This is a genomic window from Serratia sp. M24T3 (assembly GCF_000257645.1).
Lineage (GTDB): Bacteria > Pseudomonadota > Gammaproteobacteria > Enterobacterales > Enterobacteriaceae > Rouxiella.
Genome location: NZ_AJHJ01000039.1, coordinates 1 through 46609, shown reverse-complemented (window position 1 = coordinate 46609; position 46609 = coordinate 1). Strand labels below are relative to the sequence as shown.

Annotated in this window: 44 protein-coding genes; 12 read left to right on the top strand and 32 right to left on the bottom strand. The window is 52.0% G+C overall.

Annotated features, from left to right (window positions below; all coding sequences use genetic code 11):
• Positions 1 to 112 precede the first annotated feature (112 nt).
• Genes hemG through pepQ form a run of 4 tightly spaced genes read right to left on the bottom strand, consistent with a single transcriptional unit; the run spans position 113 to position 4104 of the window.
• A complete protein-coding gene (gene hemG, locus SPM24T3_RS20860; protein ID WP_009638812.1) occupies positions 113 to 646 on the bottom strand; it encodes a menaquinone-dependent protoporphyrinogen IX dehydrogenase in 534 nt (177 codons plus the stop codon).
• 26 nt (positions 647 to 672) lie between these two features.
• Entirely contained in the window at positions 673 to 2124 is a 1452-nt protein-coding gene (gene trkH / locus SPM24T3_RS20855) for a Trk system potassium transporter TrkH (RefSeq protein ID WP_009638810.1), read from the bottom strand.
• Between the two features lie 40 nt (positions 2125 to 2164).
• Entirely contained in the window at positions 2165 to 2773 is a 609-nt protein-coding gene (locus SPM24T3_RS20850; protein WP_009638809.1) for an IMPACT family protein, read from the bottom strand.
• A complete protein-coding gene (gene pepQ, locus SPM24T3_RS20845; RefSeq protein ID WP_009638808.1) occupies positions 2773 to 4104 on the bottom strand; it encodes a Xaa-Pro dipeptidase in 1332 nt (443 codons plus the stop codon). Before pepQ ends, SPM24T3_RS20850 begins: the two co-directional genes overlap by 1 nt.
• A 200-nt stretch (positions 4105 to 4304) precedes the next feature.
• On the opposite strand from pepQ, the gene fadB reads away from it, so the two are divergent.
• Positions 4305 to 6494: a fatty acid oxidation complex subunit alpha FadB gene (fadB, locus tag SPM24T3_RS20840; protein ID WP_009638807.1), complete on the top strand. Its 2190-nt coding sequence runs from the start codon at positions 4305 to 4307 to the stop codon at positions 6492 to 6494.
• Between the two features lie 11 nt (positions 6495 to 6505).
• Positions 6506 to 7669 carry an acetyl-CoA C-acyltransferase FadA gene (gene fadA / locus SPM24T3_RS20835; protein ID WP_009638806.1) on the top strand — a complete coding sequence of 388 codons (1164 nt, stop codon included), beginning with the start codon at positions 6506 to 6508 and terminating at the stop codon, positions 7667 to 7669.
• A gap of 59 nt (positions 7670 to 7728) precedes the next feature.
• Here the strand turns inward: fadA and fre are convergent, their stop codons facing one another.
• The 3 genes from fre to pepE all read right to left on the bottom strand — a co-directional run bounded on the left by fre (position 7729) and on the right by pepE (position 10866).
• Positions 7729 to 8430, bottom strand: coding sequence for an NAD(P)H-flavin reductase (gene fre / locus SPM24T3_RS20830; RefSeq protein ID WP_009638805.1), 702 nt, complete (start codon positions 8428 to 8430; stop codon positions 7729 to 7731).
• Positions 8431 to 8521: 91 nt separating this feature from the next.
• Entirely contained in the window at positions 8522 to 10015 is a 1494-nt protein-coding gene (ubiD, locus tag SPM24T3_RS20825) for a 4-hydroxy-3-polyprenylbenzoate decarboxylase (RefSeq protein WP_009638804.1), read from the bottom strand.
• A gap of 125 nt (positions 10016 to 10140) precedes the next feature.
• Positions 10141 to 10866: a dipeptidase PepE gene (pepE, locus tag SPM24T3_RS20820; protein ID WP_009638803.1), complete on the bottom strand. Its 726-nt coding sequence runs from the start codon at positions 10864 to 10866 to the stop codon at positions 10141 to 10143.
• A gap of 127 nt (positions 10867 to 10993) precedes the next feature.
• Between pepE and rfaH the strand changes: the two genes are divergently transcribed.
• Positions 10994 to 11482 carry a transcription/translation regulatory transformer protein RfaH gene (rfaH, locus tag SPM24T3_RS20815; RefSeq protein WP_009638802.1) on the top strand — a complete coding sequence of 163 codons (489 nt, stop codon included), beginning with the start codon at positions 10994 to 10996 and terminating at the stop codon, positions 11480 to 11482.
• A gap of 12 nt (positions 11483 to 11494) precedes the next feature.
• Here the strand turns inward: rfaH and tatD are convergent, their stop codons facing one another.
• From tatD to udp, 11 genes are all read right to left on the bottom strand, one after another.
• Complete coding sequence (gene tatD / locus SPM24T3_RS20810) at positions 11495 to 12280, bottom strand: 3'-5' ssDNA/RNA exonuclease TatD (protein WP_009638801.1); 786 nt, start codon at positions 12278 to 12280, stop codon at positions 11495 to 11497.
• Positions 12281 to 12340: 60 nt separating this feature from the next.
• A complete protein-coding gene (tatC, locus tag SPM24T3_RS20805) occupies positions 12341 to 13108 on the bottom strand; it encodes a Sec-independent protein translocase subunit TatC (protein ID WP_009638799.1) in 768 nt (255 codons plus the stop codon).
• A 2-nt stretch (positions 13109 to 13110) separates the two neighbouring features.
• Entirely contained in the window at positions 13111 to 13797 is a 687-nt protein-coding gene (gene tatB / locus SPM24T3_RS20800; protein ID WP_009638797.1) for a Sec-independent protein translocase protein TatB, read from the bottom strand.
• A gap of 3 nt (positions 13798 to 13800) precedes the next feature.
• Positions 13801 to 14070 (bottom strand): Sec-independent protein translocase subunit TatA, encoded by a 270-nt coding sequence (tatA, locus tag SPM24T3_RS20795; RefSeq protein ID WP_009638796.1) that lies wholly within the window; start codon positions 14068 to 14070, stop codon positions 13801 to 13803.
• Positions 14071 to 14146: 76 nt separating this feature from the next.
• Positions 14147 to 15787 (bottom strand): ubiquinone biosynthesis regulatory protein kinase UbiB, encoded by a 1641-nt coding sequence (gene ubiB / locus SPM24T3_RS20790; RefSeq protein ID WP_009638795.1) that lies wholly within the window; start codon positions 15785 to 15787, stop codon positions 14147 to 14149.
• A complete protein-coding gene (locus SPM24T3_RS20785; RefSeq protein WP_009638794.1) occupies positions 15787 to 16395 on the bottom strand; it encodes an SCP2 domain-containing protein in 609 nt (202 codons plus the stop codon). The genes ubiB and SPM24T3_RS20785 overlap by 1 nt, the downstream gene beginning before the upstream one ends.
• A gap of 13 nt (positions 16396 to 16408) precedes the next feature.
• Positions 16409 to 17182: a bifunctional demethylmenaquinone methyltransferase/2-methoxy-6-polyprenyl-1,4-benzoquinol methylase UbiE gene (gene ubiE, locus SPM24T3_RS20780; RefSeq protein WP_009638793.1), complete on the bottom strand. Its 774-nt coding sequence runs from the start codon at positions 17180 to 17182 to the stop codon at positions 16409 to 16411.
• A 137-nt stretch (positions 17183 to 17319) separates the two neighbouring features.
• On the bottom strand, positions 17320 to 18912 hold the full coding sequence (gene rmuC, locus SPM24T3_RS20775; protein WP_009638792.1) for a DNA recombination protein RmuC: 1593 nt from the start codon (positions 18910 to 18912) through the stop codon (positions 17320 to 17322).
• 149 nt (positions 18913 to 19061) lie between these two features.
• Positions 19062 to 19589: a DedA family protein gene (locus SPM24T3_RS20770; RefSeq protein WP_009638791.1), complete on the bottom strand. Its 528-nt coding sequence runs from the start codon at positions 19587 to 19589 to the stop codon at positions 19062 to 19064.
• 85 nt (positions 19590 to 19674) lie between these two features.
• Positions 19675 to 20457: a tyrosine-protein phosphatase gene (locus SPM24T3_RS20765; protein ID WP_009638790.1), complete on the bottom strand. Its 783-nt coding sequence runs from the start codon at positions 20455 to 20457 to the stop codon at positions 19675 to 19677.
• Positions 20458 to 20610: 153 nt separating this feature from the next.
• Entirely contained in the window at positions 20611 to 21372 is a 762-nt protein-coding gene (gene udp / locus SPM24T3_RS20760) for a uridine phosphorylase (protein ID WP_009638789.1), read from the bottom strand.
• A gap of 376 nt (positions 21373 to 21748) precedes the next feature.
• On the opposite strand from udp, the gene SPM24T3_RS20755 reads away from it, so the two are divergent.
• Positions 21749 to 22576: a dienelactone hydrolase family protein gene (locus SPM24T3_RS20755; RefSeq protein ID WP_009638788.1), complete on the top strand. Its 828-nt coding sequence runs from the start codon at positions 21749 to 21751 to the stop codon at positions 22574 to 22576.
• Between the two features lie 116 nt (positions 22577 to 22692).
• Here the strand turns inward: SPM24T3_RS20755 and SPM24T3_RS20750 are convergent, their stop codons facing one another.
• Positions 22693 to 23457: an SDR family NAD(P)-dependent oxidoreductase gene (locus tag SPM24T3_RS20750; RefSeq protein ID WP_009638786.1), complete on the bottom strand. Its 765-nt coding sequence runs from the start codon at positions 23455 to 23457 to the stop codon at positions 22693 to 22695.
• 246 nt (positions 23458 to 23703) lie between these two features.
• Complete coding sequence (gene metE / locus SPM24T3_RS20745; protein ID WP_009638785.1) at positions 23704 to 25980, bottom strand: 5-methyltetrahydropteroyltriglutamate--homocysteine S-methyltransferase; 2277 nt, start codon at positions 25978 to 25980, stop codon at positions 23704 to 23706.
• Positions 25981 to 26084: 104 nt separating this feature from the next.
• Between metE and metR the strand changes: the two genes are divergently transcribed.
• On the top strand, positions 26085 to 27038 hold the full coding sequence (gene metR, locus SPM24T3_RS20740; protein ID WP_009638784.1) for an HTH-type transcriptional regulator MetR: 954 nt from the start codon (positions 26085 to 26087) through the stop codon (positions 27036 to 27038).
• 3 nt (positions 27039 to 27041) lie between these two features.
• Here the strand turns inward: metR and SPM24T3_RS20735 are convergent, their stop codons facing one another.
• A complete protein-coding gene (locus SPM24T3_RS20735; RefSeq protein ID WP_009638783.1) occupies positions 27042 to 28268 on the bottom strand; it encodes an MFS transporter in 1227 nt (408 codons plus the stop codon).
• A 135-nt stretch (positions 28269 to 28403) separates the two neighbouring features.
• Here SPM24T3_RS20735 and SPM24T3_RS20730 point away from each other — a divergent pair, with 135 nt between their 5' ends.
• Positions 28404 to 29291 carry a LysR family transcriptional regulator gene (locus tag SPM24T3_RS20730; RefSeq protein WP_009638782.1) on the top strand — a complete coding sequence of 296 codons (888 nt, stop codon included), beginning with the start codon at positions 28404 to 28406 and terminating at the stop codon, positions 29289 to 29291.
• Positions 29292 to 29386: 95 nt separating this feature from the next.
• Positions 29387 to 29704 (top strand): hypothetical protein, encoded by a 318-nt coding sequence (locus SPM24T3_RS20725; protein ID WP_009638781.1) that lies wholly within the window; start codon positions 29387 to 29389, stop codon positions 29702 to 29704.
• Between the two features lie 156 nt (positions 29705 to 29860).
• Here SPM24T3_RS20725 and ugpQ read toward each other — a convergent pair whose 3' ends face one another.
• The 6 genes from ugpQ to SPM24T3_RS20695 form a co-directional block, all read right to left on the bottom strand.
• Positions 29861 to 30604 carry a glycerophosphodiester phosphodiesterase gene (gene ugpQ, locus SPM24T3_RS20720; protein ID WP_009638780.1) on the bottom strand — a complete coding sequence of 248 codons (744 nt, stop codon included), beginning with the start codon at positions 30602 to 30604 and terminating at the stop codon, positions 29861 to 29863.
• 2 nt (positions 30605 to 30606) lie between these two features.
• Positions 30607 to 31680 carry a sn-glycerol-3-phosphate import ATP-binding protein UgpC gene (locus SPM24T3_RS20715; protein ID WP_009638779.1) on the bottom strand — a complete coding sequence of 358 codons (1074 nt, stop codon included), beginning with the start codon at positions 31678 to 31680 and terminating at the stop codon, positions 30607 to 30609.
• Between the two features lie 37 nt (positions 31681 to 31717).
• Positions 31718 to 32563: a sn-glycerol-3-phosphate ABC transporter permease UgpE gene (gene ugpE, locus SPM24T3_RS20710; RefSeq protein ID WP_009638778.1), complete on the bottom strand. Its 846-nt coding sequence runs from the start codon at positions 32561 to 32563 to the stop codon at positions 31718 to 31720.
• Entirely contained in the window at positions 32560 to 33447 is an 888-nt protein-coding gene (ugpA, locus tag SPM24T3_RS20705; RefSeq protein WP_009638777.1) for a sn-glycerol-3-phosphate ABC transporter permease UgpA, read from the bottom strand. The genes ugpE and ugpA overlap by 4 nt, the downstream gene beginning before the upstream one ends.
• A gap of 145 nt (positions 33448 to 33592) precedes the next feature.
• Positions 33593 to 34909: a sn-glycerol-3-phosphate ABC transporter substrate-binding protein UgpB gene (gene ugpB, locus SPM24T3_RS20700; protein WP_009638776.1), complete on the bottom strand. Its 1317-nt coding sequence runs from the start codon at positions 34907 to 34909 to the stop codon at positions 33593 to 33595.
• A 271-nt stretch (positions 34910 to 35180) separates the two neighbouring features.
• Positions 35181 to 36368 carry a PLP-dependent aminotransferase family protein gene (locus SPM24T3_RS20695; protein WP_009638775.1) on the bottom strand — a complete coding sequence of 396 codons (1188 nt, stop codon included), beginning with the start codon at positions 36366 to 36368 and terminating at the stop codon, positions 35181 to 35183.
• Between the two features lie 280 nt (positions 36369 to 36648).
• Between SPM24T3_RS20695 and panM the strand changes: the two genes are divergently transcribed.
• The gene (gene panM, locus SPM24T3_RS20690) at positions 36649 to 37035 is read left to right on the top strand and encodes an aspartate 1-decarboxylase autocleavage activator PanM (RefSeq protein WP_009638774.1); all 387 of its coding nucleotides are present in this window, start codon (positions 36649 to 36651) and stop codon (positions 37033 to 37035) included.
• A gap of 115 nt (positions 37036 to 37150) precedes the next feature.
• Here the strand turns inward: panM and rpoH are convergent, their stop codons facing one another.
• From rpoH to ftsY, 4 genes are all read right to left on the bottom strand, one after another.
• Positions 37151 to 38008: an RNA polymerase sigma factor RpoH gene (rpoH, locus tag SPM24T3_RS20685; RefSeq protein ID WP_009638773.1), complete on the bottom strand. Its 858-nt coding sequence runs from the start codon at positions 38006 to 38008 to the stop codon at positions 37151 to 37153.
• A 320-nt stretch (positions 38009 to 38328) separates the two neighbouring features.
• A complete protein-coding gene (ftsX, locus tag SPM24T3_RS20680) occupies positions 38329 to 39309 on the bottom strand; it encodes a permease-like cell division protein FtsX (protein ID WP_009638772.1) in 981 nt (326 codons plus the stop codon).
• A complete protein-coding gene (gene ftsE / locus SPM24T3_RS20675) occupies positions 39299 to 39970 on the bottom strand; it encodes a cell division ATP-binding protein FtsE (protein WP_009638771.1) in 672 nt (223 codons plus the stop codon). The genes ftsX and ftsE overlap by 11 nt, the downstream gene beginning before the upstream one ends.
• A gap of 5 nt (positions 39971 to 39975) precedes the next feature.
• Positions 39976 to 41511, bottom strand: coding sequence for a signal recognition particle-docking protein FtsY (ftsY, locus tag SPM24T3_RS20670; RefSeq protein WP_009638770.1), 1536 nt, complete (start codon positions 41509 to 41511; stop codon positions 39976 to 39978).
• 262 nt (positions 41512 to 41773) lie between these two features.
• Here ftsY and rsmD point away from each other — a divergent pair, with 262 nt between their 5' ends.
• The 4 genes from rsmD (at position 41774) to SPM24T3_RS20650 (ending at position 46079) form a co-directional block, all read left to right on the top strand.
• A complete protein-coding gene (rsmD, locus tag SPM24T3_RS20665; RefSeq protein ID WP_009638769.1) occupies positions 41774 to 42397 on the top strand; it encodes a 16S rRNA (guanine(966)-N(2))-methyltransferase in 624 nt (207 codons plus the stop codon).
• Positions 42387 to 42662 carry a DUF1145 family protein gene (locus SPM24T3_RS20660; protein ID WP_009638768.1) on the top strand — a complete coding sequence of 92 codons (276 nt, stop codon included), beginning with the start codon at positions 42387 to 42389 and terminating at the stop codon, positions 42660 to 42662. Before rsmD ends, SPM24T3_RS20660 begins: the two co-directional genes overlap by 11 nt.
• Positions 42663 to 42942: 280 nt before the next feature.
• The gene (locus SPM24T3_RS20655) at positions 42943 to 43569 is read left to right on the top strand and encodes a lysoplasmalogenase (RefSeq protein ID WP_009638767.1); all 627 of its coding nucleotides are present in this window, start codon (positions 42943 to 42945) and stop codon (positions 43567 to 43569) included.
• Between the two features lie 158 nt (positions 43570 to 43727).
• Positions 43728 to 46079, top strand: a complete 2352-nt coding sequence (locus tag SPM24T3_RS20650; RefSeq protein ID WP_009638766.1) for a zinc/cadmium/mercury/lead-transporting ATPase — start codon at positions 43728 to 43730, stop codon at positions 46077 to 46079.
• A 73-nt stretch (positions 46080 to 46152) separates the two neighbouring features.
• On the opposite strand, the gene tusA is transcribed toward SPM24T3_RS20650, so the two are convergent.
• Positions 46153 to 46398 (bottom strand): sulfurtransferase TusA, encoded by a 246-nt coding sequence (tusA, locus tag SPM24T3_RS20645; RefSeq protein ID WP_009638765.1) that lies wholly within the window; start codon positions 46396 to 46398, stop codon positions 46153 to 46155.
• Positions 46399 to 46609: the final 211 nt, after the last annotated feature.

Sequence of the window (46609 nt, the reverse complement as noted above, 5' to 3'; positions counted from 1 at the left end):
AGTCAGTGGAGGCGCATTATAGGGAGTTCTCAGAAGGCCGCAACCCCTTTTTCGAAAAAACTTTCCGAGTGTTTCTTTTTTCACCAAACCGCCGTTAAACACGCCGTTATTGCTATTTTTTGACCGGTAATTTGCCAAAATCTACAGCAAACTGCTTCACCTGTTCCCAGTCTGTGTACTCAACTTCTTTACTGGAATCCGTTTCACCGCCGGTCATACGCATAATTAGCTGAATCATCACACGATCAAACCAGCCGTATCGTGGATAACGCAGTGCTCCGGCGAACACATTGCACAATGTTGGCTTCCAGGGCGTAGCCAAAAGGAACTTGCTGGTATAGACATTGGTTTGCGGAGTTCGCTTTTCAGGCTTACGCGCAGTGAGGTTAACCGAGAAGAAAGCCGAGGGCATCGCATTGAGCAGATTAACATGGCGCTTAACAAACTTGTCGAGCAGCGGAGAGAAGTGGCCATAGCGAATAGAAGCGCCAATCATCACCTTACCGTAGCGGGCCAAATCAATATTGCCCGCATCTTGCAAATCCATTACATCGCACTCGCCTTCTTCTTTAATTGCATTACCTATATAAGAAGCGATAGCGTGCGTTTGTCCATCACGGCTCGAGTAAAGTACCAGGGCTTTCATCTGCTCTCCTTTCTAATTAATGATGACTACTCTTTCCAGAAGGTAGGCGTAAACAGTACTAACAGGGTAAACACTTCCAGACGACCAAACAGCATAGTCACGATCAATATCCATTTCGCGACATGATTCATAGACTGAAAGTTGTCTGCTACCACGCCCAGACCCGGCCCGAGGTTATTAAGTGTTGCCGTTACTGCGGCAAACGCCGAGAAGTTGTCTACGCCCGTCGCCACGATAGCCAGCATGCTGACAATAAACACCAGCGCATAGGCAGAGAAGAAACCCCATACCGCTTCAATGATCCGTTCCGGCAATGCACGATTGCCCAGCTTGATGGTGTAAACCGCGTTCGGATGGACCAGACGTTTCAGCTCGCGCGACCCTTGCAGGTAAAGCAACAGAATACGGATCACCTTGAGCCCACCACCGGTCGACCCTGCGCAGCCACCAATAAAGGCAGAACATAGCAGGAGAATAGGCAGGAACAGCGGCCATTTAGAAATACTGTCTGTGGTGTATCCCGCCGTAGTCGCCATTGATACCACCTGGAAGAAGGCCTGATTCAGCGTTTCCAGGCCTGAGGTGTAAATATCATGCAGCCACAGCACCGAGGTACACACCACTACCAACGTCAGCTGCACGCTGATAAACATGCGAAATTCCGGGTCGCGCCAATAGACTTTAAGATTTCGGCCGCTGAACATCGCGAAATGCAGGCCGTAATTACAGCCGGAGATCAGCAGGAACACAGCGATGATGGTGTTGATAGTGCCGCTATGGAAATAACCGACGCTGGCGTCATGGGTTGAGAAACCGCCCAGCGCAATAGTTGAGAAGCTATGCCCAATGGCGTCGAAAGCCGACATCCCCGCGCCCCAAAGGCAAAGCGCACAAAGGATAGTCAATAATATATAGATGAACCACAGTGTTTTAGCCGTCTCGGCAATACGCGGCCGCATCTTGTGATCTTTTAGCGGACCAGGCATCTCGGCGCGATAAAGCTGCATCCCCCCTACCCCAAGGATAGGAAGAATCGCCACTGCCAGCACAATGATCCCCATACCGCCAAACCATTGCAGCATCTGCCGATAGAACAGGATCGCGTGCGGCAGGCTGTCTAGCCCCACCAGCGTCGTAGCGCCGGTCGTCGTCAACCCGGAGAAAGATTCAAAGAAGGCGTCGGTTACTCCCAGATGCGGACGCTCGGAGAATAAAAACGGCAAGGCACCGACGCTGCCCAGCACGGTCCAGAACAGCACCACGATCAGGAAGCCTTCACGAGGTTTTAGCTCGCTACGCTGTTTTCGGTTGGGGACCCAAAGCAATAGCCCGATGGCCAGCGCAACGAAAAACGTCTCACTGAACGCGCGCCCGGCCCCGTCTCTGTAAATTAAAGCCACTAATCCGGGAATAATCATAGTTCCCGAGAATAGAATGACGAGCACCCCGACAATGCGGGTTATGGCACGGAAATGCATGCTGGCGCGTTCCTCAGCAGATAAATTGCAAAAAAATTAATCAAACGGGCTGCAGAACCAACGAACCACGACTCTGATTAAAGAGCCGATCCGCTATTTCTGCCGCACTCAGGGCGGGCAGCGTGAGACGAAGATCCACCGCTGCGCCGTACTCACTCTGCACTATGCTGCCACCGACCTGCTGCAATAACGTTTCGACCAGCGAGATCTGCGCGTAATCGCACTGCAGCAAAAATTCAGCCTGCGGCACTTTTTCTATCACCGGCAACTGGGCCAATGCCAGCTGAACGCCATTACCGTAGGCGCGAACCAATCCCCCGGTGCCTAACTTAATGCCGCCATAATAGCGAACTACCACGGCGGTTATCTCACCTATCCCACTGCCCATCAACTGACCGAGGATCGGTTTACCCGCCGTGCCCGCGGGTTCTCCGTCATCAGAAAACCCCAACTGCTGCGAATCATTCGGCGGACCGGCGACAAATGCCCAGCAATGGTGCCGCGCCGCAGGATGCTGAACTTTTACCTGCTGGACAAACGCCTTGGCCGCCTCAACCCCTGCCGTAGGTGCCAGCAGGGTAATGAAACGACTCTTCTTTATTTCTTCGCTTATCTCGATCGATTGAGCGGGGACAGGATAAGGCTGCATCAGGCCAGTTTCAGGTCACGAGTCATGTTTTCAACACGGTTGTCGTGAATAACAATATTGTCTTCGATGCGGATGCCACCAAACAGCTTCAATGCTTCAATCTTGTCCCAGTCAAAGTGCTTGCTGAACTTGCCTTCGCGCCACGGTGCCAGCAACGATTCGATAAAGTAGATACCGGGTTCAATCGTCAACACCATGCCTGGCTGAATGATGCGGGTACAGCGCAGATAAGGATATTGTGACGGCGCGGCGAGGTGTGTGCCGTTTTCATCCTGCTGGAATCCACCGACGTCATGCACCTGCAGGCCCAGCGGATGCCCCAGCCCGTGCGGCAGGAAGGGCCCCGTCAAATCCTGTTCGACCATTGCCTCTTCACTGATATCAACAATAATTTCGTGCGCCTTGAGGATACGCGCGATCCGCTGATGCATCTGCACATGATAATCGGTATAACGCACACCCGGCTTGATAGTACCGATCAGTGCCTGCTGTTCGTTGTTTAAATCTTTAACCAGAGCAGCAAAATCGTTGTCACTTTTCGCAGAATAGGTGCGGGTAAGGTCGGCTGCGTAACCGTTGTACTCGGCACCGGCATCAATCAGGAAGCTGCGTATTTCGGCAGGCGGCTGATGCTGCAAGGTGGTGTAGTGCAAAACAGCGGCGTGTTCGTTCAAAGCAACGATATTGCCGTAGGGCACCTCAGTTTCGCGATGGCCGGTGGCGGTAAGGTACGCCATGCTGATGTCGAATTCGCTCATGCCGGACAAGAAAGCTTCTTTCGCCGCGCGATGCCCGCTGACTGCCAGCTTTTGCGCTTCACGCATGCAAGCCACTTCATAACCGGTCTTGTACGCCCGATGATAGTGAAGATAGTCGAGTACCGCTTTCGGATTCAGATGGTCGGCAGAGATCCCCAACTCCAGCGCCCGCCCCTGAGCGTAACCAATATAGGCAACGCGAGACAAATCGGCAGGCAGCTGTTTTCTGATGTCGTCAGGTTTGGCCAGCGGCAGCACCTGAACGTCTTGCGTCCAGAATGAGTCTGGTAGCGGCTCGACGCTGTGCCAGTAGTCAACCGGCGAATAGAACCACAGTTTCGGAGCATTGACGCCATCCACCCACAGCCAGCAGTTTGGAACCTGCGTGACAGGCACCCAGGCCTTGAACTGCGGATTGACCTTGAACGGATAATTATAGTCGTCGAGAAAAGTGCCCAGCAGCTCACCGGAGTGAATCAGCAGAGCATCGAGTTGATTGCGTTGCAGTATTTCCAGCGCACGCGCCTGTAAAACAGCGATATGTTCTTTATAAAGTGTAGAGAGAGATTCCATCGACCTGTCCTTTACTGGATTCATACGATTAATGCAAAACGATGCCGCATCTTATCACAGCCAACCGTCGCTCGTAGCCCCGCTGGCTTTGTGATCTTGTCAGCAAATATCAATCAGTCCGTTTGCATTTCATTAACATCAAAACCACACTCCATTCATCTGGTCATACCAGATCATCACCGATGATTCAGGAGAGACACATGCTTTATCAAGGCGAAACATTACACCTGCACTGGCTCGAAGACGGCATTGCCGAGCTGGTGTTTGCTGCTCCAGGCTCCGTCAACAAGCTAGACACCCAGACTGTAGCAAGCCTGGGCGAAGCAATTACCGTGCTTGAACAACAAACTGAACTCAAAGGGCTGTTACTGAGCTCGGCCAAATCGGCATTTATTGTCGGCGCAGACATCAACGAGTTTTTATCGCTGTTTACTGCACCGGCTGAAAAACTGCATGACTGGCTGGGCTTTGCCAACAGCATTTTTAATCGCCTGGAAGATTTACCCGTACCGACCGTCTCGGCGATCAGCGGATACGCGCTGGGCGGCGGTTGCGAATGTGTGCTCGCGACCGATTTCCGTATTGCTACGCCAGACACTCGCATCGGCCTACCCGAAACAAAACTGGGGATTATGCCCGGCTTCGGCGGTTCAGTACGTTTGCCTCGACTGCTAGGCGCCGACAGCGCGCTTGAGATTATCGCCGCAGGTAAAGATGTCAGCGGCAGCGAAGCACTGAAAATCGGCCTGGTCGACGCGGTTGTCAGCGTAGATAAACTGCATGAGTCTGCCCTGGCTACTCTGCGTCAGGCGATTGAAGGCAAGCTTGACTGGAAAGCCGCTCGCCGTCCGAAACTGTTGCCATTAAAACTCAGCCCTATCGAAGCGGCGATGAGTTTCAGTGTAGCAAAAGGGATGGTGCTGCAAACCGCAGGCAAACATTATCCGGCCCCAATGACCGCAGTGAAAACCATCGAAGCAGCGGCGAAATTAGGACGCGATGAGGCTCTGGCGCTGGAAACTCCCAGCTTTGTCTCCCTCGCCCAGTCCCATGAAGCCCATGCTCTGGTCGGTATCTTCCTGAACGACCAGTTCATTAAAAGCAAAGCCAAAAAACTGGCGGGCAACAATGGCAAGCCTGAACAGGCGGCAGTGTTAGGCGCGGGGATTATGGGCGGCGGCATTGCTTATCAATCGGCGCTGAAAGGTGTGCCGGTTATTATGAAGGATATCAACGACAAATCGCTGCATCTCGGCATTAACGAAGCCTCTAAACTACTCAACAAACAGCTGGAGCGCGGCAAAGTTAGCGGCCTGAAGATGGCACAGATCCTGTCTACTATTCAGCCGACACTCAATTACAGCGGCCTTGAACGCGCGCAAATCGTCGTCGAAGCCGTGGTCGAGAATCCAAAGATTAAAGCGGCGGTGCTGGCCGAGGCTGAAGCGCTGCTCGACAGCGACGCGATACTCGCGTCTAACACCTCAACCATTCCTATCGATACGTTGGCTGCCGCGCTTAAGCGCCCGGAAAACTTCTGCGGGATGCATTTTTTTAATCCGGTGCATCGGATGCCGCTGGTCGAGATTATTCGCGGCAGCAAAACGTCAGATCAAACTCTGTCGCGCATCGTGGCTTACGCTTCGGCGATGGGTAAAACGCCTATCGTGGTCAACGATTGTCCAGGATTTTTCGTCAACCGCGTGCTGTTCCCCTACTTCGCCGGATTTAGCCTGTTGGTACGTGACGGCGCTGATTTCGCCCAGATTGATAAAGTTATGGAGAAACAGTTTGGCTGGCCGATGGGCCCGGCTTATCTGCTCGACGTGGTTGGCATCGATACCGCCCACCATGCTCAAGCGGTGATGGCCAACGGCTTCCCGGATCGGATGGCAAAGGACTATCGCGACGCCGTGGATATTCTGTTTGACGCCGAACGCTTTGGTCAAAAAAATCAGCACGGTTTTTATCGCTACAGTGAAGACAGCAAAGGCAAGCCGCGTAAAGAGCAGGACCCCAAAGTTGCCACACTGTTGGCAGCGACAGACATAAAACTGACAAACTTCAACCCGGAAGAAATTATCGCCCGAATGATGATCCCGATGATCAATGAAGTTGTCCGCTGTCTGGAGGAAAAGATTATTGCCAGTCCTGCGGAAGCCGATATGGCGTTGGTCTACGGCATTGGCTTCCCGCCATTCCACGGCGGCGCTTTCCGTTATCTGGACAAGATTGGCAGCGCCAACTATCTCGCAATGACCGAGCAATACGCTCATCTTGGCCCAATGTATGAGGTACCTGCCGGTTTGCGCCGCAAGGCAGAAACCAACGAAAGCTATTATCCGCAGGCCGAACCGCTGGCTGAGCTTAACACTGGCCGTCAGGCATAAGGACCGAAATCATGGAAAATGTAGTCATTATTGATGCGGTCCGCACGCCAATGGGCCGCTCCAAAGGTGGGGCTTTTCGCAACGTCCGCGCCGAAGATTTATCCGCGCACCTGATGCGCGCCGTGCTCTCGCGCAATCCAGGGTTTGATGCCAAAGAAATCGACGATATCTACTGGGGCTGTGTGCAACAAACGCTGGAGCAGGGTTTTAACGTAGCGCGCAATGCCGCGCTGCTGGCAGAGATCCCGCATAGCGTTCCGGCAGTCACGGTTAACCGGCTGTGTGGCTCTTCGATGCAGGCTTTGCATGATGCAGCACGCACAATTATGGTCGGCGATGCCGATATCAGCCTGATCGGTGGCGTTGAGCACATGGGGCATGTGCCGATGAGTCACGGAGTTGATTTTCATCCGGGCCTGAGCCGCACCGTGGCAAAAGCGGCCGGAATGATGGGGCTGACCGCCGAGATGTTGGCCAAAATGCATCATATCAGCCGCGAAATGCAGGATCAGTTTGCTGCCCGCTCCCACCAGCGCGCTCACGCGGCGACGGTAGCGGGATATTTTGCCAACGAGATTGTGCCGACTTATGGCCATGATTCTGATGGGGGTTTGTTTAGTCTGAATTATGACGAGGTGATCCGCCCCGAAACCACTGTCGAAGGGCTTTCGGCACTGCGCCCGGCGTTCGATCCGGTCAACGGCACAGTGACTGCCGGTAGCTCGTCGGCCCTGTCTGACGGCGCGTCGGCGATGCTTATCATGAGTGAATCGCGTGCAAAATCGCTGGGTCTGAAAGCTCGAGCAAAAATTCGCTCTATGGCGGTTGTTGGCTGCGATCCGTCGATTATGGGCTATGGCCCAGTACCCGCGACGCAGCTGGCATTGAAACGAGCTGGCCTTTCCGTTGAGGATATCGGCCTGTTCGAACTTAACGAAGCCTTTGCCGCCCAGTCGCTGCCGTGTATCAAAGATCTCGGGTTGCTGGAAAGTATGGAAGACAAAGTGAATCTCAACGGCGGCGCTATCGCTCTGGGTCATCCACTGGGCTGCTCAGGCGCGCGAATCTCTACTACGTTGCTGAACCTGATGGAGCGTAAAGATGTGCAGTTTGGCGTAGCGACCATGTGTATCGGTTTAGGTCAGGGGATTGCGACGGTCTTTGAGAGGGTTTAGCGGGAGAAGTTTGCATATAAGAGAAAGCGGGCTTGATACCCGCTTTCTCTTTAACAAATTTAGATAAAGGCAAAAGCATCGCCAAACATACGATCTTCCACCGCACCGCGCTCGGCGCAGAAACGCTCGCGGGCAACTTTAGCCATTTCAAAACGACCAGCGATATAAATGTCATGTTCGCTCAGTGATTCAAAATCTTGTAATACCGCGCTCAACACGTTACCGCTTCTACCCTGCCAGCCGTCTTCGAACTGCTCGACTACCGGTATCACTTTCAAATTCGGGTGTACCACGCTCAATGCTTCCAACTCGCCTAAATCATACAAGTGTTTAAGCTCGCGGCCGCCCCAGTAGATAGAGATATCTCGATCTGGATGCTGCGCCAACTCGGTAACCAAAATCGAACGTACGTAAGAGAAACCAGTGCCGCCAGCAATCAGTACCAAAGGACGATCGCTGTCTTCGCGCAGCCAGGCATCGCCGTGCGGCAAATCGACATTGATCGTTTGCTCTTTCAAAATACGATCCATCACGGCCATTGCATACAGGTTCATCTCAGAGGCACCAATGTGCAATTCAAGATAATTTTTCTCTGAAGGCACAGAGGCGATGGAAAACGGACGTTTGTCACGCTCATCCATCACGACCATCAGATATTGACCGGCACGAAATGAAAAGGAGACTTCAGGTTGCAGGCGAACCCGATATACGGTGTCGGTTATGGCCTCAACTGAGGACACTTTACAGCTCATTATTGTCATGCGTTCCCTCTGAGGGTCATCAATCTACACGGATGGTAAACTTGGCCGGCTATAAACCACAACCTCATTTACCAGTCGATAGTAATTTTAATTATTTACCGTTGCCGGGCTTTTTATTGCTGAATACGTCCAGCTCATCCCAGATAGCATCAACACGATCGCGCACTTTAGGGTCCATCACAATAGGTCGTCCCCACTCGCGCTGCGTTTCGCCCGGCCATTTGTTGGTCGCATCCATACCCATCTTGGAACCCAAACCGGAAACCGGAGAGGCAAAATCCAGATAATCGATCGGCGTGTTTTCGACCAGAACGGTATCGCGCGCCGGATCCATACGGGTGGTAATCGCCCAAATCACGTCTTTCCAGTCGCGTGCGTTAATGTCATCGTCACACACAATAACAAATTTGGTGTACATAAACTGCCGCAGGAATGACCAGACGCCCATCATGACGCGCTTGGCGTGACCGGCATACTGCTTCTTCATGGTCACAACGGCCAAACGGTAGGAGCATCCTTCTGGCGGCAGATAAAAATCGACGATCTCCGGAAATTGCTTTTTAAGGATAGGCACAAAGACTTCATTTAGCGCCAATCCCAGTACCGCAGGTTCATCCGGCGGGCGGCCAGTAAATGTCGAATGATAAATAGCGTCTTTGCGCTGGGTAATGTGTGTCACGGTGAAAACCGGAAAGCTATCTATTTCATTATAGTAGCCCGTGTGGTCGCCGTAAGGGCCTTCCGGTGCCATTTCGCCCGGCTCGATATAACCTTCGAGCACGATTTCCGCACTGGCAGGGACCTCGAGGTCATTGGAGATGCATTTGACTACTTCGGTTTTATTGCCGCGCAATAAACCAGCAAACGCATATTCAGAAAGCGTGTCAGGAACCGGTGTTACCGCACCAAGAATAGTTGCCGGATCGGCACCCAGCGCGACAGAAACCGGGAAACGTTTGCCGGGATTCTGCTGACACCACTCCTGGAAGTCCAGCGCACCGCCGCGATGAGACAACCAGCGCATGATCAGTTTGTTCTTGCCTAACACCTGCTGGCGATAAATCCCCAGATTCTGACGTGGCTTGTGTGGCCCACGAGTAACGGTCAGACCCCAGGTGATAAGCGGCGCAGCATCTTCAGGCCAGCAGTGCATCACCGGAATACGACCCAGATCAACATCTTCGCCTTGCCAAATCTGTTCCTGACAAGGGGCAGAACTCAGACACTTGGTCGGCATATTCAGCACTTGCTTGAATTTCGGCATCTTGTCGTAGAAATCACGGAACCCACGCGGCGGTTCAGGCTCTTTAAGAAATGCCAGCAGTTCACCCACGTCGCGCAGGGCGCTAACGTCTTCCTGACCCATCCCCATGGCAACTCGCTCGGGTGTGCCGAACAGATTGCACAGAACCGGCATGTCATAGCCTTTTGGATTTTCAAAAAGCAACGCCGGGCCGCCCGCACGCAAGGTACGATCGGCAATTTCGGTCATTTCAAGATAGGGATCTACAGTCTGGGTAATACGTTTAAGATCACCCCGCTTTTCAAGCAAAGACAGGAAGTCACGCAGGTCACGATATTTCATACGAGGCACGTCATTATAAGTTTTGTTACCGAATTTAGGAGGCAGTATAAAGCCTGTCGGACGCCATGGCTGCTTTTTTCAATTTTATTGAACCAAAAATCAGCGACCAACAGACTTTTCAATCATTAGCAGCAGTTGAACGGAACAAGACTGGCAAGAGCTTGTGTGTCCTGATATTCCTGCGTCTCATGGCCATGGCGGAACACTTTAAAGCCTTCATTTCTGGCGCTGTAATAGCGTAGATCGTTACCTGATACATGCAACATGCTGCCTTCACGCAGCGCTACTACAGACTCGCTCGGATTAACCGCACAAAATTCTGCAATGCGTTCATCGCGGGTTTCACCCATGTGACCACTGATATGCGCGTCAATATAATGTGGATTGATTTGTACCGGGAACAGCCCTAAAGCAGGCAGCACCACCGAGTTACGCACTGGCATATCATTAGTTGTTCGAATACTTGGCGTCGCTACATTACAGCCCGCACTCCAGCCGATATAAGTCACTTCACGTTCACGCACAGCGCGTTGAACAGGAATAATCAGACCTTTTTCATGCAGCATCTGATTCAGCATCCAGGTGTTGCCACCGCTGACCAGAATACACTGAGCCTGCTCGATGGCTTCAGAAGGAACGCCCGCATGATGGATACTGCCCACCTTGATACCCAACGCCTGCTCTAGCTCCAAAGCCTTTGCGTCGTAGTCGCTGCGCAGCAATGCATAGGGGATTAAAACCGCCGAAGTAATGTTTCGCGCCTTAAACGTCGCCTTGATCTGCTCATGGGCATAGCCCAAAGGTTGGCTGTCGCTTGAAAGCTTACCGTTGCTAAGTAGGAACAACTCCATATTTTTCTCCGAAGATATCTATTAATCTGAATGTTAACATCACTGGTGGTGAGGGACCTTACAACGGCTATTTATCCCTTAAAGCTTTTGTTATTCTCAACGTGTTAGTCACGAGGAAAAACGAAAAATGGAAAGCTGGTACTTACTGTATTGCAAACGAGGTCAACATGTTCGCGCCCAGGAACATCTCGAGCGTCAAAACGTTCAATGTTTAGTACCGACGATCAAGTTGGAAAAAATGGTGCGTGGCCGCCGGACCATGGCAGATGAACCTCTGTTTCCAAATTATATGTTTATTGCATTTGACCCTGAAAAAATTCATACCACGACTATCAGTGCCACCCGCGGTGTTAGCCACTTTGTCCGTTTTGGACACCAGCTTGCCAGGGTAAACTCGGATGTTATCGAGCAGATAATACATCAACCGCCAACCGGTGTCCGCGATCCCGAGACACCGCATGAGGGAGACCAGGTGCTGATTATTGAAGGCGTATTTGAGGGGTTACAAGCTATTTATACTGAACCCGACGGCGAACGCCGCTCCCATCTGTTGCTTAATCTACTTAACAAACAGGTGAAACAAAGCATCTGTAACACCGAGTTCCAAAAAATCTGAGTTACTCTTTCCCTATAGCCTGAATAACCGGCGGGCATTTTCGTCGGTTACTCTTGCCAGCCATTCCGAGTCTTCATCTTTGCCACGCCACAAGGCAACTTGCCTGACAATATGTGGCAGGAAACCAGGTTCGTTTCGACGATTTTTCGGCTTGTTTTCCATATCTCTGGGCAACAGATAAGGCGCGTCGGTTTCCAATAGCAATCGTTCAGCAGGAATTAACGGCAGCATCTCACGCAGCTCCAGCCCGCGACGTTCATCGCATACCCAGCCGGTTATACCTATTGAAAGCCCGAGAGAAAGGTAGTGTTCCAACTCTTGCTGGCTACCAGTAAAGCAGTGTACTACTGCGCCGGGCAAGCGTGGCAGCCAGGGTTCAAGCAGCTCTGCAAAACGGGGATGAGCATCGCGACAGTGCAGAAATACCGGCAAATCCAGCTCGACTGCCAGACTCAGCTGAGCGGTAAAAGCGAGTTCCTGCTCGGCTGGCGTAGAAAAGTTACGATTGAAATCCAGCCCACACTCACCAATGGCAACAACCTCAGGCGCGGCGGCCAGAGTCCGTATCACCTGCTCGACTTCTGCATTCCAACTGCTTGCCCGGTGTGGATGCACACCCGCTGTCGACCAGCAGAAATCAGCGTATTCGGCCGCCAACGCCTGAGCCTGTTGACTCTCTTCCAGCGAAGTACCGGTAATCAACATACCGGTCAACCCTGCTTGTCTTGCGCGTTCAACCACCGCAGCGCGATCTTTGTCAAATTGGTTACTGGTTAAATTCAGGCCGATCTCAAACATAGCGCTCTCTCAAAACAGAAACCGCCCAACAGGGCGGTTTTAAAATTTAAATCTTATCGCTTACGGCTCATCGGAATCCGTATCCGAATCCTCTGCGTTTGCGTTGCGTCCTTTGCCGACATAATAACGGGCACAGAACACACCAATCTCAAACAGGATGTACATCGGGATCGCCAACAGTGTTTGCGAGAATACGTCCGGAGGAGTCAGCAGCATCGCCACAACGAAAGCACCGACCAAAACATAAGGTCGTTTCTTGCGTAAGTCGGCTGGGGTAGTGACCCCGGTCCAACACAGCAGGATAATCGCAATCGGCACTTCAAAAGACACTCCGAAGGCCATGAAGATAGTCATGACAAAATCGAGGTATTTATTGATGTCGGTAGCAATCTCTACGCCTGCCGGTGCTGTTTTCGCAAAGAACGCGAACGCCAGTGGAAACACCAGAAAATACGCGAAAGCCATGCCGAGATAAAACAGCGCCGAGCTTGAGAACAGCAATGGCATCATCAGACGGCGTTCATGCTTGTACAGCGCTGGCGCGACAAAACCCCATACCTGATACAGGATGAAAGGTGCAGACACAAACACCGAAACAATCATGGTCAGTTTGATAGGCGTGAAGAACGGCGAAGCTACATCCGTTGCAATCATGCTCGCGCCCGCAGGCATGACTTTGATTAGAGGAGCAGAAACCAGGTCGTAAATATCATTGGCAAAGTAAACAAGAGCCAAAAACACCACAATCACACAAATAATGGAGTTCATCAGGCGCTTACGCAGTTCTATCAGATGGCTGATAAGCGGTTGTGTATCGTCAACAGCCATGTTTAGCGTTCACCCGTTGTTTGTGAAGAAGGAGCAGGTTTTACCGCCGATTGGTTTTCGACCACTGGCGCAGGCCTTGAGGCAGGTGCAGACGCAACGTTTGGTTGAGCAGCAGGTTCTGACGCTGGCTTGGCCATCGGCTGAGCAACCGGCGTAACAGTAGGCTCCATCGCTGGGATAACAGTCGATTGCGCTGTATGTTCCGCCGAAGGTGCCATAGCCGGCGAAGCTGCATGTTCTGCAGTCGGGCTTACCGCCGGTGATTCCGCTACATGTTCGGCAGATGCCGGAGAAATACCTTCATCATGATGCGCTTCTGCATCCCTGAGCACAGGATTATGAATGGTGTTTCCTTCAGTAGCATCGGCTATTGCCTGGTCGGCCGGGCTGAGATTCTCATGAATAGAGCGCTTCATAGAAGATGCCGCCTCTTTCAAATCATCAATGGATGCTTTGATTTCAGGAGATAAATTCTTCAATCCGGCTTCTTCAGCTTTCTTCAGGCTATCCTGCAACTCTTGCAGTTTGAACTCTTGATTCAGCTCGTTTTGCACCGATGCAGCCATCGATCTCAAAGTGCGGATCCAGCCTGCAACAGTTCTTACCGCAACAGGTAAGCGTTCTGGTCCAAGGACAACCAAACCAATAACGAACACCAGTAATAATTCACTAAACCCAATGTCAAACACGGCTTATACCTGCTCTTTGTTTTGACTCTTAGTTTCTTCTGCTTTCACTTCCGGCTTAGTGGCATCAATTGACTTGGCCGAAAAATCTGCATCAGACCCGGTTGTTTCATTTTCTTTACGTGCCTTGGCCGCATCGTCATCATTCATGGCTTTTTTAAAGCCCTTGATAGATGCGCCAAGATCGCTACCGAGGCCACGCAGTTTTTTGGTACCAAACAGCAGCACCACGATTACCGCTATGACCAGCCAGTGCGTAAGACTAAATGCACCCATGGTATTCACCTCAATTTAATAAGAATTAACAGTTGTCGCAGAGACGACGCATAACATCAATTATAGATTTTATGGCTTACTCGGTCTTACTGGTTCGTTTCCATCCGAAAATCCAGGAGACCACTCCGGCAGCAATAAGCCAGGCGGGATAAACTTCAACTTTACCCACCATTAAAACTGCACCACTAATCAACAACACTGCGCCAATACCTAAAAGATATTGGGATTGAACTTCACGCACCGATTGCGTTTCAATACGCTGCGTAAGCTTTTCAATATTGTGCTGCATCAGCTGCTGCTGTTTTAAGCTGTCGTATACCAGTTCAGGAAGCTCAGGGAGTTTCTCAATCCAGAATGGCGCCCGATCTTTAAAGGCACGCACCATGGCCGGTAAACCAATTTGATCTTTTATCCAGCTTTCCAGGAACGGCTTGGCCGTGGTCCAGAGATCTAGCTGTGGATAAAGCTGCCTGCCAAGGCCTTCAACATAGAGCAGGGTTTTTTGCAGCAAAACCAGCTGTGGTTGAACCTGCATGTTGAAACGTCTGGCGGTATTAAACAGATTTAATAACACATTACCGAAGGAAATTTCTGCCAGCGGCTTTTCGAAAATCGGCTCACACACGGTACGGATAGCGAACTCGAACTCTTCGACGTTGGTATCACGCGGAACCCAACCAGAATCAACATGCAGCTCTGCAACTTTACGATAATCGCGGTTGAAGAATGCAATAAAGTTCTCGGCTAGATAACGTTTATCAGCTTTGTTTAATGATCCAACTATGCCGCAATCTATGGCTATGTAGCAAGGATCTTCAGGTGTTTCATAGCTAACAAAAATATTGCCTGGATGCATATCCGCATGGAAAAAGCTGTCGCGGAATACCTGAGTGAAAAACACCTGAACACCGCGCTCGGCCAATATCTTCATATTGGTACCCTGCTTTTCAAGCGCAGCCACGTCTGAAATCGGGATACCGTAAATACGCTCCATGACCAGCAAACGCTCGCGGCAGTAATCAGAATAGACTTCGGGAACATACAGCACCGGGTCATTCTCGAAATTTCTGCGCAGTTGGATAGAGTTAGCCGCTTCGCGCAGCAGATTCAGCTCGTCCAGCAGCGTTTTTTCGTATTCTCTGACCACCTCACGCGGGCGCAGACGACGGCCATCAGGCAGCAATTTAGAAACCCATCCGGCCAGACGTGCCATCAGACGAGTATCCGCCTTGATGATTGGCATGATGTCAGGGCGAATAACCTTGAGTACGACCTTCTTGCCATTCTCTTTCAGGACGGCAGTATGTACCTGAGCTATAGAAGCGGATGCCAGCGCATTTTGATCGAAATCATCAAACCAGGTTTCAATCGGTCCGCCCAGCGCGAGCTCGATATGCTTGCGTGCCAGCGCGCCATCGAAAGGCGCTACGTGATCCTGCAACAAAGCAAGTTGATCGGCAACATGTGGGGGAAAGAGGTCGCGGCGGGTTGACAGCATCTGACCAAACTTGATCCATACCGGCCCGAGTTCCTCCAGGGCCAGACGCAGACGCGTGCCAAGCTGTTGGTCTTTGTGGCGGAACGGGATCCAGAAGAACAGATAGCGCCCGAGTCTCAAAGGCAGCGTCAGTTTAATCTTGGGGATCAGTTCATCGAGGCCATAAGTTAGAAATACCCGAATGATCAGATACAGGCGACGCATTTCACCTGGAGTCATTAATTCCCTCCCAGTAGTTTGTTCAAGCGCGCTTCCAGCGCGTTGGCCTGACGCTCGACGGCAGAAACTTCATCATTAAACCAGGCGGCCTCAAGCGCGCCCGGCGCAAGTTTCCACTCTTCGGTAAGAGCCTGTGCAATCTGGCCCTGATGTTTTTTCACGCCTGCGGTCAGGAAACGAAAACCACCCGCGACGGCCTGGCTGATACCCTGCGCGGCGATATCGCCGATGTAAGGTGCCAGCAACTCGGCAGGCTCCCACTCGGACATATCCATCAATGCAGAGAATTGTTGCACAACCTGAATGTCACCTTCGACATTCAGCTCGCCGCTGCGAATAAGCGGAGCAAGCTGTTGGCGGTCACGTAGTTTTCGCAGCGTAGAGAGACGAGTAATAACCGTGCAATCTGCACTGCCGTCCCACTGCCCCAATACATCAATTTTTTGCTCACTGAAGATTAGCGTCAGCGGTGAACTCAGTTCCTGTAACTCGATACGCAAGACTTTGCCAGCCAGACGAAGCCTTGCGGCTTTCATACTGCGATCCTTAAACAGCAACTGATTAAGGGCAGTTTCAATGGCAGCGGTCAATAACGGAGTCAACAACATCGGCATTTCCATATCAGAACTTGAAACCCCGATGCAGCGCAACGATGCCACCAGTGAGGTTGTTATAAGTCACGTTCTCAAAGCCTGCATCAGACATCATACCCTTGAGGGTTTCCTGATCTGGATGCATACGAATAGATTCTGCCAGATAGCGATAACTTTCGGCATCCTGCGCCACCAACTCGCCAATTCTTGGCAAAATGTGGAATGAATAAGTGTCGTAGGCTTTGCTCAACGGAGCGATCAGCGGCTTGGAGAATTCCAGCACCAACAGTCGGCCGCCTGGCTTGAGCACGCGGAACATCGAGCGCAGCGCTTTTTCTTTTTCGGTCACGTTACGCAAGCCGAAAGAAATGGTGATGCAGTCAAAATAGTTATCCGGGAAAGGCAGTGCTTCGGCGTTGGCCTGAACGTAGCTGACATTACCCACGATGCCGTTGTTGCGCAGCTTTTCGCGGCCCATTTTCAGCATTGAATCATTAATGTCGGCCAGCACGACCTCGCCCTGCTCACCGACCAGACGAGAGAACTTGGCGGTCAAATCACCAGTACCCCCTGCGAGATCTAAAACGCGCTGCCCACGGCGCACGCCGCTACAGTCGATAGCATAACGCTTCCAGATACGATGAATACCGAATGACATCAGATCATTCATCAGGTCATATTTCGCGGCCACAGAGTGAAAGACTTCAGCTACCATCTCTGCTTTGTTGTTTTTGGCTACGGTACGAAATCCAAAGTGTGTAGTTTCTGGTGAATCTACATTTTCCTGCGTCTGCTTTTCCATGTTTCTGCCTGCTTATTCAGTATATCGCCTGGTGCAAAGTGTACCAGAACCCCGGGGAAAGCCCCATCACCGATGCGATTCTCGCCGCACGCGGTGATCAAGGTACGGAATTATCGTTCACTCTCTGAGCAAAAAAATTAAAAATGTTTTGAGGAAGCGGCCTCGGCGTCAGCGGACTGACTCTCTTCATCGTCTGAAGCGGCCGTTTCGGTCGACAGATGCGCCCTCTCCCGTAATTGACTCTCAGCCTCTGTGTCATCTAAAGAGGGCTGATAATCTGGGTCGTCTTCCACGCTAGCCTGCTCGGCAAGCGCCGGACTAATAGGCCGTTTTACTTCAACGCCCAATGCTCTAAAGCCTTCAACCTGGCCGATAAGATTACCACGGCCTTGGGCAAGTTTGTTCATTGCAAGGCGATAACTTGCCTGCGCCTTATCAAGACTTTGCCCCATCGACTGCATGTCATCAACGAACAATCTGAGTTTGTCATACAGCCGTGCCGCGCGATCGGCAATGCGTTTGGCGTTCTGGCTCTGATGCTCATAGCGCCACAGATTGCTGATAGTACGCAGAGCAACGAGTAAGGTCGTCGGGCTAACCAGCATAATATTATGATTCAACGCTTCGCTGATAAGTTCAGGCTCGCGATCGATAGCGACTAAAAAAGCGGGTTCGACGGGAATGAACATCAGCACATAATCGAGGCTTCGCAAGCCGGGTAACTGTTGGTAATCCTTGCGCCCCAGCAAGCGAATATGTCCGCGTACAGAGGTGATGTGCTCGTTTAGCGCCGCTTCACGTTCGAGATCGTCCTCGCTGTTGAAATAGCGCTCGTATGCCACCAGCGACATCTTGGCATCAATTACCACGTCCTTATTTTGTGGTAATCGCACGACTACGTCTGGCTGCATGCGACTATTATTTTCAGTCTGCACACTTACCTGTGTTTGATACTCATACCCTTCGCGCAGGCCAGAAGCCTCGAGCACCCGGCTCAGCACCACTTCGCCCCAGTTGCCTTGGGTTTTATTGTCACCCTTTAGCGCCTTGGTTAGATTTAGCGCCTCGCGGGCCATTTGGGCATTTAACTGTTGAAGACTGCGGATCTCGTGGGTCAGAGTATGTCGCTCGCGGGCTTCCTGACCGAAGCTATCCTGCACCTGACGACGAAAGCCGTCGAGCTGCTCACGCAGTGGCAGCAGCAGTTTGTCGAGACTTTGCTTGTTTTGTTCGTCGGCACGACGGCCTGTTTGTTCAAAAATACGGTTGGCGAGATTTTCAAACTGGCTATTCAGACGCTGCTCACTGTTGATCAATAGTCGCTGTTTCTCTTCGGCGGCCATTCTTGTTTCATCGAGTCGAGTCACAACTTCACGCAGTTCAGCCTCTTGCGCGCTGTTAACCTCACGCTGGGCCCGCAGCTCCTGATTAAGCTGCTCACACTCGTTTTGCCAATGTGCCAGCAGCTGCAGTTTTTCGGCACTGGCCGCCTGAGCGCTGTGCAAGGTCCGCAGCTCCAGCTCGCTTTCACGTTGCTGTTGCCTGGCCTGCAGTAGATCACTTTGCGACGCAACTTTCTCGTTCGCTAGTTGTGCCTGTGCCTGCTCAAGCAATTTATAGCGGGTATCGCTGTCTGCCTGCACCTGCTGCTGGCGCATACTGGCAATTAGCCAGCCCAGTAAAAGGCCGATCAAACCTGCACCCACCGCGTAAATGATGCTGATATCCACCGATTTTCCCCTGTGTAAGTCTCTTGAGGGTCAAGGTAAATGCATACTGTATGGATGTCCAGATGCTTTTAAATCGCCAGCCAAAACTTTGCGAGACGTCTTCCAGAAAACGGGTCCCAATAGCCTTTTACTGCGGATTTACTATTTAATTAAAACCATTGGCTAAGCCATTTAATGCCAAACGCCCCCGGAGCCAAAATACCAAAGCCCCAGACCAGCGCCGAAGTAAAGTTTGCCAGCTGGAAGTAGCGTTGCGGCATTCCGCAAATTCCTGCCACCAGCGGAACAACAGCACGTAATGGGCCAAAGAAGCGACCAATAAAGGCACCAGGCATCCCCCAGCGTTCAAAAAATGCGTGACCACGTACCAGCATTTGCGGATGTTTTTTGAATGGCCAAATATGCGGCACGCTGTCGCGATAGTGGGAACCGATCCAATATGACAGCCAGTCGCCAAAAAATGCCCCGGCTGCAGCTCCGGCAAATATTGGCCAGAAAGGGATGCCCGTTTCACCAATCAATGCCCCTACACCCAGCAGGATCACCGTGGCTGGAAGTAATAAAGAGAGGAAAGCCAGCGACTCGCCAAAAGCGAGGAAAAACGCGATCGGTGCAGCCCAGGTCTGATGTTGGCGTACAAACTCCGTAACGTATTGAATAACTTCGTTGATGCTCAAAAAGACCGCCTCTATTACTAATCTAAAAAAACCTATGTTCCAATATTTAAAGGCAGGCTATCTCAACCAAACCTTAACAGAGGGCTTATTCCAGATAACGACTTCGCAGTTCTTCACGCACTTCGGCAGTCAAACCGTACTCTTTTTCCAACCAGTTATCCGTGCTGCCATAGAGATTGGTGATAGCGTTTATCGCGGTATCAATGAACAGTTCCTTGACTGAAAGCACATAGCTGAACTTTTCCAGTGCTTCTGGTGGCAGGGTTACCGAGAGTTTATCGAGCATGTTCTCGCGGAAGGTTGCCAGCGTGGTTTCGGTCAGTAAATAATCTTCTTTGATGGTGTTCCAGTCAGCGCCCAGCGCCAGCAATACGATCATTGATCCGATGCCGGTGCGATCCTTGCCTACCGCACAATGCTGGACCAGCGCACCGCCTCCGGATTGCAATAACAGACCCACCAGCTTTTTATAGGCATCGTTATTAAATGGCAAACGACGATAAAGCTCCTGCATAAATTCCTGCGGATCAAATTCAGCGATAGTTTCTGCCGTCAGCCTTTCAAGATTAGCGTTTACCACGTGGCTCAGCGGATTCGCCGGCGCGTGATGATACTCGCAGCCGGCCCATAGAATATCGGGCTTGGCTGCGACTTCATCGGCATCGCGATAGTCGAGAATGTATTTGACCGGAATGTTGCTCAGAAACTGCTGATCCTGCTGGGTCAGGTTATCCAGCGCGCCTGAACGGTAAAGCCAACCGCGTTTGATGCGTCGGCCATCAGCTACGGTATTACCGCCAAGATCGCGAAAATTAACGCCGCCTTCCAGAAGCGTTAGCGAGGGGTGCAGGAAAATAGTTGCCGTCATAGAGTCTCTTATTATTCAAAGGTCAGTGCTAAGACCATACCAGATAGCCCGAAAAAGATAAAAAAATGGGCCACCCATTGGCAGCCCTTATCAGATACACGGTTAACGCCTGTTACGCCGCATTATCAGGAAAAAATCAGGTTATTATCAGGATTAAATCAGGCGGCGCGCAGCCTCAACTACAATTTTCACCGCATGACTTTCTGTCTGCTTCATGGTTTCGGCGTTTGGGATCTCTTGCTGAGTACGATTGACGATTACGCCCGCCACCATACCAGCACGCAGACCTTGGCTCGCACACATGGTCAGCAGGGTCGCCGATTCCATTTCATAGTTCATGACTCCCATCTCCTGCCACTCTTGCATCGATTCTTTGAAACGACGAACCACGCGGCCTGAGTAGGTATCGTAACGCTCCTGGCCAGGGTAGAAAGTGTCAGAGGAAGCCGTCACGCCGATATGAATATTTGCGCCGACCGCCTTCGAGGCCTCAACCAGCGCGGTTGTGCAGGCGAAATCTGCCACGGCCGGAAATTCCATCGGTGCAAAATGCAGGCTCGCACCATCAAGGCGGACTGCTGCAGTCGTTACCAGTACGTCGCCGACATTAATATGCGGCTGAATTGCGCCAGTGGTCCCGATGCGCAAGAAAGTGCGGATGCCAAGCTGAGCCAACTCCTCCACGGCGATTGAAGTTGAAGGTCCACCGATGCCGGTAGAACAGACAATGACCGATTTGCCATCAAGCTCTGCGCGCCAAGAGGTAAACTCGCGGTGTGAAGCCAGGCGTACCGGGTTCTCCATCAGTCTGGCGATTTTTTCTACGCGCTCGGGATCCCCTGGTACGATGGCCAGAGTGGCGCCCTGCAAGCTGCTTTTGGTCAGGCCAAGATGGAAAACTTCAGACTGAGACATAATTGAACTCCTTTTTAATTCGGTCATTTATAACGAGCATAATATCTCCTTACTTTATCGCTCATTGCAGCTTAATTTTGTGATGCGAATCGCTAAGCGACACTACAATTACCATCGATTACATTTTAAATGTGATAGAAATCACAAAATTTTGAGCAATTAAGCCGATCTATCATGATTAATCCCTGCGGTCTTAATGCCTAACCGGTCAAATTTCGCGCGCCTAAGCATTTTTTACATAAGGTGCAGGCAGATGACAGGCTATGGTTGTTGATGTGATCATTTTATGGCTTATAGTTTAGAAACTGAGTCTTTATTTCGAAAATCCGATTCATCGTTTTAAAAGAAAAGTATTTACCCTTGTATGGAGACTGCAATGAAGACTGATGATTTAATACAATTAAAACAAGCACCTGACAGTTTCTCCCCTGCCGTTACGCCTGTATCCGCTACCACTATCCACACCGATACTGAAGGCCTGCACGCGGGCGAAACTACCATCCCATCGCAGGGAGAAAATCTGCCTGCCTATCTGGCAAGACCGGCCGAACACACTGGCAAACTGCCGATTGTGCTGGTGGTTCAGGAGATCTTTGGCGTACATGAGCACATCCGCGATCTCTGCCGCCGACTGGCTAAAGAAGGCTACCTGGCGATCGCGCCTGAGCTGTATTTCCGTCAGGGCGATCCTGCCGACTACACCGAGGTCGGTGAGCTGCTGGAGAAACTGGTTAGCAAAGTTCCTGACCAACAGGTGCTGGCGGATCTGGACCATGCCGCACACTGGGCCGCTCAGCACGGTGGTGACGCCAGCAAATTGGCGATCACTGGTTTCTGCTGGGGAGGTCGTATCACCTGGCTTTATGCTGCTCATAGCCCGCAACTCAAGGCTGGCGTTGCGTGGTACGGCAAGTTGGTGGGCAATAAAACGCTAAGCACGCCAACTCATCCTGTCGATGAAGCGGTTGACTTAACGGCTCCGGTATTAGGACTGTACGGCGGTCAGGACACAGGTATTGCTCAGGATACGGTGGAAAGTATGCGTCAGGCGATACGTGCCGCCAATGCCAATGCCGAGATCGTGGTTTACCCTGAAGCCGGGCATGCATTTAATGCCGATTATCGCCCAAGCTATAACGCGGAAGCCGCGGCCGATGGCTGGCAGCGCATGCTGGCGTGGTTTGCCAAATATGGCGTGAAGTAAATCTTTCGAGCGCATTAATAGAATTTTCCATTAATGGAATCAAAAAGCCCCGAGGCATTTACCCCGAGGCTTTTTTAATGCTCATGCAACATGAACAATAAGTTAAAAATAAATAGTTAAGACTGATTAGGCTGCCCGTTCGAGGCACTTAAGCCTCCATCAACCGGCAGATTAACGCCGGTAACAAAGCGGGCGTCATCGCTGGCAAGGAAGGCAATCACCGAGGCAATCTCTTCAGGCTCGGCACCACGACCTAGCGGGATTCGTTCAGCGAATTTCGCCAGTAACGCCTTGTTGTCTTTGATGTCACCGGCCATGTCGGTCAGCGTGAGACTCGGACAGACAGCGTTGACACGCACACCGTCTGCACCGTGGTCCATTGCCAGAGAGCGGGTAAAATTAGTCACGGCTCCTTTGGCGGCATTATAGAAGCTCATGCCCCAGTCACCGCCCAGACCTGAAACCGATGAAACATTAACAATATTACCTTTGCTCTTTTTCAAGGCATCGATAAAGAAGCGCGTCGCGTAGAACACGCCACTGACATCAATATCGAGAATTTTCTTCCAGTCATCAATGCTGGCTTCATTGACTTTACCCTGCACCACCACACCGGCATTGTTTACCAGCACGTCAACGCGGCCAAACTTGTCCAGCACCACTTTGGCAAGTTTTTCAACATCCTGCGGATTTGAGATATCGGCGACGTGGATATAATAGTGGGTATTTTCCAGCGTGTTAGCCACCTTGGCCAACTTGACTTCAGTGCGTCCGACCAGCACAACAATGGCTCCTTCAGCCGAGAAGCGTTGCGCGGTTGCAGCTCCCATACCAGAACCTGCGCCAGTGACGACGACCACTTTATCTTTAAATCGGCTCATCTTTGTCTCCTTACGTTGAATCATTAATCAACTATTGTCTAAAGGGCTTACTCCTTTCAGCCTAGTAAAAAATCTGCTATTTCGGCTCAAATCGGCCAAATTAGCGCGTAACGATTGGGGGCAGACAAAGGGTGTCGGGGGCTACAGAGCAGCATCAAAGAAGTTACAAAATAATAATGGCGGGCAATCAGACGTAAAAAAGGGCACCGAAGCGCCCAATGACATCACAACATCACACATTAACTCTTAGACGTTTTCAGCGCGTAGGCGCCGAGCGGCTTTCACCATGTTCTCCAGCGATTCGCGTGTTTCCGTCCAGCCGCGAGTTTTCAGCCCACAGTCTGGATTTACCCACAGGCGCTCAGCCGGGATGCGGTCTGCAGCTTTACGCAACAGGTCCACAATCCACTCCACGCTGGGCACATTCGGCGAGTGAATATCGTAAACACCCGGACCGATTTCATTCGGATAGTCGAAGTGCCTGAACGATTCCAGCAAGTCCATATCTGAACGAGAAGTCTCGATGGTTATCACGTCTGCATCCAGCGCGGCGATAGAATCCATGATGTCATTGAACTCGCAGTAACACATATGAGTGTGGATCTGTGTTTCGTCACGAGCAATCGCGGCATTCAGTTTGAAGGCGTCAACTGCCCAGCGCAGATAAGCCTGCCATTCGGACTGACGCAGAGGCAAGCCTTCGCGTAGCGCTGGTTCATCGATTTGAATAATGCCGATACCGGCTTTTTCCAAGTCTTCAACTTCGTCACGCAGTGCCAGAGCAATCTGCCTGGCAATGATTTCACGGCTCACGTCTTCACGCGGGAATGACCAGCAAAGAATGGTCACTGGACCGGTCAGCATGCCTTTAACCGGTTTTTCGGTCAGAGACTGCGCGTACTTGGCCCACTCAACAGTAATGGCTTCAGGACGGCTCACGTCACCGATGATTACCGGCGGTTTAACGCAGCGAGAGCCGTAGCTCTGCACCCAGCCGTTTTGAGTAAATATAAAACCGTCCAGATGCTCGCCGAAGTATTCGACCATGTCGTTACGCTCGGCTTCCCCGTGTACCAGCACGTCCAGCCCTAGCCGTTCCTGCTCATTGATTGCCTGCTTGATGTGCTCGCTGATGCCGGTGCGGTAATTTTTACTGTCCAGCCGACCCTGTTTGAAGTCCAGGCGCAGGCCTCGAATTTCGGTGGTTTGCGGGAATGAACCAATCGTCGTGGTCGGCCAGGCGGGCAGATTAAAACGCGTGCGCTGAGACTTGGCACGGTTTGGATAGGCGCTTGGACGCTCGATATCCCTGGCATTGATTGCCGCCAGACGCTTGCCGACAGCGGCGTTGTTTACACGGGTAGATTCTTTACGAGCACGAATTGGGGCGCTGTATTCAGCCAGTTTTCTCTGCGCTTCAGCACTCGGATTGTTCAGTGCATCAGCCAGCAACGCCAGCTCGGCACATTTTTGCACGGCAAAGGCAAACCAGCTTTTCACTTCTGAATCCAGACGCGTTTCGACGCTAAGATCGATTGGGCTGTGCAGCAGTGAACAGGAGCTACCGAGCCAAATACTGCGACCGGCAACCAGAGGTTTAAGGCGATCAAACCAGGTGCTTAAGTCGGCACGCCAGACATTACGGCCATTAATCACGCCCAGCGACAGCAGCCAGTCTTTTGGCAGCGCGTTGGCCACCGCCGTCAGATCATCGCGACCCGCCACGGCGTCAATGTGCAAACCTTGTACCGGCAGATGACGGATAGTTTCCAGATTGTGGCCGATGCTGTCGAAATAGGTAGTCAGCAGCAGCCTGGTTTTACTTTGCAGCGCGGTATAAGCCGGTTTGTAGGCATCCAGCCATTCCTGTGGCAATTCCAGCACCAGTGCAGGCTCGTCGATTTGTACCCACTCAATGCCACGCTCTGCCAGCTCAGCCAGAACTTGCTGATAAACCGGGAGAATATCGTTGATCAGTGACAGGCGGTCAAACTGCTCGCCCTTTACTTTGCCTAGCCACAGGTAAGTCAACGGGCCGAGCAGCACAGGTTTAATCTTGTGGCCTAGCGCCAACGCTTCGTCAACTTCCTCCAGCAACTGAGTCCAGGTCAGTTTGAACTGCTGACCCTTCACGAATTCAGGCACCATGTAGTGATAGTTAGTGTTGAACCATTTGGTCATTTCGGCAGCGGCGGCAGGTTTGCCCGTCGGTGCTCGGCCACGACCCAGGCGGAATAAGGTGTCGATATCGACGGAACCGTCAGCGCCTTGGTGACGCTCTGGAACATTGCCCAGCAACAGGCTGGTAGTCAAAACGTGATCGTACCAGGCGAAATCGCCAACGGGCACTAAATCCACGCCAGCCTGCTGTTGTTGTTGCCAATGGCGGGCGCGCAGTTCGCGGCCCGTCGCCAATAATTCTTCTTGAGTGATGTTGCCAGCCCAGTAGCTTTCTTGAGCTTTTTTCAGTTCACGACGCAAACCAACGCGTGGAAAACCCAGAGTGTGATTCAGTATCGTCATCTTTAAATTCCCATTTGGCCATCCAGATGTTTACACATCCATAATCCGCAGGTACTGTATATTCCACAAGCGCAAATTATTCACAGTGACAGTGAAGGACTCTCATGATCGAACTGAAACACCTGCGGACGCTGCAAGCTCTGCGAAATACCGGCTCTCTTGCCGCCGCAGCGGCACAGTTACACCAGACCCAATCAGCCCTGTCGCACCAATTCAGCGACCTGGAGCAGCGTCTCGGTTTCAGACTGTTCGTGCGTAAAAGTCAGCCGCTGCGCTTTACACCGCAGGGGGAGATCATGCTGCAATTGGCGGAGCAGGTATTGCCACAAATTCAGCAGGCATTGCAGGCCTGTCATGAACCACATCAGGCTTCGCTACGCATCGCGATTGAATGCCACAGCTGTATTCAGTGGCTAACGCCCGCGCTGGATGCTTTTCATCAGACTTGGCCACAGGTGTTGATGGACTTTAAATCAGGTGTGACTTTTGACCCGCAGCCGGCCTTGCAACAGGGCGAGCTGGATATCGTTTTAACTTCCGACATTCTTCCTCGCAGCGGCCTGCACTATTCGCCAATGTTTGATTTTGAAGTTCGACTGGTGCTGGCACCGGATCATCCATTGGCCAGCAAAGACGTGATCACTCCGGAAGATTTGAGCAGCGAAATTCTGCTGATTTACCCGGTTCAGCGCCAACGTCTCGATATCTGGCGACATTTCCTGCAGCCGGCAGGTGTCAGTCCGGCGCTGAAAAGCGTTGATAATACCTTGCTGCTGATCCAGATGGTGTCGGCACACATGGGTATTGCCGCGCTGCCGCACTGGGTAGTGGAGAGTTTTGAGAAACAGGGCCTGGTAGTGACTAAAACTTTGGGTGACGGCCTGTGGAGCCGCCTGTACGCTGCCGTTCGCGATGGAGAGCAGCGACAGGCAGTGACAGAGGCATTTATCCGATCGGCGCGCCAGCACGCCTGCAATCATTTGCCGTTTGTACGAGACGCCTCGCGCCCTGGAATTTCTTCTGCTCCAAGGGCGATTTCAGAACCGCCAGAAGCTTGATGATTAACCCAGATTACGTTGGCGTGTCGCTATCGTCAGCCCTATAACCGCCACGGTAACAAGCGTTGAGGCAAGCAGGGTGAAGCTCAGGGTCATGCCAGTAATATCCATCAGATAGCCGGTTGCAACGGGGAGTAATCCTGCCGGAATATAGGCGCCGATATTGAGCAGCGCGTTGCCTTCGGCACGACGATCGGCGGCGATATTCATCGACAACAGCGTCAGTCCGCCCAATTGCCCCAGCCCCTGTGCGGCACCCGAGGCAAGTGCGGCGATGAAAATCATTTTTACGCCCCCGCCGTGCAGCGTGGCAATAATACTCAGCATCGCCACAATCAGCGCCGTACCGCTAATGTAAAACACCTTGCTGATGGGTAGTTTACGACACAAAATTTGTGTTCCCACCGCGACCGTAAACATCACGCAGGCCATGATCCCGGCAATTACCGGGCTACCGGCATTCGAATAATGGCTCAGTAGCACCGGTCCTAGCGAAAGCATCAGCGAAGTTGCGGTTAGACCCGGCGCGAAAAACAGGCACCCCATCAGCAGATGAAAAATATTCTTCTTCGGGATAGAAGGAAGGCGCAGCGGGCGCGATGCCGACACGCCGATTCGCTGCACCGGCGGCAGGCGTAAAGCAATAATAATTGCGCTCAGTTGCACCAGCAGCTCAACGGCAAAAACGGTGAATACCGGGTGCGGCAAAAAGCGCACAATCGCCCCGCTCATCACTGGTCCCAGCCCTGCTCCGCCAACCATTGCAATCGATGCTACCAGCGCGGCCTGACGTTTACGGCTTTCACCACCAGCATCGACAACCGCGGCCATACTGGCGGTCACGGTAACGCCCACTGCAATCCCGGTCAGAAAACGTGCTGCCAACAGTGCATAAATCGACTGTGCGCCGATAAAACACAAACAGGCCAATACCGAGGCAATCAGGCCGGGAATAATGACTTTTTTACGCCCCAACCTGTCCGCCAGCTGGCCGGCAACCAGCAGCGTGAAAACCAGCGCCAAAATGTAGCAGGCAAAAATCAGCGTTAAAGTACCGGATGAAAAGCCAAATTGCTGCTTCCAGTGGATATAAAGCGGCGTTGGTGCATTGGAAAGCATAAATACGGCGACGACCAACCACGCGGATTTCAGCAGTCGTGCAGGGGAATAGCCTGGAACGCCAAGTTTTGCTGAGTTTATAGGGCTTTCGGCCGGTAATGACTGCGACATGATTTTTTCCTGTTATAAAGCGGCTAAAAACACCTTTCAGAGTGCGGTACAGGATAAAGACAAAAACATAGAAGAAAAATAGGCTAAAATTCTTATCATATCGGACATAAATGTCTTAAATGAGCAGGATCTATAATGAGCAAGCTGAGCGGCATCGAGATATTTGTGCAAGTGGCAGAAACGCGCAGCTTTTCAGAAACGGCGAAACAGTTAGGCGTTTCTTCATCGGCGATAGGGAAAAGTATCGCCCGGCTTGAGACGCGTTTATCGGTACAGCTGTTTTACCGCAGCACCCGCAGCATTACTTTGACCCACGAAGGGTCGCAGTATCTTGAGCGCTGCCGCCGTATTCTGGACGAGGTGCAAAACGCCGAGCTTGAACTGATGGAAAGTCATCGCGCGCCGCAGGGGCAATTAAAAATCAGCCTGCCATTTGTCGACGTCATTGTTCTGCCACTGATCAGCGGGTTTATGCAACGCTACCCGGAAATTCAGCTTGATATCGATATGACCGATCGCATGGTCGATATTATCGAGGAAGGCTTTGATGCCGTGATCCGCACTGGCACGCCGGTCGATTCACGGCTGAAGTCGCGCTATCTCGGTGGGTATCAGCGAGCCATTGTTGCCGCTCCGGCCTACATTGCGCAACGAGGCATGCCTCAGCAGCCGTTGGATTTATTGCAACACGCCTGCCTGTTGCACAAGTATCCGAGCACCGGCCGCATTGAACAGTGGACCGGCTCCATTGACGCTTCCGAGCTTCCCGCCGCCATGGTTTGCAATACCAATCGGGTGATAATCGACGCCACGCTCAAGGGGCTTGGCATTGCCTGTCTGCCGGAATATCAGGTTCGAGCCTATTTGCGTGACGGCTTGCTGCTGCCAGTGTTTGCCGATCAGCCAGCGGCCGAGAACGGCTATTGGGCGCTATGGCCGGTGAGTAAGCACGTCACCCCCAAACTGCGGGCATTTATCGACTATCTGGTGGAATACTTCGCCCAAAACCCGTTAAACCGCTAGTTTTTGGCAAACTCTGAGCTTGTCCTAAAAATCATCCAAACAACAGGCTAATGAAGTAAACTTAATGTAGGAAACATCCAGCAGGAGATTTTACCATGAAAGGTTTTCAACAGATTCTAGCGGGACTTGGGATGATGCTAATGACCGCTTCCAGCTTCGCCGCGATCACCCAAACGCCCATCGAAAGGCAGCAGCAGCTACTGAATAATCCGGCGCAACAACGGATGCTGCAGCGGATGCAAAGCGATCAGCAATTACATCAGCGCCAACAAGAGCAAGACCTGAAATTCAGCCAGCAGCAGCAGCGACTAAGGCTGCAATCTCAGTCACTCAACGATCAGCAGCGTTTGCAGCAAAGCCAGCTCGATAATAATCAGCAACGCTTGCAGCAGAAGCTTAATCAAACGCCATAGTATTTAATCAAACACAACAGTATTTAACAAACACCACAGTATCTGCACTGGTGATGAGTAATTATTAGGCGCTCACTGGGTATTAAATTTGATACTACATTTAATACCCAAGTAAATTTAAGCCTCTGTAATCAATCGCTACCGTTTGTGAAGGCTTTAAACCGCGAAATCAGGGCCGATAAGATCGATGCGATCGGTGCAGATGCAGTCCACGCCCCAGTCCAGCAGCAGCCGCGCTCTTTCCGGGCTATTCACGGTATACACCAGAATGCGCAGACCTGCCTGATGCAGGCTCTCAACCCGTTCTTCAGTCAGCTCTTTATGATTGATATGCAAAGAAACGCAGCCCAGACGCGAGGTAAGCGCCTGCCAGTTTTCATCCCATTTATCCAGCAATAGACCACGCGGTAACTCAGGTACAGCAGCCTGTGCAGCTTCAAGAGACGGCACATCAAACGAAGAAAGCAGCGGGGGAACTGACTGACCACGCCATAATTCAGCCGCCGCCAGCGCCACTTTTTCGCCTGTTTCATACGCCAGCCCGGTGGTGCCTTTAATTTCGATGTTGGCCATCATGCCGTATTCGGCACAGCGCGACGCAACCTCAGAGAGCAACGGCAGTTTTTCTCCGCTAAAGCTGGTGCTGTACCAACTGCCAGCATCGAGCTGCACCAGCTTGTCCCAGCTCAGCTCACCCGCTACGCCCCAGCCATTGCTGGTTCGATTCAGGGTGTCGTCGTGCAACAGGAAAATCTCGCCGTCCTGCGCCAGCTTGGCGTCAAACTCAATCATGCTGTGACCGAGGCGAGCCCCGGTATCAATTGCTGCCAGGGTATTCTCAGGCGCTAGCGAACCGCCGCCGCGATGAGCCACAATGCGTGGATAAGGCCAAACTGTCATTTTCACTCCATCCGTAATCCGCTTTTCGAATCAAAAAAGTGTAGCGCGTGAGCGGGTAAAACCAAACGTAAATACGTGCCGCTAGCCGGACAATTTTCGTGAGAGAGTCTGACCACCACCCCACTTCCTGCCCAAACTCCGTGCGCCAGGTTATCCGCGCCCAGCAGCTCAAGGTTTTTTAGCTCCATCGGAATGCCACTGTGCGGATCATTGGTTAGCTGAATATGTTCAGGTCGTACACCCAAGGTCAATTCACGGCCGCCCCATTCTGGTCGCGCCTTTGGCAATGGGAGTTCGTAGCCGCCCTCCATCACCAGAGAGGTACCGTCGGTGGTCAGTTGACCCGGCAATAAATTCATCGCCGGAGAGCCGATAAAGCTGGCGACGAACAGGCTGGCGGGACGCTGATAAACCTCGGAAGGCGTACCGATTTGCTCGGCAATCCCTTTGTTCATCACGATTACTCGTTCGGCCAAGGTCATGGCTTCCACCTGATCATGAGTCACATACAGGCTGGTGGTGCGCAATCTGCGATGCAGCTGTTGCAGCTCGAGACGCATCTGCACGCGCAATTTGGCATCAAGGTTTGATAACGGCTCGTCGAACAGGAATACTGCCGGTTCTCGCACGATGGCGCGCCCCATTGCCACGCGTTGACGCTGGCCGCCGGAAAGCTCACGCGGCTTGCGTTTCAGCAACGGACCCAATTCCAGTATGCGCGCCGCTTCCTCAACGCGCGACTGAATCTGCACCTTGCCAAAACCGCGAATTTTCAGGCCATAGGCCATGTTGTCGTACACGCTCATGTGCGGATACAGTGCGTAATTTTGAAACACCATCGCAATACCGCGATCTTTCGGCTCAAGATTGGTCACACGCACGTCGTTGATATAAATATCACCGCTGGTGGTGCGCTCGAGGCCAGCTACCATACGCAACAGCGTTGACTTACCGCAGCCGGAAGGGCCAACCATCACGATGAATTCGCCGTCAGCGACATCCAAATCGATAGTCTTGATTATCTGGTTTTGTCCGTCGTAGGACTTGGTCACTGCCTGGAGTTTTAAATTTGCCATGTTTATTGTTTACCAAATGAATCGTTTACCAAGTTAATCATTTCTCGCTGTCTACCAGGCCGCGCACAAACCAGCGCTGCATCAGGAGTACCACCGCCAAGGGTGGTAATAACGTCATGATCATCGCAGCCATTACCTGATTCCACTGTGTTGAGCCGTCTCCCGAAGAGATCATGCTTTTAATCCCCGCCACCGCCGTGCCCATCGAGGCATCGCTGGTGACAAGAATTGGCCACAGGTATTGGTTCCAGCCGTAAATAAAGGTGATGACAAACAGCGCCGCCAGATTGGTTTTCGAGAGCGGCAGGACAATGTCCCAGAAAAAGCGCATTGCTCCTGCGCCGTCGATGCGCGCCGCTTCCAGCAACTCATCCGGCAGCGTCATAAAGAACTGGCGAAACAAGAACGTAGCCGTGGCAGAAGCCATCAAAGGCAAAGTCAGGCCGGTGTAGCTGTCAAGCATGTGCAGATTGGCGATCACTTGTACTGTAGGAAAAATACGTACCTCAACCGGCAGCATCAGTGTCATAAAGATCAGCCAGAAGAACAGGTTACGCAACGGAAAACGGAAATAGACGATGGCGTAGGCCGACAGCATCGAAATCGAAATCTTGCCGATGGTAATTGCCATCGCCATGATAAAGCTGTTCAGCAACAGCGGGCCAAATGCCGGGCTGCTGCCGCCTGCGCCCTGTGACCAAATAGTCCGTATATTTTCGAAAAAGTGCCCGCCCGGAACCAGACTCATCGGCACTTCAAAAATCTGTTTGTTATCGAGCGTCGCGGCAACAAAGGCCACGTACAGCGGGAATAACACCAGCAGCACGCCAATAATCAGCACCAGGTGACAGAAAATATCGAGACCTCTTCTGTTTTCGATCATTGGTAACGCACCTTACGCTCAACGAAGCGGAACTGAATAAATGTCAGGGCGATCACCATGACCATTAATACCACCGACTGTGCGGCAGAGCTTGAGAGGTCGAGCCCGGTGAAACCTTCGCGATAAACCTTGTAAATCAACGTTGTTGTCGCCTGTACCGGACCGCCTTGCGTGGCCGCATCAATTACCGGGAAGGTATCGAAGAAGGCATAAACCAGATTGACCACCAGCAAGAAGAAACTGACTGGAGAAATCAGCGGCAACACCAAATTAAAGAAACGACGAATTGGGCCAGCGCCGTCGATGGCAGCGGCCTCGACCAGCGAACGTGGAATCGATTGGAGCGCAGCGAGGAAAAACAAGAAGTTATAGCTTACCTGCTGCCAGATAGATGCCAGTACTACCAGGAACATCGCCTGTCCGCTGTTCTGTGCGTGGTTCCAGTTATAGCCGAGCGTGCCAAGGAAGTGAGTGATCAGCCCTAATCCAGGACTAAACAGAAACATCCAGAGAACAGCAGCCACGGCGGGCGCTACGGCATAAGGCAGAATTAGCAAAGTCTGATAAATACGACTACCGCGGATTACGTGATCCACCATCGCAGCGAGCAGCAGCGAAATACCCAGGCCGAAAAACGCCACCATGAAGCTGAATTTCAGCGTGGTGTTGAAAGAAGCGAGATAGTAGGGGTCCTGGAACAGCTGCTGAAAGTTGGTGAACCCAGCAAACTGGCTCGAGATACCAAAAGGATCCATGGTTTGCACGGAATACCACAGTGCCTGACCGGCGGGCCAGAGGAAAAAGATCGCCGTAATCAACAGCTGAGGCAAAACCAGCACATACGGCAACCAACTACAGCCAAACCCGGGACGGTGTGAACTCATAGGAATTACTCATAGAAACTAAGGGCTGAAAAGGGCAACGAAGATCAACGATGGCATCACCAAACTGTTCAAAAGAACAATGCGTAACAACGGCTGTCGAGATTCATTGTTACGCACTGCCCTATTGATTTGGCAACGGTCGTTGTTATTGCTTAACAGAGGCTTCAAAACGGCGCAGCAGCAGGTTACCGCGCTGTACTGACTCATCAAGCGCCTGTTTTGCCGTCTTCTGGCCGCTCCATACGCCTTCCAGCTCTTCATCTACGATGGTACGGATTTGCGGCATGTTGCCCAGACGTAGACCTTTGGTAAACGGCAACGGCGGTTTGTTCATCATCTGGCGAGTTGCAACGTCAGAACCTGGGTTCTTATCGTAGAAGCCCTGCTGTCTGGTCAGCTCATAGGCGGCAGTGGTAACCGGGAGATAGCCCGTTTTTTGATGCCATTCCGCGGCAATTGCCGGAGTTGTCAGGAATTGCAGGAACTCGGCCACGCCTTTGTAGGTCGCATCATCCTTGCCTTTCATCACCCACAGGCTGGCACCACCGATAATGGCGTTCTGCGGCGCGCCTTTCACGTCAGCGTCGTAAGGCATCATGCCTACACCATAGTTGAATTTGGCATACTGACGAATATCGGCCAGCGAGCCAGATGAGGCGGTAGTCATCGCGCAATCGCCGTTGTAGAACTTGGCAGTAGACTCATCCTGACGACCAAAATAGGTGAACTCACCTTTCTTGTTCATATCTTCCAGAAACTGAATGTGTTTGATCTGCTCCGGCTTGTTAAATTCCAGAACTGCGTCGGTGCCGTCGAAACCGTTATTTTTGGTCGCCACCGGCAAACCGTGCCAGGCGCTAAAGTTTTCAATCTGGATCCAGCCCTGCCAACCGCTGGCATAGCCGCACTTCATGCCGGCCTCTTTCAGCTTCGCAGTATCCTGTTCCAGCTCTTGCCAGGTTTTTGGCGGCTGATCGGGATTCAGACCCGCTTTCTTAAACGCGTCTTTGTTGTAGTACAGCACCGGCGTGGAGCTGTTGAACGGCTGAGACAGCAGACGACCCTGAGAGTCTGAATAGTAACCGGAAACCGTTGGAACGAATTGGGAAACGTCTTCTTTCAGGCCCGCGTCAGCGAACACTTGATAGACCGGCTTGATCGCTTTACTGGCCATCATGGTCGCGGTGCCAACTTCATAGACCTGCAAAATCGCCGGAGCATTGCCGGTGCGATAAGCGGCAATACCGGCAGCCAGATTCTGGTCGTATTTGCCTTTATAAACAGGAACAATTTTTACGTCAGGATGCGTTTGGTTAAAACGATCGGCCAATGAGTTGACCTCTTTGCCTAACTCGCCGTCCATGGAATGCCAGAAAGGAATTTCCGTGACGGCCAGAGCGTTGGCGCTGAAAGCCAGCATCAGTGCTGCACCCAGAGCCGATTTTTTTAAATTGTTGAACATGCCTGTCTCCTGAATTCTGCCGGTGTTTGAATTTGTAATTGCAGAGAAGTAATGGAAGTTAAAAAACTTTTTTATTCGGGAGCTAACATGACACGGCTAAATGACAGAAAAATAACCGTTAAATGACAATGACGTGACAGCAGAGTGAAACGCAGATGACGGGAAGATGGCAAAAAAGAAGCGCATCGGGTTAGCGATGCGCCTTAAGTTATTTATCAGTTTGCACTAAGCTTAACCGCCTCAGTGAGACAGCCAACCTGTTATCTCGGTTTTACAGCGCGCGTTTCAGGCGGGCAACGGCTTCATGCAGCTGCTCTTCTGTCGCGGTCGCGAAGGAGATACGGAAAGTCGAGTAATCCGGATTGTCCGAGAAGAAGAACTCGCCCGGCACGAAGACTACGCCCTGCTCGAGGGTTTTCTTCATCCATTCGGTACAGTTACGCGGCTCGCGGAATCGCGCCCACAGGAACATACCGCCTTTAGGATATTCGAAGGTCAAAACGTGGCCAAGCTCGCGTTCCAGCAACTCGGCCAGTACGGTACATTTCTTTTTGTAGGCAGCACGGATAGTTTCAATCTGCTTATCCAGTCGACCCAGCCCCAAATAGTATTCCGCCACAGTTTGCGACAGCGAGCTAGCGTGCAAGTCGGCGGCCTGTTTGATGATCGCCACTTTATTCAACAGCCATTGCGGCATGATAACCCAGCCAAGACGCAGGCCCGGTGCCAGAATTTTGGAGAATGTTGACGTGTAGATGATGTTATCTGCATGGCCGTATTGAGCATGCGAAAGCTCGTAAAGGGTCGGCAGGCGCTCGTCCGTGAAACGAAGCTCGCCATACGGGTCATCTTCAACGATCAGGAAATGGTGCTCGGCGGCCAGTTTTACCAGCTGCTCGCGACGCGCCAAACTCAGCGTCACGCCACTTGGATTGCCAAAGGTCGGTACTAAGTAAACGCCTTTGATTTTGCGGGTTTTCAGCACTTCGGCCAGTTCGTCAACCTTCATGCCGTCGCCGTCAGAACCAACGGATACCAGATTTGCTTCAGCCAGTTCCAAGGTTTGCAGCGCGGCCAAATAAGTTGGGCGCTCAACAACGAACACGTCATCCGGGTTAACCACCGCGCGCATCACCAGATCGAGCGCCTGCTGGGATCCGGCGGTCACTACAATATCTTCCGGCGTGGCAACAATGCCGCGACCTTTGCACAGCTCGGCAATGCCGACGCGCAGTCCGTGACTGCCTTCAGTCAGGCCGTATTGGAATGCTAACTCAGGCCGCTCGGTAATTGCCAGTTGGGTGGCTTGCGCCAAACCTTCAAAATCGAATAGCGCCGAAGAAGGAATACCTCCCGCCAGTGAAATAACGCCTTCCATTTGGCTTTGCTTGAGCAATTCCCGAATAGCCGAACTCTTGAGCCTGGTCATGCGGGCGGCGAGTAAACCTTCTGTGTTCATTTAATGTTCCCGGTCGTGTGCAAAATTGATAAGAATGTGAGCAAAGTTAATTTATAGATAAACAAAAAACCGCAAAGCACTTAGCGTGCGGTTTAATAGATTTAACACAGATTTTTTTGGAATCAACAATCTTTATCACACTAGCAGGCAAGCGGCACGCCCTGCGCGCTGGGCAAACGGCTTACCAAACGCAAATTTCCTTGAAAAAAGTCAGGTAACGAATCTGGAGTGATCAGGTAAACTGTCACCGTCCTTTTTCCCTAAAAATCTGCATCTCATCATGAAATTAACCATTGAAAGACTCGACGCATTAACTGATCAGGATAAAATTGATTTAGCCAAAATCTGGCCGAATCAACAGGTCTCCGATTGGCAAAGCGAGGGCGATCTGAAGATAATTTTTGCCGCTCGTTTTAATGATCGCCTGCTGGGTGCAGTAAAAGTTTCTATTAGCGGCAAGCAGGCTGAATTAAACGATTTATGCGTGCGTGAAGTCACCCGCCGTCGCGGTGTCGGGTTGTATTTGCTGGAAGATTTGCAGCAACAGTTGCCTGAAGTGCGGGATTTCTCAATGCAGGCAGTGGCTGATAAACCGGCCTTAGACGCTTTTATGCGCGCCTGCGGATTTGAATTAATAGCAGACGGCTGGCATAAAACACGGCATTGATTCTGCGAGTAATTTTTATCTCAAGCAGCAAGGCGACTGTTTTTTCGGCAAATTCTAGGTATAAAAAAGCGACCTCAAGGTCGCTTTTTACTTTGCATTTGTCTGTATTATCGCATCAGGCTTCGATCGCTGTGCGCAGCTTTTTCATCGCATTCTTTTCAAGCTGACGGACACGTTCGGCGGAAACACCATACTTGTCGGCCAACTCTTGCAGCGTCGACTTGTTGTCGTCGTCGAGCCAGCGAGCACGAATAATATCCTGGCTACGCTCGTCCAGACCTTCCATTGCGAAAGTCAGTTTATCGGCGGCGTTACTTTCCCAGTTATCTTCTTCGATGCTTTCAGCAAAGTCAGAGCTTTTATCCTGCAGATACAGCATCGGTGCCATAGCCTGACCATCGCGCGGCTCTTCGTCCGGCGTTGGGTCAAAGGTCATGTCCTGCGCTGCCATGCGGGATTCCATTTCCAGCACGTCTTTGCTGGTTACGCCAAGTTCACGCGCAACATGCTCGACTTCTTCATGGCTGAACCAACCTAAACGCTGTTTATTTTTGCGCAGGTTAAAGAACAGCTTACGCTGAGCTTTGGTGGTCGCGACCTTCACGATACGCCAGTTACGCAGAACGTATTCGTGGATCTCGGCTTTGATCCAATGCACAGCGAAGGAAACCAGGCGTACGCCGACTTCTGGATTAAAACGGCGAACCGCTTTCATCAGGCCGATGTTGCCTTCCTGGATAAGGTCAGCCTGTGGCAAACCGTAACCTGAATAATTACGAGCGATATGAGCGACAAAGCGTAAGTGAGACAGGATCAGATGCTTGGCCGCTTCCAGATCACCCTCGTAATGCAGCCGTTCAGCCAGCGCCCGCTCTTCCTCTGCCGTAAGCATAGGATAGGCATTGGCGGCCCGAACATAGGCTTCCAGGCTACCTTGGGGGACTAATGCTAAAGTTTGCATTTCTTTGGTCATTAAAGCCTCTCTAATGTGACGTAAGAAGGTTTTACACAACGTTGCCGTGGAATGAATACCGACGGATACAGTTCAACGAAGAACCACTCACATTTGCTGCTGATTTGACCCTGAATCTCGTTCAAAGTTCATTCTTAGCGCCTTCTCGGCCCAATGACTTTATGCGAGGTAAAGGGGAAATGATTGGGAAATTGTGCTTACCGGGGAAGAACAAGTTAAGGTCCTAAATTATAAGGATCCTTTGACGCAGAGTATTAATATGGGGATCTTCCCTTGCAGCACAATCCGCAGCTACAAGGGAAGAGTATAACAAAAAAATCTTACTGTGGTGTAAATCGTCGTAAATGTTGTACGGTTGCCAGGTAAGCGGCGATCCAGCCAATCATTGCCGAGATCAGCAGCAGCAGCAGGCTTTCGTCCCAGCCAAGGCCGTGCAGAACAAAGGTCGTGCCGAACACCGATGCCACCTGAGTAACCACGGTTTCCAGACGCCACACCAGCCCTTCGGAAAGGATCAATGACAGCACCGCGCCGCAGAAGCCCAACATTGCCCCGCCGTTAAGGAAAGGTCGCAGAATGAAGCCGTCGGTGGCACCAATTAGCTTCATCACGTTGATGGTATCGCGGCGGCTGAAAATGCTCAGGCGTACGCTGTTACCAATGACCAGGAACACGGCGACTATCATCAGCACGCCGATCATAGAAGCAATTTGCCCCACCAGCCCGGTTAGCGCAGCAAGACGTGCAAACCAGCTGTCATCCATGCGGACTTGCTCAACGCCCTGAACCGCAGCAATGCGATCACGCAAAGTGCTCAGCGTCTTGGAATCCTCAAAATTCATTTTCGGCGTAACAATCGCCAAAGCAGGCAATGGATTCTGTTCCAGCATATCCAGCGCGCCGCCAAAACCTGACCAGTTGCGGAACTCACTTAACGATTCTTCACGGGACAGATAATTGACTTTATCGACCCCAGCTTCGGCCTTCAGCTGTTTGATAACGTTGAGAGCGCCGTCATCGTCCAGCGATTTATCAATAAACACAGTCAATTGCGGCGTGGGATACCACTGCTCGGCTGCCTGACTAACGTTTTTCCATACTAGATAGCAAACGCTCGGCAGAGTCAGTGAGATGGCGATCACCATAATCGTTAACAGTGTGGCCAGCGGCTGGCGCAGCATGTCACGGATGGTATTGCTCCAAGCATAGCGCCACTGCTCGCGGAAACCGCCCTGCAATGATTTACTCTTCGATTCAGGGGTGCTCTTGGCTTTCCTGACCGGTTTTGGACTATTCGCCATAGTACGCGCCTCCGGCCATTCTTCCCTGACTCAAAGTCAGCGTGCGATAACGTCGGCTGGCAATCAGCCCCATGTCATGGGTTGCCATCAACACGGTTACGCCGACACGGTTAAATTCTTCAAACAACCGCAAAATCCCCTCCGACAGCGCTTCGTCCAGGTTACCTGTAGGTTCATCGGCCAACAGTACCGCCGGTTTATTCACCACGGCACGAGCAATGCCCACGCGCTGCTGCTCGCCGCCGGACAGCTGGATAGGGAAATTTTTCGCCTTGTCCAGCAGCCCGACTTTGTCCAGCGCGGCAGAAACGCGACGGCGAATATCTTCACCGCTGGCACCAGCGATAATCAATGGCATAGCCACATTGTCGTAAACGGTTCTATCCAGCAGCAAGTGGTGATCCTGGAAGATCATGCCGATCTGACGACGCAGGAACGGCACCTCGCGACTCTTCAAGCGGCTAATATCATGTCCGCCAAACAGGATATTTCCTGCACTCGGGCGTTCGATACCGCAAATCAGTTTCAACAGTGTACTTTTACCGGCTCCAGAATGGCCGGTCAGAAACGCCATCTCTCCCTGCTGAATATGAAAATCGACGCCTTGCAGCGCCTGTCGCCCGCCTAGATAAGCTTTACTGACCTGTTCAAAGCGAATCATCCGTATTAATCCTCTCGGGCAAAAAGTGCCTCAATAAAATCGTCAGCCTTAAACGGCCTTAAATCTTCGATACCCTCACCTACGCCGATGTAACGGATAGGGATCTCAAACTGGTCGGCGATAGCGAAGATCACGCCGCCCTTGGCGGTACCGTCCAGCTTGGTCAAGGTGATGCCCGTCAGACCAACTGCTTCGTTAAACAGCCTGGCCTGGCTCACCGCGTTCTGCCCAGTACTGGCATCCAGCGTCAGCATAACCTCGTGAGGGGCGTCTTCGTCCAGTTTTTTCATGACCCGGACAATTTTCTTAAGCTCTTCCATTAAATGGGATTTATTCTGCAAACGGCCCGCAGTATCGGCGATTAGCACGTCAACTTTGCGTGATTTGGCTGCCTGAATCGCGTCGAAAATCACCGAGGCAGAATCAGCGCCGGTATGCTGGGCAATCACCGGAATATTGTTGCGCTGGCCCCACACCTGTAGCTGTTCGACCGCCGCTGCACGGAAGGTATCGCCCGCCGCCAGCATTACCGATTTACCTTCGGCCTCAAACTGGCGCGCCAGTTTACCGATGGTTGTGGTCTTACCGACGCCGTTAACACCGACCATCAGGATGACATACGGGGTTTTCCCGCCAACATCCAGCGGCTTATCAACTTTAGCCAATATTTCAGACATTTCTTCCTTCAGCTTGCTGTAAAGCGCTTCAGCATCTTTCAACTGCTTGCGGCTGGCATGCTCGGTCAGGGAAGTAATGATTTTACGGGTAGTTTCGACGCCGACATCAGCGATCAGCAGCTGTTCTTCCAGCTCCTCGAACAGCTCGTCATCAATTTTCTTGCCGCGGAACAGGCCAATAAAGCCGGAACCTAAATTCTGCCTGGTTTTAATCAGGCTGCGTTTAAGGCGCGCAAAGAAGCCTTCTTTGGTTGGGCGCTCCTGCTCGGTCTGCTGTTCCAGCGCAGGCAGGCTGACCAACGGCTCTTGTGCAACCGGTAAATCCTGCACTTCAGGCACGTCGTGCTCTGGCTCGATCACTGTCTGGGGCAGATGTTGGTGCGCGGCAACCTGCTCGGTGACTTCAACGATTTCCTGTGCCAGCACTTGTGAAGTCGGCTCAACCTCTTTTATCGTCTCGACGTCAATGATCGCTGGCTCGGCTTCGGGCTGGTGCTCTGCAATTGCAGGCTCGGCTTCCGGCAGACTTTCAATAACCTCAGGCTCTGCAACTTCAGGTTCTATGACACTAGACCCTACAGTCTCGGATTCTATAACCACTGGCTCGACGTGCTGAGGCTCGGAAATGATTTCGTGGGCTTTATCAACGATTTCTGCTTCGGCGACTGCGGCAGCGTCCCATTCTCCGGCGTGCTCTTCGCGAGGAGCTTCATGATGCTGTTCAGAAGCTACGTGCGCCTCGGCTTCGGCATGTTCTACCGGCTCAACGGGCTGCTCAAGTTTTTCTGCATCTTGCGGCTGTTCTTCTTCCTTGCGACCACGTCCAAACCAGGAAAGAAAGCCGCGTTTTTTCTCTTTTGCCATTTTACAACTTCACTCCACGCCGTTAATTCTCGACGAACGGATTATTAATAGGGTAATAACCTAGCAGTCTATCACTTTCCCTTAAACGCAACACGCCTGAGTGATGAATTCACTGCTCATACAATCAACTACGCGCCGAACCGTTACGCAAGAGAGGGATAAATGTTTGCCCAAACGTGCCACACCGGTAGAATAGCCCTCCAAACCGTGTTCTGAACACCCACGACGAAATTTATACAACCAGAATTTATACTCAAAAACTATGGCAAAAAAACCGCAAACCCCGGCTGCTGGCCAGATCCGCCTGATTGGTGGGCAATGGCGTGGACGCAAGCTACCGGTGCCGCACAGCCCAGGACTGCGCCCGACGACAGATCGGGTGAGAGAAACATTATTTAACTGGCTGGCCCCGGTAATTCAGGGTGCGCGTTGCCTGGACTGCTTCGCCGGCAGTGGCGCACTGGGTATCGAAGCCCTGTCGCGCTATGCGGGCAGCGCCACGTTGCTGGAATTCGAAAAACCGGTAGCTCAGCAACTCGAGCGTAATCTCGCGCTGCTGAATGCGCAGCAGGGTCAGGTGATTAACGTTAACACCATGAATTGGCTAGCTAAAAGTGGCACACCCTATGATGTGATTTTTCTCGATCCGCCTTTTCGCAAAGGCATCCTGCAAGACACGCTCGGATTACTCGACGCAAACGGCTGGTTGGCTGATGAAGCCTGGATTTACATTGAATCAGAAGTGGAACACGGCCCGATCCCGGTGCCCAATGGCTGGCGTCTGCATCGCGAAAAAATAGCCGGACAAGTTGCCTATCGTTTATATCATCGCGACGTTACGCCAGACGCGGACACCTCGCCACAGGAGCAGTCAGATGTTGATTAATTTTGGTCGTTTACTGATGCTTTGCATCTGGATTTTCTTGCTGTCGAACATCGTGCACCCGTTCCCTAAACCGATGAGATATTTCCTCGACGTGGCGATGGTGTTTATGTTCTTCATGCACGGGATTCAGGTCATGCTGCTTAAAGCCACGCAGGCCAAAGATCAGCCTAAGATTGGCGGCTGGCTTGAGCTGCGAATTTTCCTGTTCGGCGTATTTGAACTGCTGGCCTGGCAGAAGAAACAGCCGCCGCTGCCGAAAAAATAAATGACTACGGCGACTCTGTCGATGACTAAGGTAATTGTGTTGCCTGTCAGAGTCGCTTATCGCCATCGCATCTTTCATCCCCAGCACGGCGCGATTTGGCTAGATAAAAGTTAAACCAACCTGTCTAAATCCCCAGTTTATTTCACTAAAGCAATTTTAAGCCTGTTTTAAGATTGTCGGCCCCCCCGTGCCTCTCCTACACTGAAAGGATGTGGTGGAGCGGGAATTGCTCCGCTGTTTTGGCAGTTCTTTGCTTTCTTTGAATAGATAAGGACAAACAATGAGTTGGCCGTTTATTGCTGTATTTCTTTCTGCCTGGCTGTATGTCGATGCTCGCTATCGGGGGCCGCGCTGGCAAGGTTGGCTGTTTAAACCTGTTACCCTGCTATTGTTGATGCTGCTCGCGTGGTTAGCGCCGGTGATTTCCACCAATGGCTACCTGATTGAAGTGGGCCTGCTGGCAACGCTGATTGCCGATGCGCTGCTGCTATTGCCTAAAGAGCGCTACCTTTACGCTATCGGGGCATTTTTCCTGTCGCACTTGCTTTACACCCTGAGCTTCGCCAGTCAGATGAGTTTTGTATACTACTGGCCGCTACCCGTCGTGCTCCTCGTCATCGGCCTGGTTTTGCTGGCAACGATCTGGACCCGACTCGAAGAAATGCGCTGGGCGATTATCACCTTCATGGTTATGACCTTAATCATGGTATGGGTTGCCGGCGAGCAATATTTCTTCCGTGGCACTAACGCAGCCTTCGCAGCACTTTGCGGCGCGATCCTGTTGCTGGTCGCCAATATCGTCTGGATGGTCAGCCATTACCGCTATAAATTCCGCACGGCAGACGCCATTGTTGCCGCCTGTTATTTCGGCGGCCACTTCCTGATTGTGGAATCACTGTATCTGTAACGCCTTCTGCCCCCTTTAAATAATTGAAATTATTAGCGTAAAAATTATTTAAAGGGGGCGTTGGGCATCGGCCTGTACTTTCGCCTTGACCCTGGAGTCCACTCCAAGGTGTACACTCCTGCAATCAGCGTTCGAAGACGCTATTCAGGAGAGTTTATATGTCTACACATCAACATTCTTCCAGCTGTGGCGGGAGCTGTAAAAGTTCGGCCCCTCGCACGACGACGTTCAAGCAAATTAGCCGTATCAAACCTGTTGGCCCGCATCCGGCTGATTGCTGTAGTGATTCTGCGCCTCTGGCCGCCTCTTCCTGCTGTACTTCAACCCCACCCAGTGGGCACTCACACTCGCACAACCACGAGGCTTGCGACAGTGATGATAATGAAGGCGGTGATGAGGAAAGTCCCGGCGCGGCTCAACCCAATACACAGCGTTTAAGCTGGTTAGTAACGGGTATGGATTGCCCTAGCTGTGCGCGCAAGATTGAAAATGCCGTCGGCGGCCTGGCCAATATCAGCAAGGCCAAAGTACTTTTCGCAACCGAAAAACTGGTGGTTGATGCCCCTCACAACCTCTCGGCTGAAAGCCTTTCCCTAAAAATCACTCAGGCCGTTGAAGCCGCCGGTTTCACGCTGATCGAGCCAGAATCCCCCGCTGCTGCAGCGCCCTCCTTTCTGCGGGAAAACGCCTTACTGATTGGACTGATTGTACTGATGCTGCTGAGTAGTTTACTCAATCAGTTTACGCCGCAGTTTGGCAAAATCGCCTTTACTCTAACTACGCTGGTTGGCCTGTGGCCGGTGCTGCGTCAGGCAATTCGTCAGACTCGCAGCGGCACGCCCTTTGCCATTGAAACCCTGATGAGCATTGCCGCAATTGGCGCGCTGTTTATTGGTGCCACCGCCGAAGCAGCGATGGTTCTGCTGCTGTTTATGGTCGGTGAAAAGCTTGAAGCCTTTGCCGCCAGCCGAGCGCGCAGTGGTGTCAAAGCCCTGATGGCACTGATCCCCGAAAGCGCCCAGAAGATGGTCGCGGGTAAATTGCAGACGGTGCCAGTTGCCAGCCTGCGCCCTGATGATGTTATTGAAGTCTCGGCCGGTGGCCGTTTGCCGGTGGATGCCGTGTTGATGCAGGCCGCTGCGAGCTTTGATGAAAGCGCGTTAACCGGCGAGTCCGTTCCGGTCGAACGCCAGCCCGGCGAAAAAATTCCGGCAGGCAGCCTGTGTGTTGATACGGTTGCGCAGCTCAACGTGTCTTCTGCGCCGGGCAAAAGCGCAATCGACCGCATTTTGCAGCTGATTGAAGAAGCAGAAGAACGCCGCGCACCCATCGAGCGTTTCCTCGATACCTTTAGCCGTTATTACACTCCGGTTATCATGCTGATGGCGCTGCTGGTCATTCTCATCCCGCCGCTGGCGATGGGTTTAGCTTGGGAAACCTGGATTTATCGCGGGCTGACGTTGCTGCTGATTGGTTGCCCTTGCGCATTGGTGATTTCAACCCCAGCCGCGATTACTTCTGGACTGGCGGCGGCAACACGTCAGGGCGCGCTAATCAAAGGCGGTGCCGCGCTCGAACAGCTGGCGCTGGTTGAGACTATTGCATTGGACAAGACAGGCACGCTGACCGAAGGCAAACCAGAGGTCACCGACAGTATCGCATTAGCCGATATTTCGGTATCGCAGCTGCTGGCAATGGCCGCAGCCGTGGAGGTCGGCTCGCATCATCCGCTGGCCAAGGCGATTATCGAAGCGGCCACGGCGCAACCGGCTTTGACTGCCGAACGTCGTCGAGCACTAGCTGGTGTGGGCGTTGAAGGTTGGATACACGAAAAACGGGTATTGGTCGCTGCCCCCAAACATTTGCCTGAAAATACCTTGGCGACCACAGTGGTTGCGCAAATTACCAAGCTGGAGTTGATGGGTAAAACCGTCGTCGTGATTGTTCAGGATGAGCGCCCGGTTGGGCTGTTGGCGATGCAGGACAAACTGCGGGCGGATGCTATCAGCGCGTTGGCGGACCTTAAACGATTGGGAATTGAAACGGTGATGCTGACCGGCGATAACCCGCTGGCCGCACAAAGTATTGCCGCCAAACTGGGCATCGACTTCAAGGCAGGTCTGCTTCCGGCAGATAAAGTACGTGCAGTGGCCGAGCTTAGCCAGAACCGGGTTACAGCAATGGTAGGTGACGGCATCAACGATGCACCGGCGATGAAGGCCGCGCGTATAGGTATTGCGATGGGCAGCGGCACCGACGTAGCGCTGGAAACTGCCGATGCGGCCCTGACTCACAATCGCCTCGGCGGTCTGGCACAGATGATTGAGCTTTCACGAGCAACGCGGGCTAACATCCGCCAAAACATCACTATCGCTCTGGGTCTAAAGGGGATTTTCCTGGTGACGACGCTGATTGGATTGACCGGTCTTTGGCTGGCGGTATTAGCAGATTCGGGGGCAACGGCCTTGGTCACGGCCAATGCGCTGCGGTTACTCAGGAAAAAATCATAAAATAATCAGGTCAGAATGCTGGACTGTTTAAAATCTAAAAGCACTGGCGTGGTTATGCGTCGGTGCTTTTTTATTACAACCCTTTTTTCAGCAGGTAGCGATAAGGCAGCTGTTCAATGTCAGAGGCTACTAAGGTGTGTTCCATAAAACGGCAGAAGCCTGGAATATCGCGGGTAGTTGCCGGATCGTCGGCCAAAATCAGCAGGGTTTCACCGTCGTTCATTTTACGCACGGTTTTGCGCACCATCATTACCGGCTCTGGGCAACGCAGGCCGAGCGCGTCTAACTGGTGGTCGGGATGGTCAAATACGTCGTTCATGGTGGCGGTTTCCCCTTTCTGATTCACCCTGTTTAAGCCGCGACAGTTTAACTCGCAATTTAAACGACGCAAGCGATGTTGTACCCCAAAGCCCCTAGCGCTGTAACAAGGCGGCAAGAGAGTGAATCCCGATGAGCTTACATTTAGTCAATGATTCGGGTGAAAGAGTGAAGCCAACGATGTTACATCCCAAGACCCGTTGGCGCCGTAA

Bases quoted from the DNA above. Each gene is read 5' to 3' on its own strand.
- hemG (WP_009638812.1), bottom strand. From the start codon at position 646: ATGAAAGCCCTGGTACTTTACTCGAGCCGTGATGGACAAACGCACGCT.
- trkH (WP_009638810.1), bottom strand. From the start codon at position 2,124: ATGCATTTCCGTGCCATAACCCGCATTGTCGGGGTGCTCGTCATTCTA.
- SPM24T3_RS20850 (WP_009638809.1), bottom strand. From the start codon at position 2,773: ATGCAGCCTTATCCTGTCCCCGCTCAATCGATCGAGATAAGCGAAGAA.
- pepQ (WP_009638808.1), bottom strand. From the start codon at position 4,104: ATGGAATCTCTCTCTACACTTTATAAAGAACATATCGCTGTTTTACAG.
- fadB (WP_009638807.1), top strand. From the start codon at position 4,305: ATGCTTTATCAAGGCGAAACATTACACCTGCACTGGCTCGAAGACGGC.
- fadA (WP_009638806.1), top strand. From the start codon at position 6,506: ATGGAAAATGTAGTCATTATTGATGCGGTCCGCACGCCAATGGGCCGC.
- fre (WP_009638805.1), bottom strand. From the start codon at position 8,430: ATGACAATAATGAGCTGTAAAGTGTCCTCAGTTGAGGCCATAACCGAC.
- ubiD (WP_009638804.1), bottom strand. From the start codon at position 10,015: ATGAAATATCGTGACCTGCGTGACTTCCTGTCTTTGCTTGAAAAGCGG.
- pepE (WP_009638803.1), bottom strand. From the start codon at position 10,866: ATGGAGTTGTTCCTACTTAGCAACGGTAAGCTTTCAAGCGACAGCCAA.
- rfaH (WP_009638802.1), top strand. From the start codon at position 10,994: ATGGAAAGCTGGTACTTACTGTATTGCAAACGAGGTCAACATGTTCGC.
- tatD (WP_009638801.1), bottom strand. From the start codon at position 12,280: ATGTTTGAGATCGGCCTGAATTTAACCAGTAACCAATTTGACAAAGAT.
- tatC (WP_009638799.1), bottom strand. From the start codon at position 13,108: ATGGCTGTTGACGATACACAACCGCTTATCAGCCATCTGATAGAACTG.
- tatA (WP_009638796.1), bottom strand. From the start codon at position 14,070: ATGGGTGCATTTAGTCTTACGCACTGGCTGGTCATAGCGGTAATCGTG.
- ubiB (WP_009638795.1), bottom strand. From the start codon at position 15,787: ATGACTCCAGGTGAAATGCGTCGCCTGTATCTGATCATTCGGGTATTT.
- SPM24T3_RS20785 (WP_009638794.1), bottom strand. From the start codon at position 16,395: ATGTTGTTGACTCCGTTATTGACCGCTGCCATTGAAACTGCCCTTAAT.
- ubiE (WP_009638793.1), bottom strand. From the start codon at position 17,182: ATGGAAAAGCAGACGCAGGAAAATGTAGATTCACCAGAAACTACACAC.
- SPM24T3_RS20765 (WP_009638790.1), bottom strand. From the start codon at position 20,457: ATGACGGCAACTATTTTCCTGCACCCCTCGCTAACGCTTCTGGAAGGC.
- udp (WP_009638789.1), bottom strand. From the start codon at position 21,372: ATGTCTCAGTCTGAAGTTTTCCATCTTGGCCTGACCAAAAGCAGCTTG.
- SPM24T3_RS20755 (WP_009638788.1), top strand. From the start codon at position 21,749: ATGAAGACTGATGATTTAATACAATTAAAACAAGCACCTGACAGTTTC.
- SPM24T3_RS20750 (WP_009638786.1), bottom strand. From the start codon at position 23,457: ATGAGCCGATTTAAAGATAAAGTGGTCGTCGTCACTGGCGCAGGTTCT.
- metE (WP_009638785.1), bottom strand. From the start codon at position 25,980: ATGACGATACTGAATCACACTCTGGGTTTTCCACGCGTTGGTTTGCGT.
- metR (WP_009638784.1), top strand. From the start codon at position 26,085: ATGATCGAACTGAAACACCTGCGGACGCTGCAAGCTCTGCGAAATACC.
- SPM24T3_RS20735 (WP_009638783.1), bottom strand. From the start codon at position 28,268: ATGTCGCAGTCATTACCGGCCGAAAGCCCTATAAACTCAGCAAAACTT.
- SPM24T3_RS20730 (WP_009638782.1), top strand. From the start codon at position 28,404: ATGAGCAAGCTGAGCGGCATCGAGATATTTGTGCAAGTGGCAGAAACG.
- SPM24T3_RS20725 (WP_009638781.1), top strand. From the start codon at position 29,387: ATGAAAGGTTTTCAACAGATTCTAGCGGGACTTGGGATGATGCTAATG.
- ugpQ (WP_009638780.1), bottom strand. From the start codon at position 30,604: ATGACAGTTTGGCCTTATCCACGCATTGTGGCTCATCGCGGCGGCGGT.
- SPM24T3_RS20715 (WP_009638779.1), bottom strand. From the start codon at position 31,680: ATGGCAAATTTAAAACTCCAGGCAGTGACCAAGTCCTACGACGGACAA.
- ugpE (WP_009638778.1), bottom strand. From the start codon at position 32,563: ATGATCGAAAACAGAAGAGGTCTCGATATTTTCTGTCACCTGGTGCTG.
- ugpA (WP_009638777.1), bottom strand. From the start codon at position 33,447: ATGAGTTCACACCGTCCCGGGTTTGGCTGTAGTTGGTTGCCGTATGTG.
- ugpB (WP_009638776.1), bottom strand. From the start codon at position 34,909: ATGTTCAACAATTTAAAAAAATCGGCTCTGGGTGCAGCACTGATGCTG.
- SPM24T3_RS20695 (WP_009638775.1), bottom strand. From the start codon at position 36,368: ATGAACACAGAAGGTTTACTCGCCGCCCGCATGACCAGGCTCAAGAGT.
- panM (WP_009638774.1), top strand. From the start codon at position 36,649: ATGAAATTAACCATTGAAAGACTCGACGCATTAACTGATCAGGATAAA.
- rpoH (WP_009638773.1), bottom strand. From the start codon at position 38,008: ATGACCAAAGAAATGCAAACTTTAGCATTAGTCCCCCAAGGTAGCCTG.
- ftsX (WP_009638772.1), bottom strand. From the start codon at position 39,309: ATGGCGAATAGTCCAAAACCGGTCAGGAAAGCCAAGAGCACCCCTGAA.
- ftsE (WP_009638771.1), bottom strand. From the start codon at position 39,970: ATGATTCGCTTTGAACAGGTCAGTAAAGCTTATCTAGGCGGGCGACAG.
- ftsY (WP_009638770.1), bottom strand. From the start codon at position 41,511: ATGGCAAAAGAGAAAAAACGCGGCTTTCTTTCCTGGTTTGGACGTGGT.
- rsmD (WP_009638769.1), top strand. From the start codon at position 41,774: ATGGCAAAAAAACCGCAAACCCCGGCTGCTGGCCAGATCCGCCTGATT.
- SPM24T3_RS20660 (WP_009638768.1), top strand. From the start codon at position 42,387: ATGTTGATTAATTTTGGTCGTTTACTGATGCTTTGCATCTGGATTTTC.
- SPM24T3_RS20655 (WP_009638767.1), top strand. From the start codon at position 42,943: ATGAGTTGGCCGTTTATTGCTGTATTTCTTTCTGCCTGGCTGTATGTC.
- SPM24T3_RS20650 (WP_009638766.1), top strand. From the start codon at position 43,728: ATGTCTACACATCAACATTCTTCCAGCTGTGGCGGGAGCTGTAAAAGT.
- tusA (WP_009638765.1), bottom strand. From the start codon at position 46,398: ATGAACGACGTATTTGACCATCCCGACCACCAGTTAGACGCGCTCGGC.